Genomic DNA, 55,537 nt, shown 5'->3' with positions numbered 1-55,537 from the left:
CGCAGCTCCACGATGGGTGACTTCGTGGCGGGGGCGAGCAGCCGCTCGATGCTGAAACGGACGGCTTCGGCGTCGCAGGGCTCACCGTTGTGGAAGGTGACGCCGCGCCGCAGCTCGAACCGCCACACCGTCGGCTCGACGGCCTTCCAGGACAAGGCGATCCGCGGCTGGAGGGTGTTGTCGCGGGCCCTCGTGGTGAGTGTGTCGAAGATGTTGATCAGGGCGTTCATCGACGTCATGTCACCCTGCTTGTGCGGGTCCATCGTCTTGGGATCCCCGGTCTGGGAGACCCGCAGCACGTTGCCCGCGGAGGCCGCCGAGGGTGCGCCGCACCCGCTCAACAGGGCCGGGACTGCAAGGGCGGGCACCGCGAGACCACTCAGGCGCAGCGCCGAACGGCGGGAGCAGCCGACGTGCGGGCCGCCTCCCCCTTCACGTATTCGTTCCATTGGGCAACACACTCGTTCCGGTGAATGGAATGCAGTTCGGGTAAGGTAGGCCACATGGGGAATCCGGTCAACAGTCGTTCGCAGAAGCAGACCTCCGCAGGAGTGGCTACCGCCGCGTCCGACGGCCCGGGAGCGAGTGCCTCGTCGCTCGCGCCCGGACCGGTGGACAAGGCCATGGAGGTTCTGGCGGCCCTCGCCCGGTCCGGGGCGCCGCACCGTCTCGCAGACCTCGCCCGTCACACGGGACTCGCGAAACCCACCGTGCACCGCCTGCTGCGCGCCTTCGCCGCGACGGGTTACGCCGAACCCGACACGGGCGGCAGCTATCGTCCGGGGCCACGGCTCCTCGGACTCGCGGCGAGCCTCCTCGCCGACGACGCCGCGATGCGCCGTGTCGGCCCCGTCCTCGATGAACTGCGCACCCGCACGGGCCTGTTCGCCTCCTACGCGGTGCGGGACGACCGTACGGTGATCCACCTGGACGTCCGTCCGCCCGTCCAGGGACTCGGCCTCGACCTGAGCCCCGGCTTCCGCGAACCGGTGACCGCGGGCGCGGCAGGCCTCGCCCTGCTCGCCGCCCTGCCGGCCGAGGAGAGGGAATCCTTGTGGACCGGCCCCGACGGAGTGCCCGCCGACGACGCGGCCCTGGCCGCCGCGGCCCGCGACGGCTACGCCTTCGACGGCACCGATGCCTGGCTCGACCGGCGCGCACTCGCCGCCCCGGTGCGCGACGCGACGGGCCGCGCGGTGGGTGTCCTCGTGCTGACCGGCCTGGCCTTCACCCTCGATGACGCGGCCGCGCAGCTGTACGGGCCGATGGTGCGTTCCGCCGCCGCCGCGGTGTCGGCGAGCCTGGCCGCACAGCCCGGCGTACGGCTCGGACTGGCCGCGGACCCGGGGCGCACCGCGAGGAGTACGGGCGGAGCCGAAGGGGAGGGGGAGAAGCGATGAACGCTTTCCGGCAGACGCCGTCGATCGTCGGCGGCCGCGCGACGGCCACCGGTGCGAGCGGCACGGGGCCCGACGCGACCGGGCCCGACGCGACCGGCTCCGCGCACCACGCGGCCGCCCGCCGCCGGATGCTGGAGGACGGCCGGGCACGCGGCCTCTACTCGGGCGCCGCCTGGTCGCTGGGCGACGCGGCAGGCCCGTACGACCGGGGCTGGACCGGCACCCGCGCCCTCGACGGGCCGGCTCTGGACGGCCATGACCTGTGGGACCTCGCGTCCGTGACCAAGCCGATCGTCGGCCTCGTCGTCATGGCTCTCGTCGACCGCGGCGTCCTCGGCCTCGACGACACCGTGGGACACCACCTCGTCCGCTACGCCGACAGTCCGCACGCCGCCCGTACGGTCGCCCAACTCCTCGACCACACCTCAGGGCTGCCCGGCGGCGTCCGCCTCTACCGCGACCACCCCACCCGCGAGTCCCTGCTCACGGCGCTCGGCCCACTGCCGCGCACCGCCGAGCCCGGCACCCACGTCACCTACTCCTCGCAAGGGTTCATGCTGCTCGGCCTCATCGCCGAACAGGCCACGGGCCGGGGCCTGGACCAGCTGACGGCCGACCTCGTCAGCGCTCCTCTGGGCCTGACCGACACCCGCTTCCGGCCGGAAAGCGCCGACCGCGCACGCGCGGTGGCCACCGAAGCCTGCCCCTGGCGCGGTCGGACCGTCGTCGGTGAGGTGCACGACGAGAACGCCGTCGTACTCGGCGGCGTCGCCGGGCACGCGGGCCTCTTCTCCACCCTCGCGGACATGGAACGCCTCGCCCTCTGCCTGCTCGGCGGCGGTACACCACTTCTGGAACCGGACACCCTCACCCTGATGACGGCCCCCCGCACGGACCACCTCAACCTGCGCCGCGCACTGGCCTGGCAGGGGCAGGACCCGGTCGGTTCGCCGGTGGGCGACACCTTCGGGCCGGCCTCGTACGGCCACACGGGCTTCACCGGCACCAGCCTGTGGCTCGACCCGGCGGCCGGCCGCTACGCGGTCCTGCTCACGAACCGCGTCCATCCCGGCCGCGAGGAGCGCGGGTTCGCGGCGCTGCGGCGGGCCTTCCACACGATCGGCGGATGACCGGGGGACCGTCCGGGCCGGCGGCCGTGCCACCGGCCGTCGGCCGTCACGCCGCCCCCGGACCCCGCCGCCCCTTGTAGTTGATCTTCATCGTGTCCATGTCCGTCGCGGTGGAGCGCAGCACCCCGTGGCCGTGACCCCGCGCCGCGAGCTGCGTCTGCGCACGGTCCTCGGCGATCGCCACCGCCATCTCCTCACCGTCCGCGGCATCCGAGACGACCACGTAGCGGAAGCTGAAGTGCTTCAGGGCGGAGTCATAGGTGAGGCTTCCCTCCTCGGTGAACTGCATCCCCGTCAGCCCGTGCTCCGGCGCCTCGGACAGCAACCGTTCCCGGTCCGTGTCCGTCAGGCCCTCCCAGGTGCCCCGCACGATCACCCGGTACGTGTGCTGCGTGTCCATCGTCCTGCCTGCCCTCTGCTCGAAAACCGTTGAGGACGAAGGCTACGGCGGTGAGGATGGAGCGCATGCGGAATATCGTGGTCCTCGACGCCCCTTCCAACCTGGGGCTCCGGCCCCCGGCGCCGGGCACCGTGCCCGGCTGCTACAAGCTGGCCGGCGCGTTGCGTGAGCAGCGGATCGTGCAGCGCCTCGGGGCGTTCGAGGGTGGTGTCGTCGTACCGCCGCGCTACGACCTCGGCGACTGGCAGGAGGGCGACGGGGTCTTCAACGCGGCGGCCATCGCCCGCTACACCCGCACCCTGGCCGACCGTATCGAGGGCCACGTGAGAGCCGGTGAGTTCCCGCTCGTGCTCGGGGGCGACTGCTCCGTCCAGCTCGGCGCGACCCTCGCCCTGCGCCGCATCGGGCGGTACGGACTCGCCGCCGTCGACGGCTCCGCGGACTTCCGCCACCCGGGAAACAGCACCCGTATCGGCGCCGCCGCCGGGGAGGAACTCGCGCTCGCCACCGGGCGCGGGCAGGCCGACCTCACCGACCTGGAAGGGCTCGGGCCCTATCTCAGGGACGAGGACATCCGGCTCTTCGGGATGCGCGACCACGACGAGGACCGTGCCGACATGACCGCGCTGAAGATCTCCAACGCCACCGTCGGGGAGCTCCGGGAATGGGGCGTCGCCGAACTCGCGAACGGTGTGCTGCAGAGTCTGGAGATCCCCCTCCTCGACGGCTTCTGGGTGCACCTCGACGCCGATGTCCTCGATCCGAGCGTGATGCCCGCCGTCGACAGCCCCGACGACGGCGGGCTGTTCCCCGACGAACTCGCGACGCTGCTCCGGATCCTGGTCCGCTCGCCGCGCTGCGCCGGGCTCAACGTCACGGTCTACGACCCGGATCTCGACCCCGACGCCACCGCGGGCGCCCTGCTCACCGACCTGGTCGTCGCGGCCTTTGCCGAAGACTGACACCTCGACCCCCTGGCCGGGGCGCCGTCCAGCGTGTTCCATGGTCATCGGGGGGCGCCCGGACCTGTGGCGGCCCGCGAGGGAGCGAGGTTGTCTTGGCCACGACCGTACGACGTGCCGTACTTACCCTGCCCGCAGCACCGACAGGGCCGGAGAACCCACTGGCCGCGCTGCGGCCACTCGACGAGATGCACGCCGTCGGCAGCCGCGAACGGGACGGTCTGCCCCGGGACATGGCGCGGCAGCTCGGGCACGAGCCGCTGCGCACCGTCCTACCGGTCCGGATTCTCGACGGGTACGGCCGTGACCGCACGCCCACCGCCCTGGACGCGATCGTCATCGAGAACGACCGGCTGCGCGCCACCGTCCTGCCAGGACTGGGGGGCCGTATCCACTCCCTCCACCACAAGCCGACCGGCCGCGAGCTCGTGTACCGCAACCCGGTCCTGCAGCCCGCGGACTTCGCGCTCAACGGCGCCTGGTTCTCCGGCGGCATCGAGTGGAACATCGGCGCGACCGGACACACCACCCTGTCCTGCGCCCCGGTCCACGCCGCCCTCGTCACGGCCCCCGACGGGGGAGACATGCTCCGGCTCTGGGAGTGGGAACGCCTGCGCGACCTGCCCTACCAGGTGGACCTGTGGCTGCCCGAGGACTCCGACTTCCTGTACGTCGGCGTGCGCGTACGCAACCCGCACGAGCATCCCGCGCCCGTCTACTGGTGGTCCAACATCGCCGTCCCCGAGGACGAGCACACCCGCGTCCTGGCCCCCGCCGACGAAGCCTGGCACTTCGGCTACGAGCACACCCTGAACAGGGTCCCCGTCCCGGAGACCGACGGCACCGACCGCACGTACCCCCTGCGCAGCGAATACCCCGCCGACTACTTCTACGAGGTCCCCGACGGCGCCCGGCGCTGGATCGCCTCTCTCGACGGGGACGGCCACGGACTCGTCCAGACCTCCACCGACGTCCTGCGCGGCCGGAAGCTCTTCCTCTGGGGCAGCGGCACCGGCGGACGTCGCTGGCAGCGGTGGCTGACCGAGCCCGGCACGGGCGGGTACGCCGAGATCCAGGCCGGGCTCGCCCGTACCCAGCTGGAGCACGTCCCCCTCGAAGCGGGCGCCGAGTTCAGCTGGCTCGAGGCCTACGGTCCGCTGTCCGCGGACCCGGCCGCCGTGCACGGCGACGACTGGGCGGCGGCCCGGGCCGAGACCGAGCGGCAGCTTGCCCGTGCCCTGCCGCGTGCCGACGTGGACGGCGCGTACGAGGCGTGGCGCCGCTGCGCCGACACCGAACCGGGCGAGGTGCTCGCCACCGGCTCCGGCTGGGGCGCGCTGGAGGTCCGGCGCGCCGGGTACAAGCTTCCCGGTACGCCCTTCGACCGGTCCACGCTCGGTGAACAGCAGGCTCCTTGGCTGGAGTTGCTGGAGCAGGGCACCTTCCCGCAACCACTGCGGGTCGCTCCGCCCGGACCGTCCCTGGTCTCCCCGCACTGGCGCGACATGCTGGAGACGGCCCCCGCCGAACCCCTCACCGAATACCACCTGGGCATCGCGCAGTGGCACGCCGACGACCGGGCCCAGGCCGTGCGCAGCTGGGAGCGCGGGCTCCCGCTCGCGCCGTCCCGCTGGCCCCTGCTGCGCTGTCTCGCCGTGGCGGCCCGGGAGAGCGGCCAGAGTGAACGGGCCGCCGACCACTACACCGAAGCCTTCGACGACCTGTGCGCGGAGCGCCGGGACGACGGCGAGACCTGGACGGCGGCGACGTCCGCCCTCGGCCGTGAGGCCATCGAGGCACTGCTGACGGCCGACCGCACCGCCGCGGCCCGCACGGTGCTCGAAAGCCTGCGGCCGGAGATCCGGGCACGGGGCCGCTTCCGGCTGCTGGAGGCCCGGCTCCTGCTGGCCGAAGGGGACACCGCGGCCGTGCGCGCGGTCTTCGACGCCGGCTTCGAGGTCGCCGACCTGCGGGAAGGGGCCGAGATCCTGGAGGAGATCTGGCGCTCCGTCACCGACGACCCGCTGCCGGACGTCTACGACTTCAGGATGCGCCGGCGCCCCCTGCGTTGAGACCCTGATCGCCGAGGACAACGGCGATCGCGCGTGATCCGGCCGATGACGCCACCCGGCGTTCATCGGCCGATCCGCGTCAGGCGGACACGTTGCGGTCCACGTACTCGAAGACCGAGCCGTCCGGGTGCAGGGCGATCAGATTGCGGCCGGCCGGGGTGGGGACCGGGCCCGCGACGATCCGCGCCCCGACCCGGGTCAGGGCCGCATGGGCCTCGTCGACATCCTTGACCGCGATGGTCGCCGACACCTTGCGCAGAATCTCCAGCTCCGACTCCGGGCCGCTCATCAGCAAGAAGCAGCCGATCGCGGCGACCGAGACCCCGCCACGCTCGAAGCGCAGCGCCGGAGTACTGGTGAGGCCCTCGTAGAAGGCCACCGAGGCCTCCAGGTCGTCGACGCAGATTCGCAGCGTGGTTCCCAGGATTTCCATGCCCACGAGGGTAGTCGGCGGCCGGACGGCATGTGATCGAATCCGCCCGGCAGCGCGGTCGGTCAGGGCCGGCAGAGCACCTCGCCGTGCGGCACCATGAACCACCCGTCGGGCTCCTCGCCCCACGCGCGCCAGGCCGCCGCGACGGCCGTCAGCTGTTCGGCGCCGGCATGTCCGCCGTCCACGGCCAGTTTCGCATACACCGACGCCGTCGTACGGTCCGCCCACAGGCCGCTCCACCAGGCGCGGTTCTCCGGGGTGGCGAAGCACCAGGCCGCCGCGGTGGGGGTGATGTCGGTGAACCCGGCCTGCCGGGCCCAGGACAGCAGCCTGCGTCCGGCGTCGGGCTCGCCCCCGTTGGCGCGCGCCACCCGGCCGTACAGCTCCTGCCACTGCGCCATGCCCGGCACTTCCGGGTACCAGGTCATCGCCGCGTAGTCGCTGTCGCGCGCCGCGACCACGCCGCCGGGCCGGCACACCCGCCGCATTTCGCGCAGTGCCTGCACCGGGTCGCCCACGTGCTGGAGCACCTGGTGGGCGTGGACCACATCGAAGGAGTCGTCGGGGAAGTCCAGCGCGTGCACATCGGCCGTGGCGAACTCGATGTTCTCCAGGCCGCGTTCGGCCGCCGTCGCGGCTGCCCGGTCGAGGATGTCGCGGCCCGTGTCGACAGCGGTCACCCGGCCCGGGGCGACCAGCGCCGCCAGATCGGCGGTGATGGTGCCCGGACCGCAGCCCACGTCCAGCACCGCCTGGCCCGGGCGGAGTTCACCGATGAGGTAGGCCGCCGAGTTGGCCGCGGTCCGCCATTGGTGCGAGCGCAGCACCGACTCGTGGTGACCGTGGGTGTACACGGCGGTCTCCTTGGGCATGGCGGTACGTCCTCTCTGGGGACTTCGCAAGCGGTAGGGCAACGGTACGCCGCGATGTCGCATCCTGAGATATGCGTCTTGCCATACGGACAGTCAGACCGGCATCGGGCAGTAGACCGTCAACGCCTCCGGCAGTTTGTCGATCATCAACTCCTTTCCGGAGTGGGCCACTTCACCGTCGTACGCATACGGAGTGCCCGGCGCCAGGCCGGAGATGCGCACCCTGTGGCGACGTACCGCCGCATGGACGGGCGACCGGGTCAGCGGTCCGGCGACCGCCGCGGCGAGCAGTCGCAGACCCGGGGTCCGGCCGCCGTGCACCACCCGGACGTCCAGCAGGCCGTCCGCCAGGTTGTGCCGGCGGCCGGGGGCGGGGCCCACCCGCTGGAACAGTCCGTTCCCCACGAAGAGCAGCCACAGGGGCCGCCGCCGTCCCTGTACTTCCGCCGTCAGCGGGCGTGCGCCGCGCAGCGCCTCGACGGCCGCCAGCACTCCCGCGGGCCAGCCGCCGATCCGGGGTGCCCAGCGCTCCCGGGTCCGTACGAGTTCCGGATACACCCCGAGGCTGAAGGCGTTGAGGAAGTAGCCGTGCGCCCCGCCGGGACCCTGGGGGCCGGGCCGGAAGCGGCCGAGGTCCACCCGGACCGCGTCACCCGCGGCGAGCGCGGCCACCGTGTCCTGCACCGTCTCGATGCCGAGGTCGTAGGCGAAGTGGTTGAGGGTCCCGCCGGGGAACACGGCGAGCGGCAGGCTGTGCGTCGCCGCGACGGCCGCCGCCAGATTCACCGTGCCGTCGCCTCCGCAGACGCCCAGTGCCTTGCCCCGTCGTGCTGCCTTCTCCAGCGTCCCGGACAGATCGGCGGGCGCGCACTCCACCACCTCGGCGAGCGGCAGCGCCTCGCGGACCAGGTCGGCCGTAGCGGTTGCCGAGCCGGACTCCTGGTTGACGATCACGACCAGATCCTGCCCCGTCGGCATCGCCGGAGCACCGGCCGGCGGTCTCCCGGGCGCGGGCAGCTGTCCACGGGTCGGTACGACGCCCCGCAGTGCGAACGCCGCTCCTATGCCGAGAGCCGCACCTGCCACCACATCGCTCGGATAGTGGACCCCGGTGTAGACGCGGGAAGCGGCCACCGCCACCGCGACCGGGGCGACGACCGCACCCCAGCCCTTCGACTCCAGGGCGACACCCGTCGCGAAGGCCGCGGCGGAAGCCGCGTGCCCGGAGGGGAAGGACGTGGTGAACGGCTGTCGCTTGAGCTGTCGTATCACCGGCACCAGATCGAGTATCGGGCGTTCCCTGCGCACCGCGCCCTTGCCCACGGTGTTGATCGCCGCCGAGGCCACGGCCAGGGACGCGATGCCGCGCAGTGCTGCCCTGCGTGAGCGTGCGCTGCTGCCCAGCGCCGCCATGCCTGCCGCCGCCCCGAACCACAGCAGCCCGTGATTGGCGCTGCGGCTCAGCCGGGGCAGCAGGGGCTCGGCGCCAGGCCAGTGCCGTGCGGCCACGCTCTGGAAGGCGGCGAGGTCGCGTTGATGGAGCCAGGTCTGCCAGCGGGTGGGTGAGGAGAGGTTGCGCGGTGTCGACATGGGACAGCGAATACCCTGCCGCGGGGCCGTGAACCAGGAGGCGCGCACACCGACCCCTGTCGGAACCCGGCCGAATCGAGGACAATCCCATGAATTGCCCGGTGTCCGGCCTCTACGGCGCGTCGCGGACATTGCCCGGACAAGTTTCCTGCCGTTAGCCTGCGTTCGTAATTCCGGTCATTGGCCGGAGTGTCGAACGAGATGGGTGGGCGATCATGGGGCGACTCGTCCCTGCGGTGACCAGGGCGCTGGACGTACTCGAGCTCTTCCTCCAGGGCGAGGGAACCCTCTCGGCCCCCGAGGTCACCCGCAGGCTCCAACTGCCGAGGACCACCGTCCACGAACTGCTCACCACGCTGGCCGCGCGCTCCTACCTCGTCACGGTCCCCGAGCAGCCCGGCCGCTACCGGCTCGGCGTGCGGACGTACCAGCTGGGCAGCCGGTACGCGGAACAGCTCGACCTGGCGGCCGAGGGGCAGCAGGTGGCCCGGGAGGTCGCCGAGACCTGCGGCGAGACGGTCCATGTGGCGATCCTCGAGGACACCGAGGTCATCTACATCGCCAAGGTGGACTCCACGCACGCCGTCCGCATGGTCTCGGCCGCCGGGCGCAAGCTTCCCGCGCACTGCACCTCCGTGGGCAAGCTGCTCCTTGCCGCCCTGCCCGAGGCGGAGCTCGACGCACGCCTCGACGGTCGCGAACTCGTCGCGATGACGGACAACAGCCTCACCGACGCCACAGAGCTGCGCGCCGCGCTCGCCGTCGTGCGCAAGCGGGGGATCGCGGTCGAGCACCGGGAGTCGAACCCGGACGTGAGCTGTGTGGCGGCGCCGGTCCGGGACCGGTCGGGACGGGTCGTCGCGGCGCTCTCCATCTCCGTGCCGATGATCCGCTGGAGCGAGGAGCGCGAGGAGGAGCTCGCGCAGCTCGCGGCGGGCGGCGCGGACGCGTTGTCCGGCAGGCTCGGACACCACCGGGCACAGGGGTGAGGCCCACCGTGGAGGTGGCCGTACGGGAACGGGCCGAGCTCGGTGAGGGCCCCACCTGGGACCCGGCTGCCGGACGGCTGATCTGGGTCGACATCCTCTCCTCCCGGATCCACACGTACGACCCGTCGAGCGGTCGCCGTACGGTCATGGCCACCGAACAGCACGTCGGAGCGGCGAAGCCGCGGGCCGGCGGTGGGCTCGTGGTCAATCTGCGGGACGGCGTCGGCCTGTACGACCGCGACGGGGCCTTCACATGGCTGGCCCGAGACCCCGTCCCGGGGCGCCGGGGCAACGACGCGGCCGTGGCACCTGACGGTGCGCTGTGGGCGGGCACCATGCGCTACGACGAGCGGGAGGCGGGCGGCAGCCTGTCCCGGATCGGGCCGGACGGCAGCGTGGCGGTCGTGCCGGAAACGGTGACGGTCAGCAACGGCACCGGCTGGAGCCCGGACGGGCGGCTCATGTACTACATCGACAGCCCGACGCGGCGGATCGACGTGTTCGACGTGGAGGGCGAGCGCATTGCGAACCGCCGTCCGTTCGCCGTCGTCGAACCGGGCGCCGGCTGGCCGGACGGGCTGACGGTGGACGCCGAGGGCTGTGTGTGGGCCGCCCTCTGGGACGGTGCGGCGGTGCGGCGCTACACGCCGGACGGCCGGCTGGACCTGGTCGTGGTGCTGCCGGTCCGGCGGCCGACGGCATGCGCGTTCGGGGGGCCGGACCTCGCCGACCTGTACATCTCCTCGGCCCGGACCGGTGTCCTGGCGCCGCATCCCCTGTCGGGGTCCCTGCTGGTGCTGGCCGACGCGGGGCGTGGCGTGGCGGGGGTTCCGTTCGCGGGGTGACCTGCCCCCTGCCTCCCTCGACGGCGGTGCCCCGGTCCGCGGGGCGCCTCCCGTCCGCCCCGGGCGCCACATCTGGGTCCGGTGCGGGGGCGGGGCGGGTGAAACCTCCGTATAAAGGGCCCAGGGTGATGCAGGCGGAGGAGGCCCCGGGATGCACTGGAGCGAGCGGAAGCCCCACGCCGTCCGGCAGGACCACGGCCCCGTGCGCTACGGGCCGCCCGCCCCCGAGCCCGGTCTTCCCGTGCTCCCGGAGCTGGCCGACGTGCTGGCCGCCTCGGCCGCCAGGACCAGCCCCGAGCCCCCGGGTGGCGGAACGATCCTGCGGGAGGCCGCCTGCGCCTATTGGGAGCGGCGAGGACTGCACAGCGGCCCCGGGGACATCGCGGCAGCCCCGGGTGCCCAGCCGCTGCTTCTCGCGCTCATCGCCGCGCACGGCGGCGATGTGCTCATGCCCCGTCCCTGCCCCGCCACCTGGATGCCGCAGGCGCGGCTGCTCGGCCGGCCCGCGTACCACGTGCCCACCCCCGCCGAGTGCGGCGGCATACCCGACCCGTTCGCCCTGCTGGAGACCGTACGCAGGGTCCGTGCCGAGGGCGGCAGACCCCGGCTGCTGCTGATCTCCGTGGTCGACGACCCGACCGCCACCGTCGCCCCGCCGGAGCTCGTCCGGGAGGTCTGCGAGGCCGCCGTCGGCGAGGGGCTGCACATCGTCAGCGACGAGACCTGGCGCGACACCGTGTACCGGCCCCTCGACACGGTCCTGCTCAGCCCCGCCGAGATGTGCCCCGACGACGTGACCGTCCTCGTGGACCTGGCGGGTGCGCTGACCCCGTCCGCGTGGCCGGTCGCCGTCGCCCGTTTCCCGGCCACCGGGCGCGCGGCCGTCCGCCGCGCACGCGCCCTCGACATCCTCACTGCCCTCGGCGCCCTCGTGGCGGAACCCGTCGCGCGGGCGGCCGCCCACGCGCTGAGGGAACCGGAGGCGGTCACGGACAGGATCCGGCAGGCCGCCGGTCTCCAGGCCCAGGTCGCCCCCGCCGCGCACCGGGCCGTGCTCACCGCCGGCGCGCTGGCCAGGCCCCCGCAGGCGGGCCGGCACCTCTACGCCGACCTCGGCCCGCTGCGCACCCGGCTGGCCGCCCGGGGCGTCACGGACTCCATGGAGCTGGAGGAGTACCTGACGCAGCGGCTCGGCACCCCGACTCCGGGCGGGCACCGGTTCGGGGACGAACTGGGCGCCCTGAGGGTCCGGCTGGGCACGGGGCCGCTGCTCGGCTCAACCCCGCAGGAGCAGATGGAGTCCCTCACTGCGGTGGAGCCCTTGAAATTGCCCCATGTCGCACAAGCGTTGAGCATTTTCGCAGCAGCCCTCGATGAACTCCGATGACAGGAGCCTCTCGATGACGGAACAGACCGAGCGCCCGGTCGCGGATCCCGGCCCCGCGGCCACCGGCCACGTCGTCCCGGCGCGCCCCCTCGGTGAGGTCCGGTCCTGGCCCAGCAGCTTCGCGGACCGCCTCACCGCCCCGCTCCCGGGTGTCAGGGGCATGACGCGGCTGGCCCGCGAGCGCGCCATGCGGCCCAACACCGAAGGGCTGCGGGGGATCCACCGGCTGCCGTACGCTCCCGGCCCGCTGCCCGCCGCGGGGACGGACACGATGGCCGTCACCTGGGCAGGACACGCCAGCTGGATCGTCAGGGTCGGCGGGCTCACCGTCCTCACCGACCCGGTCTGGTCGCGCCGGATCCTCGGCACCCCGGCCAGGATCACCCCGGTCGGCGTCCGCTGGGAGGAACTGCCGCCGGTCGACGCCGTCGTCATCAGCCACAACCACTACGACCACCTGGACGCCCCGACCCTGCGCAGGCTGCCCCGGGCCACTCCGCTGTTCGTCCCCGCCGGACTCGGCTCCTGGTTCCGGCGCCGCCGGTTCACCTGCGTCACCGAGCTCGACTGGTGGGAGTCGGCGGAACTGGGCGGTGTGCGGTTCGACTTCGTGCCCTCCCACCACTGGTCCAAGCGCACCCTCGTGGACACCTGCCGCTCCCTGTGGGGCGGCTGGGTCCTCGGCGACCGGCAGGGGCGGCGGATCTACTTCGCGGGGGACAGCGGCTACGGGCACTGGTTCAAGGAGATCGGCCGCCGCTACCCCGGACTCGACCTGGCGATGCTGCCCATCGGCGCGTACGAACCGCGCTGGTGGCTCTCGGACGTGCACACGGACCCCGAGGAGGCCGTGCAGGCGTACGAGGACCTCGGCGCCCGGGCGATGGCACCGATGCACTGGGCGACGTTCCTGCTCTCCGCCGAACCCGTACTCGAACCGCTGATCCGACTCCGTACCGCCTGGCACCAGGCCGGATACCCCCGCGAAGACCTCTGGGACCTGCCGGTCGGCGGCTCACGTGTCCTCGGCGGCTGAGCGTTCCGGGTCAGTGGCCCAGCCGTGCCCGCAGTCTGCGCCACACCGCCGGTGCCCCGCTGATCAGCAGCGTCAGGGCGACCGCGGCGAGCACGCCCTGCCACGGCTCGGCGAAGAGGGAACCACCCAGGATCCCGATCAGTTGATACGTCGCGGCCCACGCCAGACACGCCGGCACGTCACCGCGGGCGAACTGCCGCAGCGGCATCCCGCCGAGCAGACAGGCCAGCATCACCGGTATCCGCCCGGCCGGCACCAGCCGGGACAGCACCAGGACCGTCGCGCCGTGCTCGTCCAGCTTCTGCTGCGCCTGCGCAAGGCGCTCCGGAGCGGCCCGGCTGCTGATCGCTTCCAGCCACCTCGAGCCGTTCTTGGACCGCACCCCGCGCTGCCCCAGCCAGTACAGGCATATGTCCCCGAGGAACGCCGCGGCCGACGCCACCACGAAGACCACCAGCAGGGCGAACGGTGACGTCTGGTGGAACGCCACCACGGCGGCCGAACTCACCAGCGCCCCCGTCGGCACCACCGGCACCAGTGACCCCAACGCCACCAGCGCGAACAACGACGGATAGCCGAAGGCCTGCTGCGTCGACTCCGTCGGCAGCTGCCGCACGACTTCCTGGATCATCTACGGGCCTCCGGCCGCACATGCTCGCCGTGCCCCAGCCGGTGCACCGCCACCCCCGGCGCCACGAGCGCGGCCTGCCGTACGAATTCGTCGCCCGGCGCGTGGAACTCGTGCGGCCGGACCCCGTCCATCCCGATCGGCCAGTACGTGCCGTAGTGCACCGGAACCGCGGAGCGCGGCGCCAGCATGGCCAGCGCCTGCGCGGCGCGGGCGGCATCCAGATGGTGATGGCCGAGATACGGACCCCAGCCGCCGACGGGCAGCAGCGCCACGTCCACCGGCCCCACGGCATCGGCCATGTCGTCGAACAGCCCGGTGTCCCCGGCGAAGTAGGTGCGGGCCTCGCCCTCGACCACGAAGCCCAGGGCAGGCACACGGTGCGGGCCGACCGGCAGCCGCCGGCCGTCGTGCAGGGCGGGTACCGCCCTGACCAGCACCGCGCCGACACGGACCTCGTCGCCCGGGGCGACCTCGGTGATCCGCAGCCCGCGCATCCGGCGCAGCACCCGCAGCCCCGGTACTGCCCCGGTCGCGCCCTTGGGCACGATCAGCAGACTGCCCGGGGAGAGGCGGGCCAGGGAGGGGAGGTGCAGGTGGTCGGAGTGCAGGTGGGAGATCAGGACCGCGTCCGCGACAGCGGCCTCGGGCGGCGGCACCTCGCCCCGGCGCCGGCGCAGATGCGCGAAGCGCCGTACGAACAGAGGATCGGTCAGCACCCGGACCCCGGAGTCCTCGATCGTGCAGGTGGCATGACCCCACCAGGTGACCTCCACCGTCCTGCCTCCTCGATCCGTCGGCCCGCGCACCCGTCCCGGCCATGCGCTGTCCCGTACGAGCCTAGGCGCTCCGCGCCGTCCTCACGCCGGTGCGCACCTTTCCACTCCTGTCCGCCCGGGTTCACGTGGCTACGGAGGGCTACGGCCGGGGTAGGGTCGGGCGCAGCATCCGAGTGCGGGGGGATCCGTTCATGGGGGACGTCATCGACGGCGTACGGGTGGCGGCCATCGCCAGTCTCACACCGCTGGAAGAGCTCGACGGCGATCCGTTCATCGTCGATACCCGCAGCCAGCACGCCATGTGCGCGCGCTGGGCCGCCGACCAGGGGTACGTCGTCACCCGCCAGCTGCGCGTCTACGGGCTGCGCCCCGACCACCACGCGCTGTGGGCCGACGTCGAGGGCGGCCAGGTCGAACTGTTCGTCGCCCCCAACGACCGGGTGCTCGCCCGGGCCGTCGTCTCGGTGCCGGACTTCGCCGCCGAGTGCGCGCGGCGCGGCGTACGGCTGGAGCTCGCCGGCCTCGCCGAGCCCGTGTACACCGCGCGCACGAAGGCGAGCGTCCACCGCAGACTCTCCATGCCGACCGCGGGATACGACGGCTGCTGACCACCGGCCCGGGCACGGACCGGCTGTGAAAAGCTGGATGCGGACCCATGACGGCACCGGGTCCGGACATGAGGTGGAGCGGCGTGGGTGACGGGCGATGGCGTACGGCGGGCAGAGCCCTCCTGCGCGTGGTCGCGGTGTGGGCGGTCTCCACCCTCACCCTGCTGGCCCTCGCCGGGATCCTGCCCGACTTCCAGCTCCAGTCCGACGACGGTGACAGCGTCACCAGGACCGCGTTCACCGCGGCGTGGGGGGCGGGCGCCTTCGGTCTGCTCTCCGCACTGGTGTGGCCGGTCCTCGTCCGGGCGCTGCTCATCGTGCCCGCACTGGTGCTGGGCGCGCTGGTCTTCTTCCTCAACGGCTCGCTGCTGCTGATCGCCCTCCGGCTCATCCCGGACGGGCGCGGGACGGCCAACCCGGAGACCGCGGTGGTCGTCGCGGCCGTCATGTCCGCCGTCGCCTCGGCCACCTCCACCGCGCTCGCGGTCCGCGACGACGATGCCTACCGGCGAAGGCTCTCCCGGCTGGCCGACCGGCGCCGCCGTCGCAGCGGCACCGCAGGCACCGCGGACGGCGGCCGCGGCGGCCCGCCGGGCATCGTGTTCGTCCAGCTCGACGGCGTCGGTCACGACGTGCTCGAGCAGGCGGCCGCCGCCGGTCTGATGCCGACCGTGGCCGGACTCCTCGCCGACGAGGCGGGCCACCGGCTCACCCCGTGGAGCACCGACTGGTCCAGCCAGACCGGCGCCAGCCAGCTGGGCATCCTGCACGGCAGCAACTTCGACGTGCCCGCGTTCCGCTGGTACGAGAAGGAGACCGGCTCCGTGATGGTCTCCAGCAGGCCGGCGAGCGCACTCGAGCTGCAGCGCAGGGCCATCGTCCGCACCCGTGACGGCGGCCTGCTCACCGTCGACGGGGCGAGCCGGGGGAACCTCTTCAGCGGCGGTGCCGACCAGCTCGCCCTCGTCCTGTCGATGGCCGCCAGGCGCGGCAAGGGGCGCCGCTCGCGCGCCGGATACTTCGCGTACTTCTCCGACCCGGCCAACGCCGTCCGGACCGCGCTGTCCTTCGTCGCCGAAGTGGGCCGTGAGATCGGCCAGTCCACCCGGGCCCGGATCAGGAAGGAGTCCCCCCGGGTCAAGCGCGGCGGGCTGTACCCCTTCATCCGGGCGTTCGCGACGGTCGTCGAACGCGATGTCGTGGTCGCCGCGGTCATCGGCGACATGTTCGCGGGACGCACCGCCGTCTACGCCGACCTCGTCGCGTACGACGAGGTCGCCCACCACTCGGGGCCGCACAGCAGGGACGCGGAGAAGGTCCTGACACGCCTCGACCGCTCCCTGGGACTCATCGCGAAGGTCGCGGAACACACCCCGCGCACCTACCGGATCGTGCTGCTCTCCGACCACGGCCAGAGCCCCGGGGAGACCTTCGCCGGGAGGTACGGACTCACCCTGAAGGACCTGGTGAGGGCGGGCTGCGGGCTGCCCGTACCCCGCAGGGCGCAGCGCACCCGCAGCGCGTCCGAGGCGCGTGACGCCGTACGCATCGCGCTGCACCGGCCCGTCGGGGGGAAGGAGGCGGAGCATCCCGCGACGCCGTCCGACCCGGTCGTGCTCGCCTCCGGCAACCTCGGGCTGCTGTCCTTCCCGGACATCGAGGGGCGCGCCTCGCGCGAAGAGCTCGAACGCCGCCACCCCGCGCTGCTCGCCACGCTCGCCGGCCATCCGGGCATCGGCTTCCTGCTCGTGCGGAGCGAGGAGCACGGCTCGGTGGTGCTGGGACCCGGCGGGGCGGAGGTCCCCGTCCCCGAACTGACGGACGGGCAGGGCCCGATCGCCGCCTTCGGGGCAGGCGCGGCCGAGGCGGTGCGGCGCACCGACACCTTTCCGCACGTCGCCGACGTCATGGTCAATTCGATGTACGACCCCGAGACCGGCCGCGTACACGCCTTCGAGGAGCAGATCGGTTCGCACGGCGGGCTCGGTGGCGAACAGTCCCGGCCGTTCCTGCTCTGGCCGCGCACACTGGCGGACCCGAGGGACGTCGTGGCGGCGGAGGGAGGGGCCGCCCCGTGCGGTCCGGTGGGTGCGGAGGCCGTGCACCGGATACTGGCGCGCTGGCTGCGGGAGCTCTCCGGGCCCCAGGTGCCGTTGCGGACCGAGGGCTTCACCGGCGCGGAACGGGCCGACGAACCCTTCCCCGACGTGGACACGGACGCCGGCCTGCCGGGCGCGCGGGGCTGACGGACACCGGCCTGCCCGGCGGTCGCGACGTCAGGTGGACTTGCGCTCCACCAGCGTCGGATGGAAGACGACCGAGGGCGTCGGGCCACCCGGCCGGCCGATCTGCCTCAGCAGGAGCCGTGCCATCTCCGCGGCCATTTCCTCCACCGGCTGCCGCACCGTCGTCAGCGGCGGATCGCAGGCCAGCGCCGCGCTGCTGTCGTCGAACCCCACCACCGACACGTCCGACGGGACGTCCTTGCCCGCCCGCAGCAGCACGGGCAGGGCGCCGAGCGCCATCAGGTCCGAGGCGATGAACACCGCGTCCAGGTCCGGCCGGTCACGCAGCAGCTGCCGCATCGCCGACGCGCCTCCCACATGGGTGAAGTCGCCCTCGGCGCGCGCCACGTCGTGGATGCCGTGCAGGGCGAGTGCGTCCAGGAACCCCGTCAGGCGCGCCTGGCCCGCGGGCATGTCCTGCGGCCCCGCGACCGTGCCGATGCGCAGACGCCCCAGGGACGCCAGGTGGTCGGCGGCCAGCTGGGCCCCGGCACGCTGGTCTGCCTCGACGTACGTGAGCGGGGACGGCCGCCTGGGCCTGCCCGCGAGCACGGCGGGCAGCCGCGTGTCATGGAGCAGCCCGGGCAGCGGATCCTCCGCGTGCGAGGAGATCAGCACCACGCCGTCGACATGGCCCTGGCGCAGGTACGACAGGAGCTGATTGCGCGAGGCCTCGTCGTCGGCCAGCATCAGGACCATCTGGATGCCCGCGGGCCGGAGCACCTCGAGCAGACCGCTCACCACGCGGCCGAAGTACGGGTCGGAGAACATCCGGCCTATGAACGGTTCGGAGACCGGCCGCCGTTCCCGCTCGGACACGACGAGGGCGATCGAGTCCGTCCTCCGTGTCACGAGCGAGCGCGCCGCACGATTGGGGACGTATCCCGTGGTGGCCACCGCCTCCTCCACGACCCGCCGAAGCGCCGGGTCCACCGTGGTCGCGCCGTTGATCACCCGGGACACCGTGGCCCGGGAGACGCCCGCCACCGCGGCAACATCCTCCAAGGTGGCGGGGCGTGCGGGCGGGGTCACGTGGGCAGTCATGCAGCCTTTATACCGGGTGGTCCAGCGGCTCCATGTATCGGTTCGGGCACGTCAGCCGCCGTTCACGGCCAGTGCGTCCAGGTCCGCCAACTGGCTTTCGCGCGCCGTCACGAGGGCCCGTGCCCGCTCCTTGGCGTCGGCCCTGGTGCCCGCCGTCGTCTCGGAGCGCGACACCTGCGCGGACTGGCGGAGATGGTCGCGGATCTGCGCCACGAGCAACCGGTCGAACGTGCCGCCCTCCGCCGCGCGGGCCGCCACGAGGTCGTCGGCCGTCACCATGCCCGGCATGTTGTGACCCGCGTGCACATCGGTGGAGGGCAGACCCATCCGGTCCCGCAGCCCGCGCAGCGCGGTCAGTTCGGCGTCCTGCGCGGTACGCAGACGGGTCGCCCAGGACCGGAGCCGTGGGTCGGCCGCCCTCTTCGCGGCCATGGCCAGCAGGGCGACGGCCTGTTCGTCCATCGGGATCATCAACTGGACCCAGGCGGAGTCCGTCGGATCGCCGGACCGCGACGGTGCCGGGCCGGAGGAGGAAGGGGCCGCCGGTCGGGGCGGAGGTTCCGGGTCGGCAGAAGCGGAACACGAGGTGAGCCCGGTGGCGAGGAGCAGGGGGAGCAGGAGCGACGCTGCTGCGCGACGAACCGCCTTCACAGGGGTGTCCTTGGGTGTGGAACCGGTCGGTCCCCGTCCGGAGGCAGTGCGGCCCCGGACGGGAACCCACCGGTGGAGTGGGTGAATCGCGACGGCCGGGCCGTCAGGGGGTGCCGTCAGCCCCGCACTTCACGATGGCGTTGATGCAGTCGCGTACACGCTGGGCCATTTCCGCCTCGGGCCACACGTTGAAGAAGTCGCCGTGCATCGTGTAGCCGCGCCCCGATGCCAGTCTGAGGCGGGCGGGATCGCCGTTGACCGGATAGCGCAGCACCTGGCGCAGCTTGGGTACCGGGACGGGGTGAGTGGCCGGGCAGGCGCCGCCCACCGGGTAGGCCATGTGGCTCTTGTGGTCGGCCGAGTCCAGGTCCCTGCCGTTCCAGCACTGCGGGAAGTCGAGGTACGACTCCAGCATCGCGCCGGCAGGGCAGTTGACGAAGTCGTGGGACGGATTGACCTCGCCGTGGTGCAGACACGACCAGCGCGCGATCGTGTTGTCGTCGGGGCCGGTCGCCTTCGCGTTGCCCGCGACGATCCGCAGACCACGGGGGAACGGCTTGATCGTGCGGATGATGTCGTCCCGGACTCCCTCTCCCAGGTAGTAGAAGGTGGTGCCGGTCGGTTCCACCTCCTTGGTGCCGTCGTACATCGTGGGAACCCAGTACGAGGAGATGTCGGTCGAGGGGGCGCAGCTGGTGCCGCCCCTCTCCAGGGACGCCAGATCGGAATGGGCGTTCGTGGTGTCGTTCCCGAAGAAGCTGTGCATGTGGGAGGCACCCGGCAGATTGGGCAGCACGATCGGGTCGTCGGGAGCACGGTGGGTGTACGGGCACTCCGCGAGGAACTCGGCGACCCGGACCACGTCGGCCGGGGCCTTGGGCGCGGCACCGGCGGTCGTGTCACCGGCGGCGTTGCCCACGTTGGCCTGGACGAAGGACAGGGCGAGGGCGGCGACCGCCAGCCCTGCGATTCTGTGGCGCCACGGGGGCAGGGTTCTGCGCCCGCGGTGTTCGGTCGTGCGTCGGTTTCGGAAGAGCACGGCACTCCTGTTCTGAGGAAGTGGGGTTCCTTGACCAGTTCTCTGATCACTGTAGAGAGCGCTCTCTCGCAGAACGTAAGAGTGTGACGTAAGCATGTCAAGCGATCGCGCAGTACCATCAATTGCCTGGTCATTGAACCGACTTGGGCGCGCCGGAGTCGGGAGAGCGCTCTCTCGGAAGGGGTGTCGGGCAGGGGTCGCGGGGCGTTGTCAGTGGTGGGCGGCAGGATGGTGGTCATGACGACGAACTCAGCTGTTGTGCTCGCCGATGCAGCCGCCTACGCCGCCGCGGTGGAAGGGGCGACGCAAGCCGCCGCCGCCTACTACGCCACGGGCGAGAGCACGCTCGACGACGACGCGTACGACCGCCTGGTGCGGGGGATCGCGGCCTACGAGCTGGAGCACCCGCAGGAGATGCTGGACGCCTCGCCGACCGGGAAGGTCGCGGGCGGCGCCGCCGTGGGCGACGTACCGCACACGGTCCCCATGCTCTCCCTGGACAACGTGTTCTCCGCCGAGCAGTTCGTCACCTGGACCGCGTCCCTGGAGCGGCGGATCGGCAGGCCCGTCGCCGCCTGGAGCGTGGAGCCCAAGCTCGACGGCCTCGCGGTCGCCGCGCGCTACCACCAGGGCCGTCTCAACCGGCTGATCACCCGGGGCGACGGGACCGCGGGCGAGGACGTGTCGCATGCGATCGGCACGGTGCTCGGCCTTCCCGAGCAGCTCACCTCTCCTGCCACCATCGAGGTGCGCGGCGAGATCCTCATGACCAACGAGCAGTTCGAACAGGCCAATACGGTACGCACGGAGCACGGCGGCGCCCCCTTCGCGAACCCGCGCAACGGGGCGGCGGGCACCCTCCGAGCCAAGGACCGGCCCTATCGCGTCGAGATGACCTTCTTCGCGTACGGAGCGCTCGCACTGCCCGACTCCGGTGACCTGACCGGCACCCTGGCCGAACTCCCGCACAGCGAGGTCCTGGAGCTCGTCGCCGACCTCGGCGTCCACACGGCGGCGGACACCGCGGTGGCGCCGCGCACCGTAGGTACGGCCCAAGAGGTACAGACCGGGGTCGAGGACATCGCCGCGCTGCGCGCCTCGCTGCCGTTCGGGATCGACGGCATCGTGATCAAGGCGGACCTCGCGGCCGACCAGCGCGAGGCGGGTTCCGGGACGCGGGCGCCGCGCTGGGCCATCGCGTACAAGCTCCCCGCCGTCGAGAAGGTCACCCGTCTCCTGGGCGTCGAGTGGAATGTCGGCAGGACCGGCATCATCGCCCCGCGCGCCGTGCTCGAACCCGTGGAGATCGACGGATCGACCGTCGGGTACGCCACCCTGCACAACCCGGCCGACATCACCCGCCGCGATCTGCGCCTGGGCGACCAGGTGATGGTCTACAAGGCGGGCGACATCATTCCCCGGATCGAGGCGCCCGTCGCGCATCTGCGGACGGGTGACGAGAAGCCGATCGTGTTCCCCGAGGCCTGCCCGCAGTGCGGCTCCGAGATCGACACCAGTGAGCAGCGCTGGCGCTGCACCAGAGGGCGCAACTGCCGTCTGGTCGCCTCCATCTCGTACGCGGCCGGGCGCGACCAGCTCGACATCGAGGGCCTCGGTGCCACGCGGGTCGTCCAGCTCGTCGACGCCGGTCTCGTCACCGACTTCGCCGATCTGTTCACGCTCGGCCGGGAGCAGCTGCTCTCCCTGGAGCGGATGGGGGAGACCTCCACGGACAATCTGCTCGCCGCCATCGACACGGCGCGGACGCGCCCGTTGTCCCGCGTCTTCTGCGCCCTGGGCGTACGGGGCACGGGGCGCTCCATGTCCCGCCGGATCGCCCGCTACTTCGCGACGATGGACCGCATCGTCGCCGCCGACGCGGAGACCCTGCAGCAGGTCGACGGGATCGGCAAGGAGAAGGCCACGGGGGTGGTCGGGGAGCTGGTGGAGCTGGCCCCGCTGATCGCCAAGCTGGTGGCCGCCGGGGTCAACATGACGGAGCCCGGTGCCACCCCGCCGCCGGAGCCCGGGGAAGCACGGACGGACGCCGAGGCGGGCGACGGGGCGGTGGAGGGGCTGCCCCTCGACGGCATGACCGTCGTGGTCACCGGCGCCATGACCGGCCCGCTGGAGAAGCTCTCGCGCAACCAGATGAACGAGCTGATCGAACGGGCCGGCGGGAAGTCCTCGTCCAGCGTCTCCAAGCGCACGAGTCTGCTGGTCGCGGGGGAGAAGGCCGGATCGAAGCGCACCAAGGCCGAGGACCTGGGCGTCAGGATCACCGCGCCGGACGAGTTCGCGGAGCTGATCGCGTCATTCCTGAGCCCGGAGGTATGAGACGGGATATCGAGGGCGCGCCCCTTGGAATCGGTGAGGGAGTAGCGTTCCCCACCCCGTTATTGCATAGTGAGGGTTCGGTCATGCCTCGCTATCTGCGGGTCGTGAGTGGTGAGCGGCTGCAGTGGCAGGCCGGGGGTGAGGGGCGATGCGTTCTTTGCGCGACGGACGGCGGCACAGCCGGCCCGTCCACCGGTGGCCCGGCGGCCGTCCCGCTGCGGCGGACCACCACGGGGCAACCCGGGGACTGGCCATCGACCTGGGAAGTTCCGGGGCCCGCGCCTGGGTTCCCGGCCGTGGCCTCGTCGTCGGCCCCGCGCCGCAGGAAGGCGCCGGCCCTCCGGTCCGGCGTGGACGCATCGTCGACGCGGATTCCTGCGGCAGACTCCTCGGCCACCTCGCCGATGCCGCGCTGGGCGCCGACCGCAGCGGCACCGTGATCGTCCTCAGTTGTCCGGTCCTCGCCGGAGCCGAGCACCGGTCCCTGGCCAGGGACCTCCTCACCGCCCTCGGCCCCTCCGGGGTCGTGGTCCTCAGCAGCGCGCGGGCCGCCGCCGCATACGCCGGGCCGCGGAGCGGCGGTCCGCTGCTCGTCGTCGACATGGGCGCCGAGATCACCGAAGTCACCCTGCTCGTCGACGGGACGGTCGCCGACGCCCGGCAGGCCGAGACCGGGCTCGTCGACCTGGAACCGGACGCGCCTCCCGCGGAGCCCGTGCGGACCGTGCTCGACATGGTCATGTCGATGTGGCGACAGGACAAGCACGGAGCGGTCAGCGGCGCACTGCGCAGAGGCCCCGTGCTCGCCGGAGGCGGCGCGCTGCGCGGGGACGTCACCGACGGGATCGCGGGGTGCCTCGGCGTACCCGTACGCCTGGCCGATGACCCCTCGACCACGGTGGTGCGGGGCGCGGGCCTGATCCTGGACTCCGTCCTGCGCCACGCCCGTACAGGTGCGCCGGCCGTCCTGCCGGGCCGAGCGAGGTGAGCCCCCACCCGGGGGCGCCCCGGGGGAACGCGCCCCCGCGGGGGCGGCCGGACGCCCCGGCGCGCCGGGCACGGCATGCCCTGGCCGCGCTCCTTCTCGCCGTTCTCACGCTCGTCGCGGGAGCGCCTGCCGCCGCCGGATCGGTGCTGCCCCTCGGAGCGCTCGCGGCCCGGTCCCCGGTCACCGCGAACGCGCCGGGAGCGCAGCCGCCCTCTCCTCACTCCGACCGGACCGCGCGCCAGGGGTCGGCCCACGACACCCGCCGCTTCCGTGCGGCCGCAGCAGCGTCACCCTTCTCGGGCAGCCTCACCTCCGGCGAGTCCGGCGGGCCCGTCAAGGCAGGCAGCGCCGGGGCGTTCGTCGAGGCCGCGGCCCAGGGGGTGCGGACCGAGGCCCTGCCCCGGCCCGGGCCATGGGCCGGGGCCGACCGCCCGCACTCCCCGCACCACTTCCCTCCGCCGGACCACGGAGCGCTGCCGCCGTGCGCGGCGGCCCTGACCGAACCCCGTGACGCACCGCGAGCGGCTGCCGGGACCCATGTGTTCGTCCCCGGCCGGGTCCGCACCGCGCTGCCCGGAGTACGGGGCCCTCCAGGGGTGACGGCCGGTCAGCCGGCCGTTCACCGGTCCTGTTCGACAGACCTGTCGTCGCGCCCTCTCTGAAGAGGGGCGGACGACGCCCCTCGGAGGATTCCCATGACTCGGGCCGCCACGGTGCGAGCAGTTCTGGCTGCCGCCGTTCTGCTCGTCTCCGTGCTCATCACGCTGACCATGACACCCAGACTCGGACTCGACCTTCAGGGCGGGACCCGGATCGTGTTGCAGACCAAGGACTCGGACACCGCGAAGGCTGACCGGGAGAGCACCGAACGCACCCTGGAGGTGCTCCGCGGTCGCATCGACTCCCTCGGTGTCGCCGAACCGTCCCTGACACGTTCCGGAGAGAACCGGATCATCGTCGAGCTGCCGGACGTCCAGGACCCGCGCCAGGCCGCCGAAGTCATCGGCCGGACCGCCCAACTGAGCTTCCACGCCGTTCAGGGCCCCGGAACCGAGCAGAAGGACGACGCCCCACGGACGGGCCTGACGCTCCCGGACGAACAGGGCACTCCCCTTGCCCTCGGCCCGGTGCAGCTCGACGGCGCCGGCGTCAAGGACGCCACCGCAGCCTTCGACGCCCAGCAGGGCACGGGCTGGTCCGTATCCCTCGACTTCCACAAGGACGCGGGCAGGAAGTGGACCGGGCTGACCGGGGAGGCGGCCTGCAACCCGCCCCAGGACGAACGGCGCAGGGTCGCGATCGTCCTCGACGGGAAGGTCATCTCATCGCCCCAGGTCGATCCGTCGATCGGCTGCAAGGCCGGACTTCCCTCCGGATCCACCCAGATCACGGGCTCCTTCAGCGCCGACGAGGCACGTGATCTCGCCCTCCTCATCAAGGGGGGCGCACTTCCCGTCCCCGTGGAGATCGCCGAGCAGCGGACCGTCGGTCCGACGCTCGGGGCCGCGGCCATCGACGCCAGCGCCCGGGCGGCGCTCATCGGCGCGGCGGCCACCGCGCTCTTCATCACCTTCGTGTACCGGCTCTTCGGCGCTCTCGCCGCCGTCGCACTCGCGGCCTACGGTGTCATCTCCTACGCGGCTCTCGTCGCACTCGGCGTCACCCTGACGCTGCCGGGGCTCGCCGGATTCGTCCTCGCCATCGGGATGGCGGTCGACGCGAACGTCCTTGTCTTCGAGCGGGCCCGCGAGGAGTGCGCGGCCCGCCCGAGCCGCTCGCTGCGACCTGCCCTGACCGCGGGGTTCCGTAACGCCTTCAGTGCCGTCGCCGACTCCAACGTCACCACCCTCATCGCGGCGGGCCTGCTCTTCCTCGTCGGTTCGGGACCGGTCAAGGGCTTCGGTCTCACGCTCGCGATCGGTGTCCTCGCCTCGATGTTCTCGGCGCTCGTCATCGCCCGCGCACTCACCGAGACGGCGGCGGGCTCCCGGTTCGTCAGCGACTACCGGAGCGTCAACGGCATCGCCCGGCCGGGCCGCGTACGCACCTGGCTGAACGAGCGCGACCCCCAGCTGTTCCGGTCGCCGCGCCGCTGGCTGCTGGTCTCCACCGCACTCGTCGCCGCGGCCGTACTCGGCATCGTCGTCCGCGGTGTCGATCTCGGCGTCGAATTCACCGGAGGCCGGCTCGTCGAGTACTCCACCAGCCGCCCCGTCGACGTGGAGACCGCCCGCACCACCATCGCCGCCGCCGGGTTCGGCGACGCCGAGGTCACCACGGCGGGCGACGGCGATCTCTCCGTACGGTCCGGACAGCTCGACAACGACGGGGAGCACGCGCTGCGGACGGCGCTGGCCGCGGAGGGCGGCGAGACCACCAAGGTGCGCGACGAGCTGATCGGCCCGAGCCTCGGTGACGAACTCCGGCGCAACGCGCTGATCGCCCTGGCCGTCGCCGTGTTCGTCCAGCTCGCCTATCTCGCGGCCCGGTTCCGCTGGACCTTCGCCGTGGCCTCGGTCGGGGCGCTGGTGCACGACGTCGTGATTCTGGTCGGCGCCTTCGCCTGGCTCGGCCGCCCCGTCGACGGGATCTTCCTGGCCGCCCTGCTCACCGTGATCGGCTACTCCGTCAACGACTCTGTCGTGGTCTTCGACCGCGTGCGGGAGCTGTGGGCCAGGAACCGGCGCACTCCGGTCGGTGACATCGCCAACCGGGCCGTTCTGCAGACCGTCCCACGAACCGTCAACACGGGCATGGGCGCCCTGTTCATCCTGATCGCCCTGGCCGTGCTGGGCGGGGACTCGCTCGCGGACTTCGCCCTCGCCCTCCTGATCGGCATCTGCGTGGGCACGTACTCCTCGGTACTCACCGCCGTACCCGGGGCGCTCCTGCTGGAGAGCAGCAGCAAGGCCCCGCCACCGGCCCGGAAACGCGCCCCGGGACGCAAGCAGGGCGCCGGACGGGCGCGCCGGGATCCGCGCGACAACGGCGCACGCGTGTAGCGCATGCGGTGAAGCGGGACCGTCCGCCCTCCGGAGGACGCTTGCCGGACGGGTGGATTCGGGCCCCTCCGGCGCGTGCGGAGGGAACGGCCCCCGGGCTGCGGCACACTCCGATCACATCCAGTGATCGGAGTGTGCCGCCCATGCCCGTCGTCCTGCGTGAGGCCTGGGCCACCCTCGTACCCGACATGACCGGCCGGCACGGCCCCCTGCCGCCGCTGATGCTCGCCCTGACCGTGCTCACCGGGCTGGTCGACGCGTTCAGCTACCTGCTGCTGGGCAAGGTCTTCGTCGCCAACATGACCGGCAACGTGGTCTTCTGCGGCTTCGGTGCCGCCGGTGCCCCGGGGTTCTCGCTGCTCGCCTCGGCCGTGGCCCTGGGCGCGTTCGCCGCGGGCGCGCTGACCGGGGGGATCGTCGTGCACCGGGCCCGTGCTCACCGGGGCCGGCAGCTCCAGCACGCGCTCCTCGTCGAAACCGCCTTCGTCGCGGCCGCCATGGTGGTCACGCTGACCTCGGGCGAGCCGTACACCGGAGCCGCCCGTTTCACCCTCATCGCGCTGCTCGGCCTCGGGCTCGGTGTCCAGAACGCCGCCTCCCGTGCCCTCGCGGTCCCCGACCTCACCACCACCGTGCTGACCCTCACGATCACCGGGGTCGTCGCCGACAGCCGGCTCGCCAAGGGGCCGGGGCGCCGCGCGGGGCCCCGGATCCTCTCGGTCGTCGCCATGCTGGCCGGTGCCCTCGCCGGGGCCGTGGCCGTACTGAACGGGCATCCGACGCTGCCGTTGCTGATCACCGTGCTGTTCCTGGTCCTCGCGAGCACGGCCGCGATCCGGTACGCCCGCAGTGACGACCCCTGGACCCGTCCGCTCGTCACGGCATGAGCGTGTGCAGATACGCGGCGGTCGCCCGGTCGGCCGGCAGGAACGTTTCGATGGCCAGCTCGGCCACGGTGATGTCCATCGGTGTGTTGAACGTGGCGATGGACGAGATGAACGACAGTTCCCGCTCGCCGTGCGCGATCCGCAGCGGCAGCGCGAGGGACGGCACTCCCGTGGCCGCCGCCGTCCCTGCCGGGTCCGCAGGGTAGGCCGCGACCTCGTCGTACAGGGCGCGGAGCTCCGCGGAACGGGCCAGGGCGATCTGACGCTCCATCTGGGCCAGCAGGTCGGCCCGCCACTCCGGCAGATTCAGGATGCGCGGGGCCAGGCCGTCCGGGTGCAGGGTGAGCCGCATGGCATTGACGGGCGGGGTGAGCAACCGCTCCGACACACCGTCGAGCAGCAGCCGCATCCCCCGGTTCGCCGCCACCACCGTGTACATCGCGTCGAGTACGAGCGCCGGATACGGGTCGTAGCAGGCGAGCAGCCGGTCGATGGCCTCGCGCAGCACCCCCATCGACGGGTCGTCGAGTGCGGTCCGGGCGAAGCGGGGCGCGTAACCGCCCATCACCAGCAGCGCGTTGCGTTCCCTGACGGGAATGTCCAGGTGCTCGGCCAGCCGCAGGATCATCTCCTCGCTGGGGCGTGAGCGGCCCGTCTCGATGAACGAGATGTGCCGGGCCGACGAATCCGCACGCAGGGCCAGCTCCAGCTGGCTGATCCGCCGCTGTTCCCGCCAGCTGCGCAGCAGCGGCCCTACCCCCGTGTCAAGCGCGACAGTTGTCATATCCAGACCGTAACGTCACGGGCACTGCTGATCGCACCGATCCCGGTAGGAGCCCCGCATGCCTGCTGAACCACTGTCCCCGAAAGACATCGAGGCCGGTCTGCGCGACCTGCCCGGCTGGGAACTGGAGGGGGACAGGATCACCCGTACCTACCGGCTGCCGTCCCACTTCGCCGCAGCCGGGCTGACCGTCCATGTGGCCCGGATCCAGGACGAGCTCAACCACCACTCGGACCTGACACTGGGCTACAACACCGTGCGGCTGTCCGTGAACTCGCACGACGCGGGCGGCGCGGTCACACAGAAGGACCTGACGCTGGCGGGCCGGGTGGAGGCGGTCGCTCCGGGCCACGGAGCGACGTAGCGGCTTGCCAGGGCGTCGGGCCGAACCTGGGATGGGCGGCGAGCCAGCGCGTGTAGCTGTCGCTCCGCCGCACCGCCTCCGCGTACGCCGAGCGGGTGTGCCCGCTCACGGCACCGGCCGCCGCGTCCGCCGCGGGCGAGCGGGGGTTGCGGCCCAGCAGATGGCGCCAGCTCAGTGGCGATCCCACCAGGGGCCGGGTCACCAGTCCCTGCGTCGGCGGGAACGTGGCCCGGCACAGCCCGATGGCGCGCCCCACCTGCACCAGGTGGACGACGGACGTCGTGTCCGTCTCGTACACCGACAGCGGAGTGAAGCCGGCCCGGGCGCAGGCGGTGGCGAAACAGTCCGCGAAACAGCCGTCACCCGGCACGTCGGCCCAGGATTCACCTGCCAGTGCGGAGAGTTCGAGCTCCGTCCCGCCGGCCAGCGGATGATTCTCCGGCAGCATCACGAACACCGGGTCGATGCCGATGACCTGCCAGACGAGCCGGTCGGCCATGGGCGGCGGACTCTCCCCGCAGACACCGATCAACGCGAAGTCGAGCCGTCCGTCGACCAGCAGCGAGGCGATCTCGGCCACCGACCACGAGGTGTACGTCGTCACCGGCGCCGTCGGATGCGCGGCGGCCAGCCGGTCGACGAGGCCGCCCAGCAGCGGACCGTGCGTCCCGCCGAGCCGGAAGCGCTCCACAGTGGCCCAGGCGTTGGCGAAGCGCACCGCCTCCTCCTGGAGCTCACTCACCGCGGGCAGCACCACCCGGGCACGCGTCAGGACCAACTCGCCGAGCGGGGTGGGCCGGGCACCTGTGTGGTCCCGGTCGAAGAGCGGGCCACCGAGCGTCTTCTCGATCCGCCGCAGCTGCGCACTGAGCGCGGGCTGCGCGAGCCCCAGAACGGCAGCCGCCTTGGTGAGGCTGCCCGTGTCGGCAATGGCCCGCACCGTGCGCAGGTGACGTAACTCCAGCTCCATGAGCGCACGTTATGTCCGACGCCACTCCCCGGCAATACATCCGGCACCGTTGTGCGCCGCGGTCCGGACGGGCCTTCTAGACTCGCCACCGTGCTGGACTACAACGCCGAAGCCGCCGTCTACGACGTCACCCGGGGCGGGGTTCCCCGCGCCGCCGCCGCCGCCCGCGCGGTACTCGGGCTGGTGCCGCCGTCCGCCCGCACGCTGGTGGACGTCGGCTGCGGTACGGGACTGGTCTCCGAGCGGATCGCCCTCGGCCGTCGCGCACTGCGGGTGTTCGGCACCGACACGTCGTACGGCATGGTCCGGCTGGCCCGGCAGCGGATCGGAGCGGTCGCCCTCGCCGACGCGCGGAGGCTGCCCCTGGCCGGTGCGACGGCCGATGCCGTCAGCGCGGTCTGGCTGCTGCACCTGCTGCGGGGCGACGGTGAGGTGCGGGCGGTGGTGGCCGAGGCGGCGCGGATACTCCGGCCCGGCGGGGTGTTCGTCACGACGGTCGACAAGGACGCGGGGCACCACGTGGGAAGCGACATCGACGCGCTGCTCGCCCCGTACAGTGCCCCACAGCCCTCCGACTCCGCGGAATCGGTCACCGAATACGCCCAGTCCCACGGCCTGGAACCCATGGGCGGGGCCGGGTTCGCCGGCCACGGCCAGGGCCGCACCCCCCGGCGCGCGGCGCGCTCGGTGCTGCGGGGCGACTACGCCGCACACCTGTCGCTGTCCGGGCCGGCGGCGGAACGGCTCTCGGCGGAACTCACCGCGCTTCCCGACCCCGACCGGCAGCGTCCCGACCCGGCCTACCGGCTGCTCGCCTTCCGCAGACGGGACTGAGCCGGCCCCGCCCGGGCCGCTCGCCCTGAGCGGGCGGCCCGACAGCAGCGGGGAAGGCCTCAGCCGTGCCAGGCGCCGTCCTTCGCGGCTTCCCGGGCGAACGCGGAGAAGTCCTTCGCCTCCCTGCCAAGTGCTCGCTTCACACCGTCCGTCGTCATGGCGTTGTGCCCGTCCATCAGCATCGTGAACAGCCCGGCGAGGAACTCCGCTTCCTCCGCCGGCATGCCGAACTGCGCCAGTGCAGCCGCGTACTGGGCCCCGGTCACCGGTACGTACCGCACCTCGCGCCCCGACGCGCGGGTGAGTTCGCCCGCCACCTCGTCGAAGGTCAGCAGCCTCGGTCCCGTCAGCTCGTGGACCACGCCCGTGGGAGCGTCACCCGCGAGTACGGCCACGACCAGGTCGGCCAGGTCGTCCGCGTCCACGAACGGCTCGCCGGTCGAGCCCGCGGGAAAGACGAGCTCCCCGCTCATCACCCCTTCGACCAGGGCGCCCTCGCTGAAGTTCTGCGTGAAGAACGCCGACCTCACGACGGTGAGTTCCGCGTCCGGCGCCGCTTCCCGCAGCGACTCCTCCGCGATCACGGCCTGCGGCTCGCCACGCCCCGAGAGCAGCACCAGCCTCCGTACACCGGTCCGCGCGGCGGCCCGTCCGAAGGCGGCCATGGCCTCCGGGGCCGCGGGTGACGCCAGATCGGGGTAGTACGCGACGTACGCCGCGTCCGCGCCCCGCAGAGCGTCCTCCCAGCCGCGCTCGTCCTCCCAGTCGAAGGGGACGTCGCCCCCGCGCGAGCCCGCCCGGACCCGCACCCCGAGGGCGTCGAGGCGCTGCGCCACCCGGCGGCCGGTCTTGCCCGTGGCGCTGGTCACCAGCACCGTTTCCCGCTTCTGGTTCTCCGTGTTCGTCGTCATGACCCAAGCCTCGCCGGGATGACGGGAGCGGAACATCCTCCACAGACTCATCTCCATACGCGTGCGTCCAAGGAGGTCATAGGCTGGCGGCCATGGACGCACTCGCCGGGCTGCTGGACGGACCGCGGGCCAGAGGTGCCTTTCTGCTCCGGATGGTGATGAGACCGCCCTGGTCGGTCCGGATCGAGGACCGGGCCCCGCTCTGCCTGATGTCCGTGACCCGGGGTGAGGTATGGGTGCTCCCGGCCGGCGGCGGCGGAGCCACCCTGCTGCGCCCCGGAGACATCGCCGTCGTCCGCGGTCCGGACCCCTACACCGTCGCGGACGCGCCCGGCACGGTCCCCCACGCGCGCGTCGGGCCCGGCGGCGTCTGCACCACGCTGCACGGGGAGCCGCTCTCGGAGTCGATGCAGCTGGGCGTTCGGTCCTGGGGCAACGCACCCGACGGTACGACCACCGTTCTCGTCGGAACGTATCTGCTCGACGGCGAGATCAGCAGCCGCCTGCTGGACGCGCTGCCACCACTTCTCACCCTCCCCTCCGACAGCAGGAGCGGCCCTCTGCTGCAGCTGCTCGACGGCGAGATCTCACGTGACGAACCCGCACAGAGCGTGGTCCTGGACCGTCTCCTGGACCTGCTGCTGATCGCGGTGCTCCGTACCTGGTTCGCCCGGCCCGGTGCCGAGGCGCCCGCCTGGTACCGGGCGATGGGCGACCCGGTCGTCGGGCAGGCACTGAGGCTCCTCCACGACGGTCCGGCACACCCCTGGACGGTCGCCTCGCTCGCCGCCGGAACCGGGGTGTCGCGGGCCGGACTGGCCCGGAGGTTCACCGAACTCGTGGGAGAGCCCCCGATGGCCTATCTGACCGGCTGGCGCCTCGCCCTGGCCGCGGATCTGCTGCGCGAGACGGATGCGACGATGGACGCGGTCGCGCGCAAGGTCGGCTACAGCGGCTCCTTCGCGTTCAGCGCCGCCTTCAAACGCGTGCGGGGCCTCAGCCCTCAGGAGTACCGCAACGGAAAACAGACTTGCTGAAACAGCAAGGAAACTGGCCCACGGGCGCCCTTCGGGGAGAAGGTGAGCCCATGAGCAAGCACCCCGCGCACGGCCACGGCCACGGTCACACCCATGCCCACGCCCACCGCACCGAAGACCTCGACTGGGACACCGTGGGTCCGAGCCTCGAGGAGGAGGCCGAACTCAGCAGGCCCCAGTACGAGGCAGCCGCCCGCTGGATCGCGGAACTCCCCGAGGCGCGGCACGTGCGCCGAGTCCTCGACATCGGCAGCGGCCCCGGCGTGATCAGCTGTCTGCTCGCCGAGGTGTTCCCCGGGGCCGAGATCGTCGCCGTCGACGGCACGCCGGCCCTTCTGGAGCGCACCAGGGCACGCGCGGAACGGCACGGCTTCGGTGAGCGGGTGCGGACCGTGCACGCGGAGCTCCCGAAGGACCTGGGGAAGCTGGACGAGGCCGACCTGGTCTGGGCGGGCAACTCCCTGCACCACATCGGCGACCAGCGCGGCCTCCTCGCGGGCTTCGCCGGGCTGCTCCGTCCCGGCGGCTTCGTCGCCCTGCTCGAAGGAGGTCTCGCCGCCCGTCAGCTTCCGCGCGACATCGGCATCGGCAGGCCGGGACTGGAGGCCAGGCTCGACGCGCTCCACGCCGACCGGTTCGAGGACATGCGGGCGGGACTTCCGGACACCACACGGGAGACCGAGGACTGGAGCGCCCTCCTCGCCGCCGTCGGCCTGGCGCCGCACGGCACCCGCAGCTTCCTGCTCGATCTGCCCGCCCCGCTCACCGGCGTCGCGCGCGACCGCACCGTCACCGAATTCGCCCGCAGGCGCGAGGCGTTCGCCGACCGGCTCACGGCCGAGGACACCGCGACGCTCGACCGGCTGCTGGAACCCGGCGACCCCGAGGGGCTGCGGCTGCGCCCGGACCTCTTCCTGCTCTCCGCGCGCACCGTGCACCTGGCCCGGGATCCCCGTACGGCCGGCTGACGCCCCGGCTCAGGACCCGGGGCTGACGCACCGGCTCAGGACCCGGGCACCGGCTCCAGCCGCCACCACTGGCCGGGGGAGTCGGTGTCCTCCCACTGCTGGACGTTGGCCCCGTCGTCGGTGGCTCCGTCGGCGACCTCCAGGACCCGGCCGCTGACGAAACTGACCAGCGTCACGGTGCCGGGTGCCTCCAGGTGCTGTTCGATGAGCCACTCCTGGGCGCCGAAGTTGTTCGCCTTCCACTGCTGGACGTTCGCGCCGTTCTCCGTGGAGGCGCCCGCGACGTCCAGCCGCTTGCCGCTGTGTGCGTTGACCAGGTGGTACAGCGCGGCGCCCTCGTGCACGGGGTCGAGCCGCCAGTGCTGGGCCGCGGTGCCGTTCTCCTTGCCCTGCTGGACGTTGGCGCCGCTGCCCGTGGCTCCGCCGTACACCTCGAGCAGCAGTCCGCTGCCCACGTTCCGCAGGCGGTAGACGCCCGCCTCGACGACGGGCGCGGTCTCCCCGCTCATGGGCCGTTCCCCTTCGGTGTGCTCGGGTACGGTGCCCCGCCGCACGGGCGGGGCACCGTCCACCTGTCGTGTCAGGCGCCCGCGGCGAATTCGGCCGGGTCGGGGCCGATGCGCTTGCCCTCGTCCAGTGCGGCGAACGCGGCGAGGTCGTCCGCGTCCAGCTCGAAGCCGAACACATCGAGGTTCTCCACGATCCGCGACGGCGTCACGGACTTGGGGATCGCCACATGGCCGGTCTGCAGATGCCAGCGGAGCACCGCCTGGGCGGGGGTCCGGCCGTGCTTCCGGGCGATCGCGACGACCGTCGGGACGTCCAGGCCCTTGCCCTGCCCCAGCGGGGACCAGGCCTCGGTGACGATGCCGTGCCGCGCGTGGAAGGCGCGGGCCTCCGCCTGCTGGAGCTGGGGGTGCAGCTCGATCTGGTTGACCGCCGGGACGATGGAGGTCTCGTCGATCAGGCGCTCCAGATGCGCGGGGAGGAAGTTGGACACGCCGATGGCCTTGGCCCGGCCGTCGGCATGGATCTTCTCGAGGGCCTTGTACGTGTCGACGTAGGCGTCCTTGGCCGGCAGCGGCCAGTGGATCAGGTACAGGTCGACGTGGTCCAGACCCAGCTTGTCCAGCGAGGCGTCGAAGGCCCGCAGCGTCGAGTCGTAGCCCTGGTCGCCGTTCCACAGCTTGGTGGTGACGAACAGCTCGTCACGCGCCACACCGGAGGCGGCGATGGCCTTGCCGGTGCCCTCCTCGTTGCCGTAGATCGCGGCGGTGTCGATGCTCCGGTACCCGGACTCGATGGCCTTGGCGACGGCCGTCGTGGCCTCGTCGTCCGGCACCTGCCAGACTCCGTAGCCGAGCTGCGGCATCTCGAGACCGTTGTTGAGGGTGATGGAGGGGACCTGGCTCACGAGCAGTCGATCCTTACGTTGTCGGTTGGTACTCCCGTTGAGAAACGATCAACGAAGCCTATGCATTCCCGTCGGCGGAGAAACGGCGAACGGGAGAACCGGGGACGCCGGAACGGCAGGGCCCACGCAGCGTGACGACCGCCGGCCACACCTGCGTCAGAGGCCTCGGTGGTCAGTGGCAGGTCAGTGGTAGAGGGCGTCGACCTCGGACGCGTACGCCGTCTCGATCGCCTTGCGCTTCAGCTTGAGCGACGGTGTCAGCAGACCGTGCTCCTCCGTGAACGGGTGCGCCAGGATGCGGAACGTGCGGATGGACTCCGCCTGTGACACCGCCGTGTTCGCGGCCACCACGGCGCGCCGGACCTCCATCTCCAGATCCGGGTCCCGCACCAGGTCCGCGGTGCGCATCGGCGCGCGGCCCTGCATGGCGAGCCAGTGGTCCACGGACTCCTGGTCCACGGTCACCAGCGCGGCGATGTAGGGCCGGTCGTTGCCGACGACGATGCACTGTGCCACCAGCGGATGCGAGCGCACCCGCTCCTCCAGACCGGCCGGCGCCACGCTCTTGCCGCCCGACGTCACCAGGATCTCCTTCTTGCGCCCGGTGATCGTCAGATAGCCCTCCTCGTCGAGTGCGCCTAGGTCGCCCGTGGCCAGCCACCCGTCGTGCAGCACGGCGTCGGTCGACTTGGGATCGCCCAGGTATCCGCCGAAGACATTCGCGCCGTGGACCCAGATCTCGCCGTCCTGGGCGATGTGCACGGTGGACCCCGGGATCGGCTGCCCGACCGTGCCGTACCGGGTTCGCTCGGGCGGATTGGCCGTCGCCGCGGCGGTCGACTCGGTGAGGCCGTAGCCCTCGTAGACGATGACGCCCGCACCCGCGAAGAACAGTCCGAGCTGACGGTCCATGCCGGAACCGCCCGACATCGCGTGCCGCACCCGGCCGCCCATCGCGTCGCGGACCTTCTTGTAGACGACCTTGTCGAAGAACTGGTGCTGCATCCGGAGCCCGGCGGAGGGGCCGGGGCCCGTCCCGAACGCCCGTTCCTCCAACGCCTCCGCGTACTTCACCGCGACCTCGACGGACTTGTCGAAGGGCCCGATCCGGCCCTCCGCCTCCGCCTTGCGGCGCGCGCCGTTGAAGACCTTCTCGAAGATGTACGGCACCGCCAGGATGAAGGTGGGCCGGAACGACACCAGGTCCGGCATCAGTGCCTTCGCCGACAGCTCCGGCTGATGGCCCAGCTTCACCCGGCCGCGCAGCGCCGCGATCTCCACCATGCGGCCGAAGACATGGGCGAGCGGCAGGAAGAGCAGCGTCGCCGCCTCGTCGCCGGGCTTGGAATGGAACACCGGCTCCCAGCGGCTGACCATGGTGTCGGACTCGAACATGAAGTTGGCGTGTGTGATCACACAGCCCTTGGGGCGTCCCGTCGTGCCGGACGTGTAGATCACCGTGGCCACGGAGTCGGGCGTCACCGCGCGCCGGTGCCTGTGCACCGTCTCGTCGTCGATCTGGACCCCCGCGTCGACGAGCTCGGTCACCGCGTCGGCGTCCAGCTGCCAGAGCCGCTTCAGGTTCGGCAGCCGGTCGATCACCGAACCGATCGTCATCGCATGGTCCTCGTGCTCGACCACGACGGCCGCGACCTCGGCGTCGTGAAGCATCCACAGGACCTGCTCGGCCGACGACGTCGGGTAGATCGGCACTGACTGGGCGCCCACCGTCCACAGTGCGAAGTCGAAGAGCGTCCACTCGTAGCGCGTACGGGACATCAGGGCGACGCGGTCGCCGAAGCGCACGCCGTGCGCGATCAGCCCCTTGGCCAGCGCCAGCACCTCGTCGCGGAAGACGGCGGCGGAGACGTCGTGCCACTGGCCGTCCGCGTCCTTGCGACCGAGGGCGATCCGGTGGGGATCGTCCTCGGCATGGTCGAAGACGGTATCGGCAAGACCGCCGACTTGAGGGGCGGCTGCCATGGGTGGGACAGTGAACTCGCGCAATGACCTGCTCCTTGTGGCGCTCCGCACGGCGCCGCGACGCTACCCCACCGAGCGGGTGAGCGGGAGGGTCCGAAGTCTCCGGATAACGTGGCATCTGCACAGGTCAGCCACTGAAATCGGGCCAGATGGGCAAGGCTCGGGCGTACTTCTGACCGCTGGGTAAGTAGCTCGCACGGGAATCTCCACGGAATCTGTACGCGGTGATTACGCGCGCTCCGGGTGCGCGGGCAGGTCCGTCACCCGGTGAAGACGGTCGCCGCCCGCGAGGATCGCCGCCGCCAGGGCGTCGGCCGCCTCCTGTGCGGCGTCCCTGCGCCTTCCGTGCAGCAGGACGAAGTCCACGTCGCCGAGCTCCGGGAGCCCCGCTCTGGCAGGCACCGGGACCAGCCCCGGCGGAATCAGCCCCCGCGTGTGCGCCATGACCCCCAGGCCCGCGCGTGCGGCGGCGATCAGTCCGCTCAGGCTCGCGCTCGTGCAGGCGAACCGCCAGGACCTGCCGTGCTCCTCCAGGACCTCCAGGGCGCGGGCCCTGGTGATGCCGGGAGGCGGGAAGGCGATCAACGGCAGCGGCCGGTCCGGATCGATCCTCAGCTGCGGGGCGCCGATCCAGGCCAGCGTGTCCTGCCAGACCACCTCGCCGTGCGTGTCCCCGGTGCGCCGCTTGGCGAGTACGAGGTCGAGCCGGCCCGCCTCGAGCTGCTGGTGCAGCGTCCCGGACAGCTCCACGGTCAGCTCCAGCTCGACCTCGGGATGCTCACGCCGGAAGGACTCCAGGATCTCCGGCAGCCGCGTCAGGACGAAGTCCTCGGAGGCGCCGAAGCGCAGCCGTCCGCGCAGCCGGGTGCCGGTGAAGAACGCCGCAGCCCGCTCATGGGCCTGCAGGATCGTCCGGGCGAAGCCCAGCATCGCCTCACCGTCCTCGGTGAGATCGACCCGGTGGGTGTCCCGGGCGAACAGCTGCCGGCCGGCCTCGGCCTCCAGCCGCCGTACGTGCTGACTGACCGTGGACTGCCTGATCCCGAGCCTTCGTGCGGCCTGGGTGAAACTCAGGGTCTGCGCGACGGCCAGGAACGTACGGAGCTGGACGGGGTCGTACATGGGCCCAGCCTATCGCGAACCGTGATGACAGTCAGAGCGGTATACCGGATTCCCGATCACGGTGATCAGGAGCAGGATGGGGAGGGCACGACCCCGCCGAGAGAGCACGTGGAGCACATGAGCAGCCGCACCAGCCGCCGTATCCCGACGCTGCCGTCCTGGCTGCCGGTGGACCCGTACATCCTGGCGCTGATCGGCACGGTGGCCCTCGCGGCGCTGCTGCCCGCTTCCGGAGCGGCCGCCGACGCGGCCTCAGGGGCGTCGACCGGGGCGGTCGCCCTGCTCTTCTTCCTCTACGGAGCACGTCTCTCCACTGCCGAGGCGCTCGACGGACTGAAGCACTGGCGGCTCCATCTCACGGTCCTGGCCTGCACCTTCCTCGCGTTCCCGCTGCTGGGACTCGCGAGCCACGGCCTGGTGCCCTACGTGCTGACCCCGCAGCTGCAGGACGGCTTCCTGTTTCTCTGCCTGGTCCCTTCGACCATCCAGTCGTCGATCGCCTTCACGTCGATGGCCCGCGGCAATGTGCCGGCCGCGATCTGTGCGGGCTCGTTCTCCAGCCTCGCCGGGATCCTGCTCACCCCGCTGCTCGCGGCACTGCTCCTCGGAGGCGGCGCAGGGGGCTTCTCGGCGGACTCCCTGGTGAAGATCGTCCTCCAGCTCCTGGTGCCCTTCCTGGCCGGACAACTGCTGCGCCGCTGGGTCGGCGGTTTCGTCGCCCGCCACAAGAAGGTGCTGGGCTACGTCGACCGCGGGTCGATCCTGCTCGTCGTCTACACGGCGTTCAGCGAGGGCATGGTCGGCGGAATCTGGCACCAGGTCACCCCGGTCAGGCTCGGTGCGCTCATGGCCGCGGAAGCGGTGCTGCTGGCGCTGATGCTCTCGCTGAGCTGGTACGGGGCGAAGCGGCTCGGCTTCGGGCGGGCGGACCGGATCGCGATCCAGTTCGCCGGGTCGAAGAAGAGCCTGGCCGCGGGGCTGCCGATGGCGAGCGTGCTGTTCGGCGCGCACGCGAGCCTTGCCGTGCTGCCGCTGATGCTCTTCCACCAGATGCAGCTGATGGTCTGTGCGGTGATCGCCAAGCGCCGCTCGCGCGACCCGCTGCCGGAGTCAGGTGAGATGTCACAGGTGCCCGTTACGGTGGGCTGAGAAGCTGGCCCGCGCCGGAAGGACGACCCCGTTGACGAGTGACAGCACGACACCGCCGGACGACTTTCCGCACGGCATCGGCAATCCGGCCTGCCGCGCCCTGCACGCGGCGGGCTACACCGCGCTGGACCAGCTCCCGGCCGTCAGCGAGGCGGAGCTGAAGCGGCTGCACGGTGTGGGACCGAAAGCCGTGGGAGTGCTGCGTGCGGCGCTGGAGGCGAAGGGGCTCTCGTTCGCGGGGGCATGAGCGCAGACCCCGTGGGGCGCCGAGCCGGCAGGAGACCGCGGGCACGGGGCCACCAGGGGCAGCGGGCACGGAGGGACCGGCCGGCGCAGGGGGCGCTCCCCGCCGGCCGGACCCCTGACCCGTGCAGCGGGTGAGGAGCCTCAGCCCTGGCTCACCGCTGACTCCAGGGCGATGCGGTGCTCACCCGCGTACACGTTCATGGACGGACCCCGGAGGAAGCCCACGAGGGTCAGTCCGCTCTCGGCCGCCAGGTCCACGGCCAGCGACGACGGCGCGGACACCGCCGCGAGCATCGGGATCCCCGCCATCACGGCCTTCTGCACCAGTTCGAACGAGGCACGCCCCGACACGAGCAGGATCGTCTGCGAGAGGGGCAGCCGATGGTCCGTCAAGGCCCGCCCGACCAGCTTGTCGACCGCGTTGTGGCGGCCGACGTCCTCCCGGATGTCGAGCAGCTCACCCTCCGGCGAGAACAGGGCCGCCGCGTGCAGACCCCCGGTCCGGTCGAAGACCCGCTGCGCCTCGCGCAACCGGTCGGGGAGGGCGGAGAGCAGCGCGGGTTCCACCCGGACCGGGGGAGTGTCGGCGATCGGATGACGGGTCGTGGTGCGGACGGCGTCCAGGCTCGCCTTGCCGCAGAGGCCGCAGGACGACGTCGTGTAGACGTTGCGCTCCAGCGTGATGTCGGGGACCACGACGCCCGGCGCGAGCTTCACGTCGACCACGTTGTACGTGTTCACGCCGTCGGCCGTCGCGCCGGCGCAGTACACGATCGACTGCACCTCGGAGCCCTCACCGAGCACGCCCTCGCTCACCAGGAAGCCTGCCGCGAGCGCGAAGTCGTCTCCCGGGGTGCGCATCGTGATGGCGAGCGGTTTGCCGTTCAGCCGGATCTCCAGGGGCTCCTCGGCGACGAGGGTGTCGGGGCGTGTGGTGACTGCCCCGTCCCGGATGCGGATGGTGCGGCGACGCTCGGTGACCCGTCCCATAGCCGTTAAACCCGATTCTGTACGTGTTGGTAGCCGAAGCGGCCTTTGATGCAGAGGTTGCCGTGGGTCACCGGGTTGTCGTGCGGTGAGGTGACCTTGACGATCTCATTGTCCTGCACATGGAGCGTGACATTGCAGCCCACGCCGCAGTACGCGCAGACGGTCGTGGTCTGCGTCTGCGCCGGCTCGTCCCAGGTGCCCGCCGCCCGCATGTCGAACTCGGTGCTGAAGGAGAGTGCTCCGGTGGGGCACACCTCGATGCAGTTGCCGCAGAAGACGCAGGCCGAGTCGGTGAGCGGAGCGTCGTGCTCGGTGGAGATGCGGGCGTCGAAGCCGCGCCCCGCCACGGCGATCGCGAACGTGTTCTGCCACTGCTCCCCGCAGGCGTCGACGCACTTGTAGCAGAGGATGCACTTGTCGTAGTCGCGGACGTAGAGGTCGTTGTCGATCTTCGGCTGCTCATTGACCCGGGCGGCGTCCGCGCCGAAGCGGCCGGGTTTCGCGTCGTACTCCTTGATCCATTCTGCGGCCCGCGGTGTCGTCGACAGATCGGTCGAGGAGGCCAGCAGCTCCAGGACCACCTTCCGGCTGTGCCGGGCCCGCTCGGTGTCCGTGCGGACCGTCATGCCCGGCTCGGCGCGCCGGGAGCAGGCCGGGGCGAGCGTGCGGGCGCCCTCCACCTCGACGACGCAGACCCGGCAGGCGTTCTTCGGGGTGAGCGTGTCGCCCTGGCACAGGGTCGGGATGTCCTTGCCCGCCGACCGGCAGGCGTCCAGGATCGTCGAACCCTCGGGGACCCGGGTCTCCGAGCCGTCGAGCGTGAACGAGACGAGACGGCGCGGCGGCTGGAGCGGCACAGCGGTCACTTGTAGACCCCCAGACGGTCGATGGCGGACTCCACGGCATTCCACGCGGTCTGGCCCAGACCGCAGATCGAGGCGTCCCGCATGGTCTGCCCCACCTCTCTCATGAGTGCGACGTCGGCGGCTGCCCCGGCTCCCGTACGGTCCACGATCCGGTGCAGGGCCTCCTCCTGGCGGACCGTGCCCACCCGGCAGGGCACGCACTGGCCGCACGACTCGTCGCGGAAGAACTCCGCGATGCGCAGCAGGATGCGGGGGAGCTCCACCGAGTCGTCCAGGACCAGGACCACGCCGGAACCGAGCGTCGTCCCGGCCGCGCGGGTGCCTTCGAAGGTGAGCGGGATGTCCAGCTCGTCGGGGCGTACGAAGCCGCCCGCGGCGCCGCCGAGGAGGACCGCCCGCATCTGCTCCGGCGGACCCGCGAGGGCGAGCAGGTCGCGCAGGTTCGCGCCGAAGGGCAGTTCGTAGATGCCGGGGCGGTCCACCTGTCCCGAGACGCAGAACAGCTTGGTTCCGGTGGACGTCTCCGTGCCCGTCGCGGCGTACGCCGCGGCGCCGTGCTCCAGGATCGGCAGCACGTTCACCAGCGTCTCGACGTTGTTGACCGCGGTCGGCTTGCCGAAGAGGCCCTTCTCCACCGGGAACGGGGGCTTGGAGCGCGGTTCGCCGCGCTGTCCCTCGATCGAGTTGAAGATCGCGGTCTCCTCGCCGCAGATGTAGGCACCGGCGCCCCGCCGGATCTCGATGTCGAAGGCGTACCCCTGTCCGAGGACGTCGGGGCCGAGCAGCCCGCGGGTGCGGGCGCTCGTCAGGGCGTGGCTCAGGCGCTCGTACGCGCGGGGGTACTCGCCGCGGAGGTAGATGAAGCCGTGCGCGGCACCGACCGCGTACCCGGCGATCGTCATCGACTCGATCAGGGCGTACGGATCGCCCTCCATCAGCACCCGGTCCTTGAAGGTGCCCGGCTCGCTCTCGTCGGCGTTGCAGACCAGGTAGTGCGGGCCGTCGGCCTGCTGGGCGGTGGCCTGCCACTTGCGGCCCGTGGGGAACGCGGCGCCGCCCCGGCCGACCAGGCCCGCGTCCAGCACCTCACGGATCACGCCCGCGGGGCCGAGCGCGAAGGCGCGGCGCAGGGCGGTGTATCCGCCGGTGGAGCGGTAGTCGTCCAGGGAGGCCGGGTCGACGGTGCCGATGCGCTTGAGCAGGACGAGGCCGGGGTCGCCGGCCTGGGGCACCGCTGTTCCCGCGGGGGGTTCGGCGGGGGCGGCCCCGGGGGCGCGGGTCGCTGTGACGACGGCGGGTGCGGTGGCGGGCGCGAGCACGGCGGAACACCGGAAGGCGCCGGCGACGGGCTCGTCCGCCGCCGGAGGCGCGCCTTCGACGGACTCTTTCCCTGCCGGAGGCGCACCCGCCTGCAGCAGGAGTGCCGCAGGGGCCCGTTCGCACAGGCCCAGACAGGGGCTCTCCTGCCAGACCGCGCCCTCGGCCGGGGCGCCGGCGGGACCGAGACGCTCCGTCAGATCCGCGCACAGGGCCCCCGAGCCGCGGGCCGCGCAGGCCAGGTCCGTACAGACGTGGAGGACCTTCGCCGGGCGGGGCACCACCGAGAACATCGCGTAGAACGTCGCGACGCCGTACGCCTCGGCCGGGGCCACCGTCAGCCGCCGGCAGATGTAGTTCAGCGCGCCCTCGCTGATCCAGCCCACCCGGTCGTTCACCGCGTGCAGGGCCGGCAGCAACTGGTCGCGGCGGTCCTTGGCCGCTGCCGCTCCGCCCCTCGCCCAGCGCAGGTCCTCGTCGGTCCGCTCCTTCGCACCCTCCCAGCCGGAGGGCGGCGGTCCCAGCAGGGCGTCCACCGCCGCCCGTTCGGTGTCGGTGGGGGCGGCGTCGGTGTACCTCAGGTCCATGCGGGCACCAGCTTCTCTATCCGAACGGCGGAGGCCTTGAACTCGGCGGTGCCGGCGATCGGGCAGTTCGCCTCGATGGTCAGCTGGTTGGTGTCCACCTCGTCCGGGAAGTGCATCGTCATGAAGGCCAGACCGGGCCGCAGACCGGTGTCGACCCACACGGGCGCGGTGACGCTGCCTCGACGGGACGAGACACGCACCTCCTCGCCCACGGCGACGCCGTAGGCCTCGGCGTCCTCCGGGCAGAGCTCGATGTACTCGCCCCGGCGCAGCGGAGAGGCGTAACTCCCGCTCTGTACACCGGTGTTGTAGGAGTCCAGCCGCCGCCCGGTCGTCAGGCGCAGCGGATAGGACTCGTCGGTGAGGTCGACCGGCGGGTCGTGCCGCACCAGGCCGAACGGGGCGGCCGCGCCGCGTAGGACCGGATCGGTCTCCCAGAGCCGGGCGTGCAGGAAGCTCGACGGGAGCTTGTCCGTGTCGGGGCAGGGCCACTGCAGGCCCTGATGCTCGGCGAGGCGCTCGTACGTCATCCCGAAGTGGTCGGGGGAGAGCGAGCGCAGCTCGTCCCAGACGGCCTGGGAGTCCTCGAACTTCCAGTCATGGCCCAGGAGTCCGGCCATGGCGCAGATGATGTCGACGTCCTCGCGCGCCTCGCCCGGCGGTACGAGCGCCGCCCGTACCCGCTGCACCCGCCGCTCGCTGTTGGTCGTCGTGCCGTCGGTCTCGGCCCAGCCGGCCGTGGCGGGCAGGACGACGTCGGCCATCTCGGCGGTCTTCGTCAGGAAGATGTCCTGCACGACCAGATGGTCGAGGGCGGCGAGCCGGCGGACGGCCTGGTCGCTGTCGGCCTCGGACTGCGCGGGGTTCTCCCCGATGCAGTACACGGCACGCAGTTCGCCGGTCTCCATCGCCTCGAACATCTCGGTGAGGGTCTTGCCGTACCGGGGCTGGATGACGGCGTCCCAGGACCGCTCGAACTTCTGCCGGGACCGCGGGTCGAGGATGTCCTGGAAGCCGGGCAGCTTGTTGGGGATGGCGCCCATGTCGCCGCCGCCCTGCACGTTGTTCTGCCCGCGAAGGGGCTGGACCCCGGAGCCGTACCGTCCGACGTGGCCGGTGAGCAGGGAGAGGTTGATCAGCGCGCGGACGTTGTCGGTGCCGTTGTGGTGCTCCGTGATGCCCAGGGTCCAGCACAGCTGCGCCCGTTCGGCCGTGGCGTAGGCGTGGGCGAGGTCCCGGATCGCCTCGGCGGGGACCCCGGTCACCTTCTCGGCTGCGGTGAGGGTCCAGGGCTCGACCAGCGCCACGTAGTCCGCGTAGCCGGTGGTCGCCCGGTCCACGAAGGCGTGGTTGACGAGTCCGGCACGGATGATCTCGCGGCCGATGGCGTGGGCGAGCGGAATGTCGGTGCCGACGTTGAGCCCGAGCCAGCTCTCCGCCCACTCGGCGGTCGAGGTGCGGCGCGGGTCGACCGCGTGCATCCGGGCCCCGTTGCGGATGCCCTTCAGGACGTGCTGGAAGAAGATCGGGTGGGCGAAGCGGGCGTTGGAGCCCCACATCACGATGAGATCGGTGTGCTCCACCTCTTCGTAGCTGGAGGTCCCGCCGCCCGAGCCGAAGGCGGCCGACAGCCCGGCGACGCTGGGGGCGTGGCAGGTTCGGTTGCAGCTGTCGACGTTGTTGGTGCCCATCACGACGCGGGTGAACTTCTGCGCCACGTAGTTCATCTCGTTGGTGGCGCGGGCGCAGGACAACATGGCGAAGGCATCGGGGCCGTACGCGTCACGGTTCTGACGGAATCCGGCAGCCGCCCGTGTCAGTGCCTCGTCCCAGCTCGCGCGGCGCAGTACTCCGTCGGTGCCGCGGACCAGGGGGTGGGTGAGGCGCTCGTAGGTTTTCGGCTGCCGGCCCTTGCGGTTCCGGGTGCCTGTGCGGTCGCTGTTCATGGTGCGCTCCCTGCTGGGGCCGAGGAGGTGGTGGCGAGGAGATCGGCGAGCGCGTGCACGGCGCGCAGCGTCGGTACGGGCGTGCCGGCCAGCGAGGCCAGCTCGACGACGGCCGCGAGCAGCACGTCGAGTTCGAGGGGTTTGCCCTTCTCCAGGTCCTGGAGGGTGGATGTCTTGTGGTCGCCGACGCGCTCGGCGCCCGCGATGCGCCGCTCCACGGAGATCTCGGGCCGGCAGCCGACGGCCGCCGCCACCGCGAGGGTCTCGCGCATCATCGACTCCACGAGTGCGCGGGTGTCGGGATGGCGGCAGATCTGGCCCATGGTCGCCCGGGACAGCGCGCTGATCGGGTTGAAGGAGATGTTGCCGAGCAGCTTGATCCAGATGTCGTTGCGCAGATCCGGCTCCACGGGGCATTTGAGTCCGCCCGCGACCATGGCCTCGCTGAAGTCCAGACAGCGCCTGGACACGGACCGGTCCGGCTCCCCGACGGAGAACCGGGTGCCCTCGAGGTGGCGTACGACGCCGGGCGCCTCGATCTCGGTGGCCGCGTAGACGACGCATCCGATGGCGCGCTCGGGCGGCAGCGTGGCGCTCACCGAGCCCGCCGGGTCGACGCTGTTCAGCCGGCGCCCGGTGTAGGGCCCGGCCAGACCGTGGAAGTACCACCAGGGGATGCCGTTCTGCGCGGCGATCACGGCGGTGCGTGCGTGCATCAGCGGATGGACCAACGGGCCCGATACCGCGTACGAGTTGGCCTTGAGGCCGAGGAACACATAGTCGACGGGCCCGACGTCCGACGGGTCGTCGGTGGCGGCGGGCCGTGCGGTGAAGTCACCGCGCGGGCTGAGCACACGCACGCCGTCACGGCGCATGGCCGCCAGATGCGGGCCCCGGGCGATGAGATGGACCTCGGCGCCGGCGCGGTGGAGCGCGGCCCCGACATAGGCACCGATGGCACCGGCACCGACAACTGCGACTTTCACGGGGCTCTCCGTTCGGTGAGAGGACCGAGCGAGGGTGTCAAGTCGACAGAATATTGTCTACAGTATGCCTTTGTGAGGGTCAAGACTCCTGACAGCGGGTGACGGCCTCGGCGGGGTTACGGTGGGTGCACAGCGGTAGGCGCGTAAGTTCCCGGGGAGCTGTTCGAGACGCTCCAAGCTCCGGCCCATATATCTGTGGGGTTACGTGCCCTTGTACCGATCGGTAGCAACCAAGACTGGATAGTTCCTGCCATACGTAGCGAGGGGAACCCGTACATGACCGGCTCACGTGTCGTGGCGCTCGGCCACTATCAGCCCGCCAAGGTGCTCACCAACCACGACCTGGCCGCCATGGTGGACACCAGCGACGAGTGGATCACCAGCCGAGTCGGCATCAGGACGCGGCATGTGGGTGGCCCCGACGAGCCCGTGGACGAGCTGGCCGCGCACGCGGCTGCCAAGGCGCTGGCCACGGCCGGCCTGCAGCCCGCCGACATCGATCTGGTCCTCGTCGCCACCTCCACGGCGATCGACCGCTCGCCGAGCATGTCGGCCAGGGTCGCGGCCCGGCTGGGCATGGGTTCGCCCGCGGTGATGGACATCAACGTGGTCTGCTCGGGCTTCACGCACGCGCTGGCCACCGCCGACCACGCCATCCGCGCCGGAGCCGCCACCCGCGCCCTGGTCATCGGTGCGGACAAGATGGGCGACATCGTCGACTGGACCGACCGTTCCACCTGTGTCCTGATGGGCGACGGTGCGGGCGCCGCCGTCGTCGTCGCCGACCCGGACGCCGGAGACCGGCCAGGGATCGGCCCGGTCCTGTGGGGTTCGGTGCCCGAAATGGGCAACGCGGTACGGATCGAGGGGACGCCCTCGCGGTTCGCGCAGGAGGGGCAGTCCGTCTACCGCTGGGCCACCACGCAGTTGCCGCCCATCGCCCGCAAGGTCTGCGAGAAGGCCGGCGTCACCGTCGAGGACCTGGCCGCCGTCGTGCTGCACCAGGCCAATCTGAGGATCATCGAACCCGTCGCGAGGAAGATCGGCGCGGTCAACGCGGTCATCGCCCGGGATGTCGTGGATTCCGGCAATACGTCCGCCGCGTCGATCCCGATGGCCCTGTCCAAGCTGGTCGAGCGCGGGGAGGTCGAGAGCGGTGCTCCGGCCCTGCTCTTCGGCTTCGGAGGAAACCTCTCTTATGCGGGTCAAGTGATCCGCTGCCCCTGAACCGCATTGTGCTCGGTAGACTGTAGACGATAGGCAATTGCCCGGCGCCCGGAGGGGGAACCGCGATGTTGTCCGCAGGACTGCCGCAAGGAACGGTGCCGAAGCTGGATCGGCCAGGGCCGCTGCGCGAGCGTGTCTACGAGGCGTTGCTCGAACTGATCACCACGCGCGCGCTCGGCCCCGGTCAGCACCTCATCGAGAGCGAACTGGCCGGGCACCTCGGGGTGTCGCGACAGCCGGTGCGCGAGGCGCTCCAGCGACTGAACACCGAGGGCTGGGTGGACCTGCGGCCCGCGCAGGGCGCCTTCGTCCATGAACCCACCGAGGAGGAGGCGGACCAGCTGCTCTCGGTCCGTACGCTCCTGGAGGCCGAGGCGGCCCGGCTTGCCGCGGCCAACTCCGGGAGTGCGGGCATCGAGGCCCTCGAGGCGCTCTGCGTCAAGGGGGAGCGGGCTGTCGCCGACGACGACGTGGACCTCGCCGTCGCCACGAACGCCGCCTTCCACGCCAAGGTGATGGAGCTGGCCGGCAACGTCGTCCTCTCCGAACTGGCCGCGCAGGTCGACCGCCGGGTCCGCTGGTACTACACGCCGGTGGCCCGCCAGCGCGGCACCCGCTCCTGGATCGAGCACCGCTCGCTGATCGCGGCCATCTCCTCGCGGGACGGACAGCGGGCGACCGAGATCATGCGGGCGCACACGGAGCACACGCGCAAGACGTACCACGAGCGCGAGAAGAACTGACCGTCGCGCACGGAAAGGAGGCCGGGGCCCACCGCCCCGGCCTTTTTTGCTGCTCCAGGGCCCGCACCCGACACCATGGCCGCCCCCGGCGAGGCCGGAGCGGCGGCTCCCGGTCACCTCCGCCCCGTGGCACCCCGGGGCACCTTTGTCCTCGGTGTGGAGAAAGTTGGAGTGGATTCATGCTCAACTTCTTCCCACTCGGGGAAAGCGCTGCTACGTTCCCCTCGAAAGCCCGACGGACTGGCCGATGTGGCGGGGAGGGACGCGTGAGACGGATGACGGCACGACCCGCAAACGCCCATCAGGCGCGATTGCTGCGGCTGTTGCGCGACGGCGGTCCCAACTCCCGTGCGCAGCTGGGTGACCAGGTCGACCTCTCCCGCTCCAAGCTCGCCGTCGAGGTGGACCGGCTGCTGGAGACCGGACTTGTCGTCGCCGACGGTCTCGCCGCCTCACGCGGCGGACGCCGTTCGCACAACATCCGGCTCGCTCCCGCACTGCGATTCCTCGGCGTCGACATCGGCGCCACCTCCATCGACGTGGCCGTCACCAACGCCGAGCTGGAGGTGCTCGGCCACCTCAACCACCCCATGGACGTACGCGAGGGACCCGTCGCCGTCTTCGAGCAGGTGCTGGAGATGGCCTCCAAACTGCGGGCCTCCGGGCTCGCCGAAGGCTTCGACGGCGCCGGCATCGGCGTACCCGGACCGGTCCGCTTCCCCGAGGGCGTCCCCGTCGCACCGCCGATCATGCCGGGCTGGGACGGCTTCCCGGTCCGCGAGGCACTCAGCCAGGAACTGGGCTGCCCCGTCATGGTCGACAACGACGTGAACCTGATGGCCATGGGGGAGCAGCACGCGGGCGTCGCACGCTCCGTCGGCGACTTCCTCTGCGTCAAGATCGGTACGGGCATCGGCTGCGGCATCGTCGTCGGCGGAGAGGTCTACCGCGGTACGACGGGCAGCGCAGGCGACATCGGGCACATCCAGGTGGAACCCGACGGGCGCGCCTGCGCCTGCGGCAACCGGGGCTGCCTGGAAGCCCACTTCAGCGGTGCGGCCCTCGCACGCGACGCGGAGGACGCGGCGCGCGCGGGGCAGTCCGCGGAACTGGCGGCCAGGCTGGACGCCGCCGGAAAGCTCACGGCCATCGATGTGGCCGCTGCCGCCGCGGCCGGTGATCCCACCGCGCTGGACCTGATCCGCGAAGGCGGAAACCGGGTCGGCCAGGTCATCGCGGGACTCGTCAGCTTCTTCAACCCGGGCCTCGTCGTGATCGGCGGCGGAGTGACCGGGCTCGGCCACAACCTTCTGGCCAGTGTCCGGACCCAGGTCTACCGGCAGTCCCTGCCGCTGGCCACCGGCAACCTCCCCATCGTCCTCGGTGAGCTGGGACCGACCGCCGGAGTGATCGGCGCGGCCAGGCTCATCAGCGACCACCTGTTCTCGCCGGCCTGATGTCCGGGCCGGCGCGCCGCTCACCAAGCGTTCCGCAGTCACCTCCGTAACAGCCCGTTCCGAGCTCTGCCCGCAGTACCCCGCCCAGCAGTTCCGTCAGCAGTACGGCACCGCCGGCACTGCGCCCTGCCCGCTCACCGGCCTTCCCCGAGACCTCGGCTCCGCCCGAGGAGGGGAGACCCCGTTCGCCGAGGGGATCGTCATGGCACCCGAACCACCCCTGCTCACGATGTCAGGCATCACCAAGTCCTTCCCCGGTGTGCGCGCCCTCGACGGCGTGGACCTCGAGGTCCAGGCCGGCGAAGTCCACTGCCTCCTCGGCCAGAACGGCGCCGGCAAGTCCACCCTCATCAAGGTGCTGGCCGGGGCCCACCAGCCCGACGGCGGCGCCATCACCTGGCGCGGCGAGCCCGTCTCACTCTCCTCGCCCATCGCCGCCATGCGCCTGGGAATCGCGACCATCTACCAGGAACTCGACCTGGTCGAGGGGCTGTCGGTCGCCGAGAACATCTTCCTCGGCCACGAGCCGACCTCCGCGGGCTTCGTCGTCCGCACCCGCGAGGGCCGAGCCGCGGCCGCCGAACTGCTCGCGCGCCTCGGCCACCCGGAGATCGACCCCGCCCGGGAGGTCGGCGCTCTCTCCGCCGCCCACCAGCAGATCGTCTCCATGGCCCGGGCGCTCTCCCACGACGTACGGCTCATCGTGATGGACGAGCCCTCCGCCGCCCTCGACCCCGACGAGGTCGACAACCTCTTCCGGATCGTCGACGGTCTCACCGCCGAGGGCGTTGCCGTGGTCTACATCTCCCACCGGCTCGAGGAGATCCGCCGTATCGGCGACCGGGTGACCGTGCTCAAGGACGGCCGGGCCGTGGCCGTCGGCCTCCCCGCCAAGTCGACCCCCACGCGCGACGTCGTGGCCCTGATGACGGGCCGCAACGTCGAGTACGTGTTCCCCGAGCGGCCCGCGCACTCCACGGAACAGGCCGCGGCGGAGCCCGTACTGAAGGTCGAAGGGCTGGCCAGGAAGGGCGAGTTCGCGCCCGTCGACCTGGAGCTCCGGCCCGGCGAGATCGTCGGACTGGCCGGACTCGTCGGCTCGGGGCGCTCCGAGATCCTGGAGACCATCTACGGTGCCCGCAAGCCCACGGCGGGGCGTGTCACCGTGGCCGGGAAACCCCTGCGACCGGGAAGCGTCCGCGCAGCCGTCGCCGCCGGGATCGGCCTCGCACCCGAGGAACGCAAGGCGCAGGCACTGCTGTTGACCGAGTCGGTCACCCGCAACGTCTCCCTCTCCACCCTGTCCCGCTTCTCGCGCGGCGGCTGGGTCGACCGGGGCGCCGAGCGGAAGGCGGCACGGACCGCCACCCGCGAACTGTCCCTGCGCCCGGACAACCCGGACGCCGCCGTCCGCACCCTCTCCGGCGGCAACCAGCAGAAAGCGGTCCTGGCCCGCTGGCTGCTGCGCGGCTGCCGGGTCCTCCTGCTCGACGAACCCACCCGTGGTGTCGACGTCGGCGCGCGCGCCGAGCTCTACGCCGTGATCCGCCGGCTGGCCGACGAAGGCCTCGCCGTTCTGCTCGTCTCCAGCGAAGTGCCCGAAGTGCTGGGCCTCGCCGACCGGGTGCTGGTGCTCCGCGAGGGCCACGTCGTGCACACGGCGGACGCCCGGGAGCTCGACGAGCACCGCGTACTCGACCTCGTCATGGAAGGGAGCCCGACGTCATGACACAGCCCGCACCGTCGGCGCAGCACCACGGGCCGGACAAGGGGACCCTCACCGGCCCCTCCGACGCCCCGCCCTCGAAGCAGAGCGGTGGCCTGCGCGCACTCGGCCTGCGCGCCGACGTCCGCAACCTCTCGCTGCTGGGCGTACTCCTCGCCCTGGTGGCAGTCGGTGGCCTCACCGAACCCGACGCGTTCCTGGACACCGGGAACCTGCAGCTGATCCTGACCCAGTCGTCCGTCATCGGTGTCGTCACCGTCGGAATGACCCTCGTCATCATCGGCGGCGGCATCGACCTGTCGGTCGGCGCGATGGTCGCCCTCGCCTCCGTGTGGGCGACGACGCTGGCCACCCAGGAGTTCGGCTTCGCGGGCATCCTGTTCACCGCCGTGATCGTCGGACTGGCCGCCGGACTCGTCAACGGGGTCCTCATCGCCTACGGGCGCATGGTCCCGTTCATCGCGACGCTGGCCATGCTCGCCTCGGCCCGCGGTCTCGCCCTGCAGATCACGGACGGCAAGACACAGATCGTCACCGTGCCCTCCGTCCTCGACCTGGGTCTTCCCGACTCGTACGTCCTCGGGATCCCGCCCCTGGTCCTGGTCTTCGCCGCGGTCACCGTGGCCGGCTGGCTGATCCTGAACCGGACCACCTTCGGACGCCGTACGGTCGCCGTCGGAGGCAACGCGGAAGCGGCACGGCTCGCCGGCATCGACGTACGCCGCCAGCGGCTCTACCTGTACCTGCTCTCCGGCCTCTGCTGCGGCATCGCCGCCTTCATGCTGATCATCCTGTCCGGCTCCGGCCAGAACACCAACGGCAACCTCTACGAACTCGACGCGATCGCCGCCGCGATCATCGGCGGCACCCTGCTCAGCGGCGGCCGCGGCACGATCGTCGGATCCGTCCTGGGCGTCCTCGTCTTCACCACCATCACCAACATCTTCGCGCTCAACAACCTGCAGAGCGATGTCCAGCAGATCGCCAAGGGCGCGATCATCGTCGCCGCCGTCCTGGTCCAGCACCGCACGACGCGCCACGGCGAGACCTGACACACCCCCTCCTCACCACCCACCCGCTGTTCCGTATGCCACGCACCGGATGAAGGGTTTGACAGCCATGCCAGAAACCAGCCGCAGAGGACTGCTCTTCGGTACCGCAGCCGTCTCCGCGGGCGCCTTCCTCACCGCCTGTACCAGCAACGAGCCGAAGGAGAAGGCCGCGGCACAGACCAATGTGCCCGCTGCCGACGACAAGCCCGGCAAGCCCGTCACCATCGGCTTCGCCGGCCCGCAGGCCGACCACGGCTGGCTCAACGCGATCAACGTCAACGCCAAGTCGCGGGCGGAGAAGTACTCCGAGGTGACCCTGGAGATCACCGAGGGCTCCAACGACACCGCCGCCCAGATCGGCCAGGTCAAGACCCTCATCAACAAGAAGGTCGACGTCCTCGTCATCCTCCCCGCCGACGGCAAGGCGCTCACCCAGGTCGGCCTCGAGGCCATGAAGGCGGGCATCCCCGTCGTCAACCTGGACCGGATCTTCGCCTCTCCGCAGGCCTACCGCTGCTGGGTCGGCGGCGACAACTACGGCATGGGCCTCAACGCCGGGCACTACATCGGTGAGCAGCTCAAGGGGAAGTCGAACGCCAAGGTCGTCGAGCTCGCGGGCATCGACAACCTGGAGCTCACCAAGCAGCGCAGCCAGGGCTTCGCCGACGCCCTCAAGAACTACTCCAACATCAAGCTGGTGGCCCGTCAGGCCGCCGAGTTCACCGTCGAGTCGGGCCAGGCGAAGATGGCCCAGCTCCTGCAGGCGCAGAAGCAGTTCGACGCCCTGTGGAACCACGACGACGACCAGGGTGTGGGCGCGCTGCGCGCCATCGAACAGGCCGGCCGCGACGAGTTCATCATGGTCGGCGGCGCCGGGGCCAAGTCGGCCATGGACGCCATCAAGGCCGGCAACAGCGTCCTCAAGGCCACCGTCCTGTACCCGCCGACGATGGCCGCGTCCGCGATCGACCTGGCGCGTGCCCTCGGCCAGGGCAAGGGCGTCTCGGGCCTCTCCGAAATGGAGATCCCGACCTCCCTCACCCTCTACTCGGCCGTGGTCACCAAGGACAACATCGACCAGTACCTGCCGACGGGCTTCAGCTGATCCCGCACCGCCGCCGCCACCGAACCACCGACGAGGAGGAAGTCCGCATGGCCCGTAGGGAAGAGACGGAGCAGGAGCCCGCAGCTCCGCCGCCGGTACAGCAGCCGACGGCGACGCTCGGGGTCGGCATGGTCGGTTACGCGTTCATGGGCGCCGCCCACTCACAGGGATGGCGCACCGCGGGACACGTCTTCGACCTGCCGATGAGACCCGCTCTCGCCGCGATCTGCGGACGCGACCGTACGGCCGTCGAGGCCGCCGCCGCCCGGCACGGCTGGGCGGCGGCGGAGACCGACTGGCGCGCGATGATCGCCAGGGACGATGTGCAGCTCGTGGACATCTGCACCCCCGGCGACAGCCATGCGGAGATCGCCATCGCCGCCCTCGAGGCGGGCAAGCACGTGCTGTGCGAGAAGCCGCTCGCCAACACGGTGGCCGAGGCGGAGGCCATGGTGGCGGCCGCCGAGCGGGCTGCGGCGCGCGGCCAGGTGGCGATGGTGGGCTTCAACTACCGCAAGGTGCCCGCCGTCACCTATGCCCGCACGCTCATCGCGGAGGGGCGGCTCGGCGCTCTGCGACACGTACGGGCCACCTACCTCCAGGACTGGCTGGTCGACCCGGAGTCGCCGCTCACCTGGCGGCTCAAGCGGGAGCACGCCGGGTCCGGTGCGCTGGGGGACCTCGGGGCGCACATCGTCGACCTCGCCCAGTACCTGACCGGGGAACTGCTGGTCGGCGTGTCGGCGGTGAGCGAGACGTTCGTACGCGATCGCCCCGTGCTGGCCGGCTCCTCGGCCGGTCTCTCGGGCGCCGCGGACGGTACCGCGCGGGGGGCGGTCACCGTCGACGACGCCGCGCTGTTCACCGGACGGCTGGCCTCCGGTGCGCTGGCCTCCTTCGAGGCGACGCGGATGGCGGCGGGCCGCAAGAACGCCCTGCGGCTGGAGATCAACGGGGAGCTGGGCTCACTCGCCTTCGACCTGGAACGGCTCAACGAGCTCTCCTTCCACGACCACACCGAGCCCGCCACCTCGGCCGGGTTCCGGCGGATCCTGGTCACCGAGCCCGAGCACCCCTACCTCGAGGCGTGGTGGCCGCCGGGCCATGCGCTCGGCTACGAGCACACGTTCGTTCACCAGGCCCGCGACGTGGTGCGGACGATCGCCGACGGGGTTGCGCCCGTACCGTCGTTCGCCGACGGGCTCCAGGTGCAGCGGGTGCTCGCAGCCGTCGAGGAGAGCGCCGAGAAGAACTCTGTACTCACCCCGGTACCGGTCCCGTTCTAGGAGGTCCTGCGCATGCCCCGCCCCTTCACACTCTTCACCGGCCAGTGGGCCGACCTGCCGCTGGAGGAGGTCTGCCGGCTGGCCCGGGACTTCGGCTACGACGGGCTCGAACTCGCCTGCTGGGGAGACCACTTCGAGGTCGACAAGGCGCTGTCCGACCCCGGCTACCTCGACGGGCGGCGGCAGCTGCTCGACAAGTACGGCCTCAAGTGCTGGGCGGTCTCCAACCACCTGGTGGGCCAGGCCGTCTGCGACAGCCCGATCGACGAGCGCCACCAGGGGATCCTCCCCGCCCGGATCTGGGGGGACGGGGAGCCCGAGGGCGTGCGCCGGCGGGCCGCCGAGGAGATGAAGAACACGGCCCGCGCGGCGTCCGCGTTCGGCGTCGACACGGTCATCGGCTTCACCGGGTCGTCGATCTGGCACCTGGTCGCCATGTTCCCGCCGGTGCCGCCGCACATGATCGAACGCGGCTACGAGGACTTCGCGGAGCGGTGGAACCCGATCCTGGACGTCTTCGACGCCGAGGGCGTGCGCTTCGCCCATGAGGTGCACCCGAGCGAGATCGCGTACGACTACTGGACCACGCACCGCGCCCTGGAGGCCGTCGGCCACCGCCCCGCGTTCGGGCTGAACTTCGACCCGAGCCACTTCGTGTGGCAGGACCTCGACCCGGTCGGCTTCCTGTACGACTTCCGGGACCGGATCTACCACGTGGACTGCAAGGAGGCCCGCAAGCGCCTCGACGGGCGCAACGGCAGGCTCGGCTCCCATCTGCCGTGGGGCGATCCCCGGCGCGGCTGGGACTTCGTCTCCGCGGGGCACGGCGACGTGCCGTGGGAGGACGTGTTCCGGATGCTGCGGTCCATCGACTACCAGGGGCCCGTCTCCGTCGAGTGGGAGGACGCGGGAATGGACCGCCTGCACGGTGCCCCGGAGGCACTCGCCTCGCTGAAGCGGTTCGACTTCGACCCGCCGAGCGCGTCGTTCGACGCCGCGTTCGGAGGCGGCGACTGAGAGGTCCGGGCCCCGTCCCGGACCCGTTCCGCCCCTGCCGGGGAGGCCCGACGCGCAGCCCGGCCACGTGAGGTGCCGCACGGCAC

Annotated in this window: 50 protein-coding genes and 1 pseudogene (1 of these 51 cut by a window edge); 29 read left to right on the top strand and 22 right to left on the bottom strand. The window is 71.9% G+C overall.

Annotated elements, in window-relative coordinates:
* Window positions 1-449, bottom strand: the 5' portion of a protein-coding gene (locus ACFQ6X_RS24935; RefSeq protein ID WP_383184579.1) for an ABC transporter substrate-binding protein. Its footprint begins 1,126 nt before the window's first position; the window shows 449 of its 1,575 coding nt (coding positions 1-449); its start codon is at window positions 447-449; the stop codon falls past the left edge of the window.
* A 54-nt stretch (window positions 450-503) separates the two neighbouring features.
* On the opposite strand from ACFQ6X_RS24935, the gene ACFQ6X_RS24930 reads away from it, so the two are divergent.
* The gene (locus ACFQ6X_RS24930; RefSeq protein WP_383184578.1) at window positions 504-1,400 is read left to right on the top strand and encodes an IclR family transcriptional regulator; all 897 of its coding nucleotides are present in this window, start codon (window positions 504-506) and stop codon (window positions 1,398-1,400) included.
* 128 nt (window positions 1,401-1,528) lie between these two features.
* On the top strand, window positions 1,529-2,530 hold the full coding sequence (locus tag ACFQ6X_RS24925) for a serine hydrolase domain-containing protein (protein WP_383184629.1): 1,002 nt from the start codon (window positions 1,529-1,531) through the stop codon (window positions 2,528-2,530).
* A 46-nt stretch (window positions 2,531-2,576) separates the two neighbouring features.
* Here the strand turns inward: ACFQ6X_RS24925 and ACFQ6X_RS24920 are convergent, their stop codons facing one another.
* Complete coding sequence (locus ACFQ6X_RS24920; protein WP_383184577.1) at window positions 2,577-2,930, bottom strand: DUF6204 family protein; 354 nt, start codon at window positions 2,928-2,930, stop codon at window positions 2,577-2,579.
* Window positions 2,931-2,995: 65 nt separating this feature from the next.
* Here ACFQ6X_RS24920 and ACFQ6X_RS24915 point away from each other — a divergent pair, with 65 nt between their 5' ends.
* Entirely contained in the window at window positions 2,996-3,892 is an 897-nt protein-coding gene (locus tag ACFQ6X_RS24915; RefSeq protein WP_383184576.1) for an arginase family protein, read from the top strand.
* Window positions 3,893-3,987: 95 nt separating this feature from the next.
* Complete coding sequence (locus ACFQ6X_RS24910) at window positions 3,988-5,964, top strand: DUF5107 domain-containing protein (protein WP_383184575.1); 1,977 nt, start codon at window positions 3,988-3,990, stop codon at window positions 5,962-5,964.
* A 79-nt stretch (window positions 5,965-6,043) separates the two neighbouring features.
* Here ACFQ6X_RS24910 and ACFQ6X_RS24905 read toward each other — a convergent pair whose 3' ends face one another.
* The 3 genes from ACFQ6X_RS24905 to ACFQ6X_RS24895 all read right to left on the bottom strand — a co-directional run bounded on the left by ACFQ6X_RS24905 (window position 6,044) and on the right by ACFQ6X_RS24895 (window position 8,859).
* A complete protein-coding gene (locus ACFQ6X_RS24905) occupies window positions 6,044-6,397 on the bottom strand; it encodes a VOC family protein (protein ID WP_329205772.1) in 354 nt (117 codons plus the stop codon).
* A 62-nt stretch (window positions 6,398-6,459) separates the two neighbouring features.
* Window positions 6,460-7,269, bottom strand: coding sequence for a methyltransferase domain-containing protein (locus tag ACFQ6X_RS24900; protein WP_383184574.1), 810 nt, complete (start codon window positions 7,267-7,269; stop codon window positions 6,460-6,462).
* Between the two features lie 93 nt (window positions 7,270-7,362).
* Entirely contained in the window at window positions 7,363-8,859 is a 1,497-nt protein-coding gene (locus ACFQ6X_RS24895) for a bifunctional phosphatase PAP2/diacylglycerol kinase family protein (RefSeq protein ID WP_383184573.1), read from the bottom strand.
* A 215-nt stretch (window positions 8,860-9,074) separates the two neighbouring features.
* Between ACFQ6X_RS24895 and ACFQ6X_RS24890 the strand changes: the two genes are divergently transcribed.
* From ACFQ6X_RS24890 to ACFQ6X_RS24875, 4 genes are all read left to right on the top strand, one after another.
* A complete protein-coding gene (locus ACFQ6X_RS24890) occupies window positions 9,075-9,848 on the top strand; it encodes an IclR family transcriptional regulator (protein ID WP_383184572.1) in 774 nt (257 codons plus the stop codon).
* Window positions 9,845-10,693, top strand: a complete 849-nt coding sequence (locus ACFQ6X_RS24885) for an SMP-30/gluconolactonase/LRE family protein (protein ID WP_383184571.1) — start codon at window positions 9,845-9,847, stop codon at window positions 10,691-10,693. Before ACFQ6X_RS24890 ends, ACFQ6X_RS24885 begins: the two co-directional genes overlap by 4 nt.
* A 151-nt stretch (window positions 10,694-10,844) precedes the next feature.
* The gene (locus tag ACFQ6X_RS24880) at window positions 10,845-12,080 is read left to right on the top strand and encodes an aminotransferase class I/II-fold pyridoxal phosphate-dependent enzyme (protein WP_383184570.1); all 1,236 of its coding nucleotides are present in this window, start codon (window positions 10,845-10,847) and stop codon (window positions 12,078-12,080) included.
* Between the two features lie 13 nt (window positions 12,081-12,093).
* Window positions 12,094-13,116 carry an MBL fold metallo-hydrolase gene (locus tag ACFQ6X_RS24875; RefSeq protein ID WP_383184569.1) on the top strand — a complete coding sequence of 341 codons (1,023 nt, stop codon included), beginning with the start codon at window positions 12,094-12,096 and terminating at the stop codon, window positions 13,114-13,116.
* Between the two features lie 10 nt (window positions 13,117-13,126).
* Here ACFQ6X_RS24875 and ACFQ6X_RS24870 read toward each other — a convergent pair whose 3' ends face one another.
* Window positions 13,127-13,747: a DedA family protein gene (locus ACFQ6X_RS24870; protein WP_383184568.1), complete on the bottom strand. Its 621-nt coding sequence runs from the start codon at window positions 13,745-13,747 to the stop codon at window positions 13,127-13,129.
* Complete coding sequence (locus ACFQ6X_RS24865) at window positions 13,744-14,520, bottom strand: MBL fold metallo-hydrolase (protein WP_383184567.1); 777 nt, start codon at window positions 14,518-14,520, stop codon at window positions 13,744-13,746. The genes ACFQ6X_RS24870 and ACFQ6X_RS24865 overlap by 4 nt, the downstream gene beginning before the upstream one ends.
* A 194-nt stretch (window positions 14,521-14,714) precedes the next feature.
* On the opposite strand from ACFQ6X_RS24865, the gene ACFQ6X_RS24860 reads away from it, so the two are divergent.
* Both ACFQ6X_RS24860 and ACFQ6X_RS24855 read left to right on the top strand, forming a co-directional pair.
* The gene (locus ACFQ6X_RS24860) at window positions 14,715-15,131 is read left to right on the top strand and encodes a hypothetical protein (RefSeq protein ID WP_351169492.1); all 417 of its coding nucleotides are present in this window, start codon (window positions 14,715-14,717) and stop codon (window positions 15,129-15,131) included.
* A 68-nt stretch (window positions 15,132-15,199) separates the two neighbouring features.
* Window positions 15,200-17,377, top strand: coding sequence for a phage holin family protein (locus ACFQ6X_RS24855; RefSeq protein ID WP_383184628.1), 2,178 nt, complete (start codon window positions 15,200-15,202; stop codon window positions 17,375-17,377).
* 30 nt (window positions 17,378-17,407) lie between these two features.
* Here the strand turns inward: ACFQ6X_RS24855 and ACFQ6X_RS24850 are convergent, their stop codons facing one another.
* The 3 genes and pseudogenes from ACFQ6X_RS24850 to ACFQ6X_RS24840 form a co-directional block, all read right to left on the bottom strand.
* A complete protein-coding gene (locus ACFQ6X_RS24850) occupies window positions 17,408-18,460 on the bottom strand; it encodes a LacI family DNA-binding transcriptional regulator (RefSeq protein ID WP_383184566.1) in 1,053 nt (350 codons plus the stop codon).
* Window positions 18,461-18,467: 7 nt separating this feature from the next.
* A pseudogene (locus ACFQ6X_RS24845) lies at window positions 18,468-19,111 on the bottom strand (DUF305 domain-containing protein).
* Window positions 19,112-19,214: 103 nt separating this feature from the next.
* The gene (locus ACFQ6X_RS24840; RefSeq protein WP_383184565.1) at window positions 19,215-20,150 is read right to left on the bottom strand and encodes a DUF1996 domain-containing protein; all 936 of its coding nucleotides are present in this window, start codon (window positions 20,148-20,150) and stop codon (window positions 19,215-19,217) included.
* 237 nt (window positions 20,151-20,387) lie between these two features.
* On the opposite strand from ACFQ6X_RS24840, the gene ligA reads away from it, so the two are divergent.
* The 5 genes from ligA (at window position 20,388) to ACFQ6X_RS24815 (ending at window position 27,364) form a co-directional block, all read left to right on the top strand.
* On the top strand, window positions 20,388-22,487 hold the full coding sequence (ligA, locus tag ACFQ6X_RS24835; protein WP_383184564.1) for an NAD-dependent DNA ligase LigA: 2,100 nt from the start codon (window positions 20,388-20,390) through the stop codon (window positions 22,485-22,487).
* Window positions 22,488-22,635: 148 nt separating this feature from the next.
* Window positions 22,636-23,475 (top strand): rod shape-determining protein, encoded by an 840-nt coding sequence (locus tag ACFQ6X_RS24830; RefSeq protein ID WP_383184563.1) that lies wholly within the window; start codon window positions 22,636-22,638, stop codon window positions 23,473-23,475.
* Window positions 23,472-24,137, top strand: coding sequence for a hypothetical protein (locus ACFQ6X_RS24825; protein WP_383184562.1), 666 nt, complete (start codon window positions 23,472-23,474; stop codon window positions 24,135-24,137). The genes ACFQ6X_RS24830 and ACFQ6X_RS24825 overlap by 4 nt, the downstream gene beginning before the upstream one ends.
* Before the next feature lie 33 nt (window positions 24,138-24,170).
* Window positions 24,171-26,477 carry a protein translocase subunit SecD gene (secD, locus tag ACFQ6X_RS24820; RefSeq protein ID WP_383184561.1) on the top strand — a complete coding sequence of 769 codons (2,307 nt, stop codon included), beginning with the start codon at window positions 24,171-24,173 and terminating at the stop codon, window positions 26,475-26,477.
* 143 nt (window positions 26,478-26,620) lie between these two features.
* Window positions 26,621-27,364: a YoaK family protein gene (locus tag ACFQ6X_RS24815; RefSeq protein ID WP_383184560.1), complete on the top strand. Its 744-nt coding sequence runs from the start codon at window positions 26,621-26,623 to the stop codon at window positions 27,362-27,364.
* On the opposite strand, the gene ACFQ6X_RS24810 is transcribed toward ACFQ6X_RS24815, so the two are convergent.
* A complete protein-coding gene (locus tag ACFQ6X_RS24810; RefSeq protein ID WP_383184559.1) occupies window positions 27,354-28,148 on the bottom strand; it encodes a helix-turn-helix domain-containing protein in 795 nt (264 codons plus the stop codon). The two genes, ACFQ6X_RS24815 and ACFQ6X_RS24810, sit on opposite strands and share 11 nt — an antisense overlap.
* Before the next feature lie 58 nt (window positions 28,149-28,206).
* Between ACFQ6X_RS24810 and ACFQ6X_RS24805 the strand changes: the two genes are divergently transcribed.
* Entirely contained in the window at window positions 28,207-28,512 is a 306-nt protein-coding gene (locus tag ACFQ6X_RS24805; RefSeq protein ID WP_383184558.1) for a 4a-hydroxytetrahydrobiopterin dehydratase, read from the top strand.
* Here the strand turns inward: ACFQ6X_RS24805 and ACFQ6X_RS24800 are convergent.
* A complete protein-coding gene (locus ACFQ6X_RS24800) occupies window positions 28,445-29,482 on the bottom strand; it encodes a LysR family transcriptional regulator (RefSeq protein WP_383184557.1) in 1,038 nt (345 codons plus the stop codon). The two genes, ACFQ6X_RS24805 and ACFQ6X_RS24800, sit on opposite strands and share 68 nt — an antisense overlap.
* A 90-nt stretch (window positions 29,483-29,572) precedes the next feature.
* On the opposite strand from ACFQ6X_RS24800, the gene ACFQ6X_RS24795 reads away from it, so the two are divergent.
* On the top strand, window positions 29,573-30,316 hold the full coding sequence (locus ACFQ6X_RS24795; protein ID WP_383184556.1) for a class I SAM-dependent methyltransferase: 744 nt from the start codon (window positions 29,573-29,575) through the stop codon (window positions 30,314-30,316).
* A gap of 59 nt (window positions 30,317-30,375) precedes the next feature.
* Here the strand turns inward: ACFQ6X_RS24795 and ACFQ6X_RS24790 are convergent, their stop codons facing one another.
* Window positions 30,376-31,227 carry an NmrA family transcriptional regulator gene (locus ACFQ6X_RS24790; protein WP_383184555.1) on the bottom strand — a complete coding sequence of 284 codons (852 nt, stop codon included), beginning with the start codon at window positions 31,225-31,227 and terminating at the stop codon, window positions 30,376-30,378.
* A 92-nt stretch (window positions 31,228-31,319) separates the two neighbouring features.
* Here ACFQ6X_RS24790 and ACFQ6X_RS24785 point away from each other — a divergent pair, with 92 nt between their 5' ends.
* Together ACFQ6X_RS24785 and ACFQ6X_RS24780 are read left to right on the top strand one after the other, a co-directional pair.
* A complete protein-coding gene (locus ACFQ6X_RS24785; protein ID WP_383184554.1) occupies window positions 31,320-32,264 on the top strand; it encodes an AraC family transcriptional regulator in 945 nt (314 codons plus the stop codon).
* 50 nt (window positions 32,265-32,314) lie between these two features.
* Window positions 32,315-33,232, top strand: coding sequence for a class I SAM-dependent methyltransferase (locus ACFQ6X_RS24780; protein ID WP_383184553.1), 918 nt, complete (start codon window positions 32,315-32,317; stop codon window positions 33,230-33,232).
* Window positions 33,233-33,267: 35 nt separating this feature from the next.
* Here the strand turns inward: ACFQ6X_RS24780 and ACFQ6X_RS24775 are convergent, their stop codons facing one another.
* The 4 genes from ACFQ6X_RS24775 to ACFQ6X_RS24760 all read right to left on the bottom strand — a co-directional run bounded on the left by ACFQ6X_RS24775 (window position 33,268) and on the right by ACFQ6X_RS24760 (window position 37,751).
* Window positions 33,268-33,741 carry an RICIN domain-containing protein gene (locus ACFQ6X_RS24775; RefSeq protein WP_383184552.1) on the bottom strand — a complete coding sequence of 158 codons (474 nt, stop codon included), beginning with the start codon at window positions 33,739-33,741 and terminating at the stop codon, window positions 33,268-33,270.
* Window positions 33,742-33,812: 71 nt separating this feature from the next.
* A complete protein-coding gene (locus ACFQ6X_RS24770) occupies window positions 33,813-34,646 on the bottom strand; it encodes an aldo/keto reductase (RefSeq protein ID WP_383184551.1) in 834 nt (277 codons plus the stop codon).
* A gap of 183 nt (window positions 34,647-34,829) precedes the next feature.
* Window positions 34,830-36,629 carry an AMP-dependent synthetase/ligase gene (locus ACFQ6X_RS24765; RefSeq protein ID WP_383184550.1) on the bottom strand — a complete coding sequence of 600 codons (1,800 nt, stop codon included), beginning with the start codon at window positions 36,627-36,629 and terminating at the stop codon, window positions 34,830-34,832.
* Between the two features lie 228 nt (window positions 36,630-36,857).
* Window positions 36,858-37,751, bottom strand: coding sequence for a LysR substrate-binding domain-containing protein (locus ACFQ6X_RS24760; RefSeq protein ID WP_383184549.1), 894 nt, complete (start codon window positions 37,749-37,751; stop codon window positions 36,858-36,860).
* A gap of 117 nt (window positions 37,752-37,868) precedes the next feature.
* Between ACFQ6X_RS24760 and ACFQ6X_RS24755 the strand changes: the two genes are divergently transcribed.
* Both ACFQ6X_RS24755 and ACFQ6X_RS24750 read left to right on the top strand, forming a co-directional pair.
* Window positions 37,869-38,900, top strand: a complete 1,032-nt coding sequence (locus ACFQ6X_RS24755; protein ID WP_383184548.1) for a bile acid:sodium symporter family protein — start codon at window positions 37,869-37,871, stop codon at window positions 38,898-38,900.
* A 31-nt stretch (window positions 38,901-38,931) separates the two neighbouring features.
* Complete coding sequence (locus ACFQ6X_RS24750; RefSeq protein WP_383184547.1) at window positions 38,932-39,147, top strand: DNA-binding protein; 216 nt, start codon at window positions 38,932-38,934, stop codon at window positions 39,145-39,147.
* A 140-nt stretch (window positions 39,148-39,287) separates the two neighbouring features.
* Here ACFQ6X_RS24750 and fdhD read toward each other — a convergent pair whose 3' ends face one another.
* The 5 genes from fdhD to ACFQ6X_RS24725 are packed head-to-tail and all read right to left on the bottom strand — an operon-like array spanning window position 39,288 to window position 45,838.
* Entirely contained in the window at window positions 39,288-40,136 is an 849-nt protein-coding gene (fdhD, locus tag ACFQ6X_RS24745) for a formate dehydrogenase accessory sulfurtransferase FdhD (protein ID WP_383184546.1), read from the bottom strand.
* A gap of 5 nt (window positions 40,137-40,141) precedes the next feature.
* Window positions 40,142-41,002, bottom strand: coding sequence for a 2Fe-2S iron-sulfur cluster-binding protein (locus ACFQ6X_RS24740; protein ID WP_383184545.1), 861 nt, complete (start codon window positions 41,000-41,002; stop codon window positions 40,142-40,144).
* Window positions 40,999-42,906, bottom strand: a complete 1,908-nt coding sequence (locus ACFQ6X_RS24735; protein ID WP_383184544.1) for an NAD(P)H-dependent oxidoreductase subunit E — start codon at window positions 42,904-42,906, stop codon at window positions 40,999-41,001. Before ACFQ6X_RS24735 ends, ACFQ6X_RS24740 begins: the two co-directional genes overlap by 4 nt.
* Window positions 42,897-44,852, bottom strand: coding sequence for a molybdopterin oxidoreductase family protein (locus ACFQ6X_RS24730; protein WP_383184543.1), 1,956 nt, complete (start codon window positions 44,850-44,852; stop codon window positions 42,897-42,899). Before ACFQ6X_RS24730 ends, ACFQ6X_RS24735 begins: the two co-directional genes overlap by 10 nt.
* Entirely contained in the window at window positions 44,849-45,838 is a 990-nt protein-coding gene (locus tag ACFQ6X_RS24725) for a 2-dehydropantoate 2-reductase (RefSeq protein WP_383184542.1), read from the bottom strand. Before ACFQ6X_RS24725 ends, ACFQ6X_RS24730 begins: the two co-directional genes overlap by 4 nt.
* A gap of 276 nt (window positions 45,839-46,114) precedes the next feature.
* Here ACFQ6X_RS24725 and ACFQ6X_RS24720 point away from each other — a divergent pair, with 276 nt between their 5' ends.
* From ACFQ6X_RS24720 to ACFQ6X_RS24685, 8 genes are all read left to right on the top strand, one after another.
* On the top strand, window positions 46,115-47,065 hold the full coding sequence (locus tag ACFQ6X_RS24720) for a beta-ketoacyl-ACP synthase III (protein WP_329205710.1): 951 nt from the start codon (window positions 46,115-46,117) through the stop codon (window positions 47,063-47,065).
* Window positions 47,066-47,130: 65 nt separating this feature from the next.
* A complete protein-coding gene (locus tag ACFQ6X_RS24715; RefSeq protein WP_329205709.1) occupies window positions 47,131-47,808 on the top strand; it encodes a GntR family transcriptional regulator in 678 nt (225 codons plus the stop codon).
* Between the two features lie 275 nt (window positions 47,809-48,083).
* On the top strand, window positions 48,084-49,265 hold the full coding sequence (locus ACFQ6X_RS24710; RefSeq protein ID WP_383184541.1) for an ROK family protein: 1,182 nt from the start codon (window positions 48,084-48,086) through the stop codon (window positions 49,263-49,265).
* A 202-nt stretch (window positions 49,266-49,467) separates the two neighbouring features.
* A complete protein-coding gene (locus tag ACFQ6X_RS24705) occupies window positions 49,468-50,994 on the top strand; it encodes a sugar ABC transporter ATP-binding protein (RefSeq protein WP_383184540.1) in 1,527 nt (508 codons plus the stop codon).
* The gene (locus tag ACFQ6X_RS24700) at window positions 50,991-52,043 is read left to right on the top strand and encodes an ABC transporter permease (RefSeq protein WP_383184539.1); all 1,053 of its coding nucleotides are present in this window, start codon (window positions 50,991-50,993) and stop codon (window positions 52,041-52,043) included. The genes ACFQ6X_RS24705 and ACFQ6X_RS24700 overlap by 4 nt, the downstream gene beginning before the upstream one ends.
* A gap of 67 nt (window positions 52,044-52,110) precedes the next feature.
* On the top strand, window positions 52,111-53,148 hold the full coding sequence (locus ACFQ6X_RS24695) for a substrate-binding domain-containing protein (protein WP_329205705.1): 1,038 nt from the start codon (window positions 52,111-52,113) through the stop codon (window positions 53,146-53,148).
* 47 nt (window positions 53,149-53,195) lie between these two features.
* A complete protein-coding gene (locus tag ACFQ6X_RS24690) occupies window positions 53,196-54,434 on the top strand; it encodes a Gfo/Idh/MocA family protein (RefSeq protein ID WP_383184538.1) in 1,239 nt (412 codons plus the stop codon).
* A gap of 12 nt (window positions 54,435-54,446) precedes the next feature.
* Window positions 54,447-55,451: a sugar phosphate isomerase/epimerase family protein gene (locus tag ACFQ6X_RS24685; protein WP_383184537.1), complete on the top strand. Its 1,005-nt coding sequence runs from the start codon at window positions 54,447-54,449 to the stop codon at window positions 55,449-55,451.
* The last annotated feature ends 86 nt before the right edge of the window (window positions 55,452-55,537 follow it).

Source organism: Streptomyces sp. NPDC056452, from assembly GCF_042796085.1.
Lineage (GTDB): Bacteria > Actinomycetota > Actinomycetes > Streptomycetales > Streptomycetaceae > Streptomyces.
The sequence above is the reverse complement of the archived record's forward strand: the minus strand, read 5'-3'. Positions and strand labels throughout refer to the sequence as shown.

What these genes read in the sequence shown, in the direction of transcription:
- ACFQ6X_RS24930 (WP_383184578.1), top strand. Translation starts at nt 504, where the DNA reads ATGGGGAATCCGGTCAACAGTCGTTCGCAGAAGCAGACCTCCGCAGGA.
- ACFQ6X_RS24925 (WP_383184629.1), top strand. Translation starts at nt 1,529, where the DNA reads ATGCTGGAGGACGGCCGGGCACGCGGCCTCTACTCGGGCGCCGCCTGG.
- ACFQ6X_RS24920 (WP_383184577.1), bottom strand. Translation starts at nt 2,930, where the DNA reads ATGGACACGCAGCACACGTACCGGGTGATCGTGCGGGGCACCTGGGAG.
- ACFQ6X_RS24915 (WP_383184576.1), top strand. Translation starts at nt 2,996, where the DNA reads ATGCGGAATATCGTGGTCCTCGACGCCCCTTCCAACCTGGGGCTCCGG.
- ACFQ6X_RS24905 (WP_329205772.1), bottom strand. Translation starts at nt 6,397, where the DNA reads ATGGAAATCCTGGGAACCACGCTGCGAATCTGCGTCGACGACCTGGAG.
- ACFQ6X_RS24900 (WP_383184574.1), bottom strand. Translation starts at nt 7,269, where the DNA reads ATGCCCAAGGAGACCGCCGTGTACACCCACGGTCACCACGAGTCGGTG.
- ACFQ6X_RS24895 (WP_383184573.1), bottom strand. Translation starts at nt 8,859, where the DNA reads ATGTCGACACCGCGCAACCTCTCCTCACCCACCCGCTGGCAGACCTGG.
- ACFQ6X_RS24890 (WP_383184572.1), top strand. Translation starts at nt 9,075, where the DNA reads ATGGGGCGACTCGTCCCTGCGGTGACCAGGGCGCTGGACGTACTCGAG.
- ACFQ6X_RS24880 (WP_383184570.1), top strand. Translation starts at nt 10,845, where the DNA reads ATGCACTGGAGCGAGCGGAAGCCCCACGCCGTCCGGCAGGACCACGGC.
- ACFQ6X_RS24875 (WP_383184569.1), top strand. Translation starts at nt 12,094, where the DNA reads ATGACGGAACAGACCGAGCGCCCGGTCGCGGATCCCGGCCCCGCGGCC.
- ACFQ6X_RS24870 (WP_383184568.1), bottom strand. Translation starts at nt 13,747, where the DNA reads ATGATCCAGGAAGTCGTGCGGCAGCTGCCGACGGAGTCGACGCAGCAG.
- ACFQ6X_RS24860 (WP_351169492.1), top strand. Translation starts at nt 14,715, where the DNA reads ATGGGGGACGTCATCGACGGCGTACGGGTGGCGGCCATCGCCAGTCTC.
- ACFQ6X_RS24855 (WP_383184628.1), top strand. Translation starts at nt 15,200, where the DNA reads ATGAGGTGGAGCGGCGTGGGTGACGGGCGATGGCGTACGGCGGGCAGA.
- ACFQ6X_RS24850 (WP_383184566.1), bottom strand. Translation starts at nt 18,460, where the DNA reads ATGACTGCCCACGTGACCCCGCCCGCACGCCCCGCCACCTTGGAGGAT.
- ligA (WP_383184564.1), top strand. Translation starts at nt 20,388, where the DNA reads ATGACGACGAACTCAGCTGTTGTGCTCGCCGATGCAGCCGCCTACGCC.
- ACFQ6X_RS24830 (WP_383184563.1), top strand. Translation starts at nt 22,636, where the DNA reads ATGCGTTCTTTGCGCGACGGACGGCGGCACAGCCGGCCCGTCCACCGG.
- secD (WP_383184561.1), top strand. Translation starts at nt 24,171, where the DNA reads ATGACTCGGGCCGCCACGGTGCGAGCAGTTCTGGCTGCCGCCGTTCTG.
- ACFQ6X_RS24815 (WP_383184560.1), top strand. Translation starts at nt 26,621, where the DNA reads ATGCCCGTCGTCCTGCGTGAGGCCTGGGCCACCCTCGTACCCGACATG.
- ACFQ6X_RS24810 (WP_383184559.1), bottom strand. Translation starts at nt 28,148, where the DNA reads ATGACAACTGTCGCGCTTGACACGGGGGTAGGGCCGCTGCTGCGCAGC.
- ACFQ6X_RS24805 (WP_383184558.1), top strand. Translation starts at nt 28,207, where the DNA reads ATGCCTGCTGAACCACTGTCCCCGAAAGACATCGAGGCCGGTCTGCGC.
- ACFQ6X_RS24800 (WP_383184557.1), bottom strand. Translation starts at nt 29,482, where the DNA reads ATGGAGCTGGAGTTACGTCACCTGCGCACGGTGCGGGCCATTGCCGAC.
- ACFQ6X_RS24790 (WP_383184555.1), bottom strand. Translation starts at nt 31,227, where the DNA reads ATGACGACGAACACGGAGAACCAGAAGCGGGAAACGGTGCTGGTGACC.
- ACFQ6X_RS24785 (WP_383184554.1), top strand. Translation starts at nt 31,320, where the DNA reads ATGGACGCACTCGCCGGGCTGCTGGACGGACCGCGGGCCAGAGGTGCC.
- ACFQ6X_RS24780 (WP_383184553.1), top strand. Translation starts at nt 32,315, where the DNA reads ATGAGCAAGCACCCCGCGCACGGCCACGGCCACGGTCACACCCATGCC.
- ACFQ6X_RS24775 (WP_383184552.1), bottom strand. Translation starts at nt 33,741, where the DNA reads ATGAGCGGGGAGACCGCGCCCGTCGTCGAGGCGGGCGTCTACCGCCTG.
- ACFQ6X_RS24765 (WP_383184550.1), bottom strand. Translation starts at nt 36,629, where the DNA reads ATGGCAGCCGCCCCTCAAGTCGGCGGTCTTGCCGATACCGTCTTCGAC.
- ACFQ6X_RS24760 (WP_383184549.1), bottom strand. Translation starts at nt 37,751, where the DNA reads ATGTACGACCCCGTCCAGCTCCGTACGTTCCTGGCCGTCGCGCAGACC.
- ACFQ6X_RS24755 (WP_383184548.1), top strand. Translation starts at nt 37,869, where the DNA reads ATGAGCAGCCGCACCAGCCGCCGTATCCCGACGCTGCCGTCCTGGCTG.
- fdhD (WP_383184546.1), bottom strand. Translation starts at nt 40,136, where the DNA reads ATGGGACGGGTCACCGAGCGTCGCCGCACCATCCGCATCCGGGACGGG.
- ACFQ6X_RS24735 (WP_383184544.1), bottom strand. Translation starts at nt 42,906, where the DNA reads ATGGACCTGAGGTACACCGACGCCGCCCCCACCGACACCGAACGGGCG.
- ACFQ6X_RS24730 (WP_383184543.1), bottom strand. Translation starts at nt 44,852, where the DNA reads ATGAACAGCGACCGCACAGGCACCCGGAACCGCAAGGGCCGGCAGCCG.
- ACFQ6X_RS24720 (WP_329205710.1), top strand. Translation starts at nt 46,115, where the DNA reads ATGACCGGCTCACGTGTCGTGGCGCTCGGCCACTATCAGCCCGCCAAG.
- ACFQ6X_RS24715 (WP_329205709.1), top strand. Translation starts at nt 47,131, where the DNA reads ATGTTGTCCGCAGGACTGCCGCAAGGAACGGTGCCGAAGCTGGATCGG.
- ACFQ6X_RS24710 (WP_383184541.1), top strand. Translation starts at nt 48,084, where the DNA reads ATGACGGCACGACCCGCAAACGCCCATCAGGCGCGATTGCTGCGGCTG.
- ACFQ6X_RS24705 (WP_383184540.1), top strand. Translation starts at nt 49,468, where the DNA reads ATGGCACCCGAACCACCCCTGCTCACGATGTCAGGCATCACCAAGTCC.
- ACFQ6X_RS24700 (WP_383184539.1), top strand. Translation starts at nt 50,991, where the DNA reads ATGACACAGCCCGCACCGTCGGCGCAGCACCACGGGCCGGACAAGGGG.
- ACFQ6X_RS24695 (WP_329205705.1), top strand. Translation starts at nt 52,111, where the DNA reads ATGCCAGAAACCAGCCGCAGAGGACTGCTCTTCGGTACCGCAGCCGTC.
- ACFQ6X_RS24690 (WP_383184538.1), top strand. Translation starts at nt 53,196, where the DNA reads ATGGCCCGTAGGGAAGAGACGGAGCAGGAGCCCGCAGCTCCGCCGCCG.
- ACFQ6X_RS24685 (WP_383184537.1), top strand. Translation starts at nt 54,447, where the DNA reads ATGCCCCGCCCCTTCACACTCTTCACCGGCCAGTGGGCCGACCTGCCG.